General features: G+C 54.8%; 56 protein-coding genes and 1 other annotated feature (2 of these 57 only partly in view). Of the genes, 37 read left to right on the top strand and 19 right to left on the bottom strand.

The genetic code is table 11. The features are described from left to right. The 5 genes from pstS to phoU all read left to right on the top strand — a co-directional run. On the top strand, positions 1-632 hold the 3' portion of the coding sequence (gene pstS, locus OGY62_RS04095; RefSeq protein WP_024130085.1) for a phosphate ABC transporter substrate-binding protein PstS. 409 nt of this gene lie to the left of the window's left edge; only the last 632 of its 1,041 coding nucleotides appear in the window; its start codon lies off the left edge, out of view; it ends in the stop codon at positions 630-632. A 144-nt stretch (positions 633-776) separates the two neighbouring features. Beyond that, positions 777-1,736 (top strand): phosphate ABC transporter permease PstC, encoded by a 960-nt coding sequence (gene pstC, locus OGY62_RS04090; protein WP_012000823.1) that lies wholly within the window; start codon positions 777-779, stop codon positions 1,734-1,736. After that, positions 1,736-2,626 (top strand): phosphate ABC transporter permease PstA, encoded by an 891-nt coding sequence (pstA, locus tag OGY62_RS04085; protein ID WP_012000822.1) that lies wholly within the window; start codon positions 1,736-1,738, stop codon positions 2,624-2,626. Before pstC ends, pstA begins: the two co-directional genes overlap by 1 nt. 110 nt (positions 2,627-2,736) lie before the next feature. Further along, positions 2,737-3,510: a phosphate ABC transporter ATP-binding protein PstB gene (gene pstB / locus OGY62_RS04080; protein ID WP_012000821.1), complete on the top strand. Its 774-nt coding sequence runs from the start codon at positions 2,737-2,739 to the stop codon at positions 3,508-3,510. Between the two features lie 13 nt (positions 3,511-3,523). Next, complete coding sequence (gene phoU, locus OGY62_RS04075; protein WP_012000820.1) at positions 3,524-4,249, top strand: phosphate signaling complex protein PhoU; 726 nt, start codon at positions 3,524-3,526, stop codon at positions 4,247-4,249. Between the two features lie 121 nt (positions 4,250-4,370). Here the strand turns inward: phoU and yieH are convergent, their stop codons facing one another. Continuing rightward, complete coding sequence (gene yieH, locus OGY62_RS04070) at positions 4,371-5,036, bottom strand: 6-phosphogluconate phosphatase (protein WP_115626131.1); 666 nt, start codon at positions 5,034-5,036, stop codon at positions 4,371-4,373. Between the two features lie 164 nt (positions 5,037-5,200). On the opposite strand from yieH, the gene adeP reads away from it, so the two are divergent. Continuing rightward, positions 5,201-6,538, top strand: a complete 1,338-nt coding sequence (adeP, locus tag OGY62_RS04065; protein ID WP_115626129.1) for an adenine permease AdeP — start codon at positions 5,201-5,203, stop codon at positions 6,536-6,538. Positions 6,539-6,663: 125 nt separating this feature from the next. On the opposite strand, the gene OGY62_RS04060 is transcribed toward adeP, so the two are convergent. The 10 genes from OGY62_RS04060 to OGY62_RS23365 form a co-directional block, all read right to left on the bottom strand. Then, complete coding sequence (locus OGY62_RS04060; protein WP_012000816.1) at positions 6,664-7,230, bottom strand: NADPH-dependent FMN reductase; 567 nt, start codon at positions 7,228-7,230, stop codon at positions 6,664-6,666. Between the two features lie 40 nt (positions 7,231-7,270). Further along, positions 7,271-8,023 (bottom strand): 4'-phosphopantetheinyl transferase family protein, encoded by a 753-nt coding sequence (locus tag OGY62_RS04055; protein ID WP_115626127.1) that lies wholly within the window; start codon positions 8,021-8,023, stop codon positions 7,271-7,273. Positions 8,024-8,170: 147 nt separating this feature from the next. Further along, positions 8,171-9,130: an HTH-type transcriptional regulator YidZ gene (gene yidZ, locus OGY62_RS04050; protein WP_012000814.1), complete on the bottom strand. Its 960-nt coding sequence runs from the start codon at positions 9,128-9,130 to the stop codon at positions 8,171-8,173. Further along, complete coding sequence (locus OGY62_RS04045; protein WP_012000813.1) at positions 9,099-10,271, bottom strand: MFS transporter; 1,173 nt, start codon at positions 10,269-10,271, stop codon at positions 9,099-9,101. Before OGY62_RS04045 ends, yidZ begins: the two co-directional genes overlap by 32 nt. 180 nt (positions 10,272-10,451) lie before the next feature. Then, a complete protein-coding gene (mnmE, locus tag OGY62_RS04040; RefSeq protein ID WP_024130083.1) occupies positions 10,452-11,816 on the bottom strand; it encodes a tRNA uridine-5-carboxymethylaminomethyl(34) synthesis GTPase MnmE in 1,365 nt (454 codons plus the stop codon). Between the two features lie 101 nt (positions 11,817-11,917). Next, complete coding sequence (yidC, locus tag OGY62_RS04035) at positions 11,918-13,564, bottom strand: membrane protein insertase YidC (protein ID WP_012000810.1); 1,647 nt, start codon at positions 13,562-13,564, stop codon at positions 11,918-11,920. 2 nt (positions 13,565-13,566) lie between these two features. Then, positions 13,567-13,824 (bottom strand): membrane protein insertion efficiency factor YidD, encoded by a 258-nt coding sequence (gene yidD / locus OGY62_RS04030; RefSeq protein ID WP_001307474.1) that lies wholly within the window; start codon positions 13,822-13,824, stop codon positions 13,567-13,569. Next, positions 13,788-14,147, bottom strand: coding sequence for a ribonuclease P protein component (gene rnpA, locus OGY62_RS04025; protein ID WP_012000809.1), 360 nt, complete (start codon positions 14,145-14,147; stop codon positions 13,788-13,790). Before rnpA ends, yidD begins: the two co-directional genes overlap by 37 nt. Before the next feature lie 17 nt (positions 14,148-14,164). Continuing rightward, entirely contained in the window at positions 14,165-14,305 is a 141-nt protein-coding gene (gene rpmH / locus OGY62_RS04020) for a 50S ribosomal protein L34 (protein ID WP_000831330.1), read from the bottom strand. A gap of 228 nt (positions 14,306-14,533) precedes the next feature. Next, complete coding sequence (locus tag OGY62_RS23365; protein WP_422647621.1) at positions 14,534-14,596, bottom strand: hypothetical protein; 63 nt, start codon at positions 14,594-14,596, stop codon at positions 14,534-14,536. A 583-nt stretch (positions 14,597-15,179) separates the two neighbouring features. Between OGY62_RS23365 and dnaA the strand changes: the two genes are divergently transcribed. The 11 genes from dnaA (at position 15,180) to OGY62_RS03965 (ending at position 28,484) form a co-directional block, all read left to right on the top strand. Beyond that, positions 15,180-16,583, top strand: coding sequence for a chromosomal replication initiator protein DnaA (gene dnaA, locus OGY62_RS04015; protein WP_114848141.1), 1,404 nt, complete (start codon positions 15,180-15,182; stop codon positions 16,581-16,583). Between the two features lie 4 nt (positions 16,584-16,587). Further along, a complete protein-coding gene (gene dnaN, locus OGY62_RS04010; RefSeq protein WP_012000806.1) occupies positions 16,588-17,688 on the top strand; it encodes a DNA polymerase III subunit beta in 1,101 nt (366 codons plus the stop codon). After that, a complete protein-coding gene (recF, locus tag OGY62_RS04005) occupies positions 17,688-18,761 on the top strand; it encodes a DNA replication/repair protein RecF (RefSeq protein ID WP_012000805.1) in 1,074 nt (357 codons plus the stop codon). The genes dnaN and recF overlap by 1 nt, the downstream gene beginning before the upstream one ends. 28 nt (positions 18,762-18,789) lie before the next feature. After that, positions 18,790-21,204: a DNA topoisomerase (ATP-hydrolyzing) subunit B gene (gyrB, locus tag OGY62_RS04000; protein ID WP_012000804.1), complete on the top strand. Its 2,415-nt coding sequence runs from the start codon at positions 18,790-18,792 to the stop codon at positions 21,202-21,204. Positions 21,205-21,405: 201 nt separating this feature from the next. Continuing rightward, positions 21,406-22,218, top strand: coding sequence for a sugar-phosphatase (gene yidA, locus OGY62_RS03995; protein ID WP_012000803.1), 813 nt, complete (start codon positions 21,406-21,408; stop codon positions 22,216-22,218). A gap of 264 nt (positions 22,219-22,482) precedes the next feature. Then, positions 22,483-23,172 carry a D-galactonate utilization transcriptional regulator DgoR gene (gene dgoR, locus OGY62_RS03990; protein ID WP_049008770.1) on the top strand — a complete coding sequence of 230 codons (690 nt, stop codon included), beginning with the start codon at positions 22,483-22,485 and terminating at the stop codon, positions 23,170-23,172. Beyond that, positions 23,169-24,044, top strand: a complete 876-nt coding sequence (locus OGY62_RS03985) for a 2-dehydro-3-deoxygalactonokinase (protein ID WP_049008769.1) — start codon at positions 23,169-23,171, stop codon at positions 24,042-24,044. The genes dgoR and OGY62_RS03985 overlap by 4 nt, the downstream gene beginning before the upstream one ends. After that, positions 24,028-24,645 carry a 2-dehydro-3-deoxy-6-phosphogalactonate aldolase gene (locus OGY62_RS03980; RefSeq protein WP_104867979.1) on the top strand — a complete coding sequence of 206 codons (618 nt, stop codon included), beginning with the start codon at positions 24,028-24,030 and terminating at the stop codon, positions 24,643-24,645. The genes OGY62_RS03985 and OGY62_RS03980 overlap by 17 nt, the downstream gene beginning before the upstream one ends. After that, complete coding sequence (gene dgoD, locus OGY62_RS03975; RefSeq protein ID WP_049008765.1) at positions 24,642-25,790, top strand: galactonate dehydratase; 1,149 nt, start codon at positions 24,642-24,644, stop codon at positions 25,788-25,790. Before OGY62_RS03980 ends, dgoD begins: the two co-directional genes overlap by 4 nt. A 78-nt stretch (positions 25,791-25,868) precedes the next feature. Next, complete coding sequence (locus tag OGY62_RS03970) at positions 25,869-27,206, top strand: MFS transporter (protein ID WP_075203724.1); 1,338 nt, start codon at positions 25,869-25,871, stop codon at positions 27,204-27,206. A 51-nt stretch (positions 27,207-27,257) separates the two neighbouring features. Continuing rightward, complete coding sequence (locus OGY62_RS03965) at positions 27,258-28,484, top strand: YidR family protein (protein ID WP_286459152.1); 1,227 nt, start codon at positions 27,258-27,260, stop codon at positions 28,482-28,484. Position 28,485: 1 nt separating this feature from the next. Here the strand turns inward: OGY62_RS03965 and OGY62_RS03960 are convergent, their stop codons facing one another. Next, a complete protein-coding gene (locus tag OGY62_RS03960; protein WP_198448087.1) occupies positions 28,486-28,818 on the bottom strand; it encodes a YceK/YidQ family lipoprotein in 333 nt (110 codons plus the stop codon). 240 nt (positions 28,819-29,058) lie between these two features. Beyond that, positions 29,059-29,131, top strand: a sequence feature (ROSE (Repression Of Heat Shock gene Expression) occurs in the 5'-region of heat shock genes and acts as an RNA thermometer to modulate expression.). Between OGY62_RS03960 and ibpA the strand changes: the two genes are divergently transcribed. The 3 genes from ibpA (at position 29,125) to OGY62_RS03945 (ending at position 32,103) form a co-directional block, all read left to right on the top strand. After that, entirely contained in the window at positions 29,125-29,538 is a 414-nt protein-coding gene (gene ibpA, locus OGY62_RS03955; RefSeq protein WP_006687722.1) for a small heat shock chaperone IbpA, read from the top strand. Its footprint overlaps the feature before it by 7 nt. A 240-nt stretch (positions 29,539-29,778) precedes the next feature. After that, a complete protein-coding gene (gene ibpB / locus OGY62_RS03950; RefSeq protein ID WP_047460126.1) occupies positions 29,779-30,207 on the top strand; it encodes a small heat shock chaperone IbpB in 429 nt (142 codons plus the stop codon). Positions 30,208-30,441: 234 nt separating this feature from the next. Continuing rightward, positions 30,442-32,103 carry a putative transporter gene (locus OGY62_RS03945; RefSeq protein WP_049008756.1) on the top strand — a complete coding sequence of 554 codons (1,662 nt, stop codon included), beginning with the start codon at positions 30,442-30,444 and terminating at the stop codon, positions 32,101-32,103. Here the strand turns inward: OGY62_RS03945 and OGY62_RS03940 are convergent. After that, positions 32,100-32,822 carry a GntR family transcriptional regulator gene (locus OGY62_RS03940; protein ID WP_286459148.1) on the bottom strand — a complete coding sequence of 241 codons (723 nt, stop codon included), beginning with the start codon at positions 32,820-32,822 and terminating at the stop codon, positions 32,100-32,102. The genes OGY62_RS03945 and OGY62_RS03940 overlap by 4 nt on opposite strands. Before the next feature lie 222 nt (positions 32,823-33,044). Here OGY62_RS03940 and OGY62_RS03935 point away from each other — a divergent pair, with 222 nt between their 5' ends. Together OGY62_RS03935 and OGY62_RS03930 are read left to right on the top strand one after the other, a co-directional pair. Beyond that, positions 33,045-34,664 (top strand): alpha-glucoside-specific PTS transporter subunit IIBC, encoded by a 1,620-nt coding sequence (locus tag OGY62_RS03935; protein ID WP_071259109.1) that lies wholly within the window; start codon positions 33,045-33,047, stop codon positions 34,662-34,664. Beyond that, entirely contained in the window at positions 34,661-35,983 is a 1,323-nt protein-coding gene (locus OGY62_RS03930) for a 6-phospho-alpha-glucosidase (RefSeq protein ID WP_047460135.1), read from the top strand. Before OGY62_RS03935 ends, OGY62_RS03930 begins: the two co-directional genes overlap by 4 nt. On the opposite strand, the gene OGY62_RS03925 is transcribed toward OGY62_RS03930, so the two are convergent. After that, positions 35,980-36,873, bottom strand: a complete 894-nt coding sequence (locus OGY62_RS03925; RefSeq protein WP_049008749.1) for a helix-turn-helix transcriptional regulator — start codon at positions 36,871-36,873, stop codon at positions 35,980-35,982. The genes OGY62_RS03930 and OGY62_RS03925 overlap by 4 nt on opposite strands. A 167-nt stretch (positions 36,874-37,040) precedes the next feature. Here OGY62_RS03925 and OGY62_RS03920 point away from each other — a divergent pair, with 167 nt between their 5' ends. The 5 genes from OGY62_RS03920 (at position 37,041) to OGY62_RS03900 (ending at position 42,340) form a co-directional block, all read left to right on the top strand. Then, positions 37,041-38,756 carry a solute:sodium symporter family transporter gene (locus OGY62_RS03920; RefSeq protein ID WP_024130074.1) on the top strand — a complete coding sequence of 572 codons (1,716 nt, stop codon included), beginning with the start codon at positions 37,041-37,043 and terminating at the stop codon, positions 38,754-38,756. After that, positions 38,753-40,246, top strand: a complete 1,494-nt coding sequence (locus tag OGY62_RS03915; protein ID WP_049008747.1) for a sulfatase-like hydrolase/transferase — start codon at positions 38,753-38,755, stop codon at positions 40,244-40,246. Before OGY62_RS03920 ends, OGY62_RS03915 begins: the two co-directional genes overlap by 4 nt. A 285-nt stretch (positions 40,247-40,531) precedes the next feature. Further along, positions 40,532-40,879 carry a YidH family protein gene (locus OGY62_RS03910; protein WP_049010188.1) on the top strand — a complete coding sequence of 116 codons (348 nt, stop codon included), beginning with the start codon at positions 40,532-40,534 and terminating at the stop codon, positions 40,877-40,879. Beyond that, positions 40,869-41,231 (top strand): DUF202 domain-containing protein, encoded by a 363-nt coding sequence (locus OGY62_RS03905; RefSeq protein ID WP_012000783.1) that lies wholly within the window; start codon positions 40,869-40,871, stop codon positions 41,229-41,231. The genes OGY62_RS03910 and OGY62_RS03905 overlap by 11 nt, the downstream gene beginning before the upstream one ends. Beyond that, positions 41,228-42,340 (top strand): anaerobic sulfatase maturase, encoded by a 1,113-nt coding sequence (locus OGY62_RS03900; protein ID WP_161799987.1) that lies wholly within the window; start codon positions 41,228-41,230, stop codon positions 42,338-42,340. Before OGY62_RS03905 ends, OGY62_RS03900 begins: the two co-directional genes overlap by 4 nt. A 12-nt stretch (positions 42,341-42,352) precedes the next feature. Here OGY62_RS03900 and dsdA read toward each other — a convergent pair whose 3' ends face one another. Both dsdA and dsdX read right to left on the bottom strand, forming a co-directional pair. Then, on the bottom strand, positions 42,353-43,681 hold the full coding sequence (dsdA, locus tag OGY62_RS03895; RefSeq protein ID WP_286459145.1) for a D-serine ammonia-lyase: 1,329 nt from the start codon (positions 43,679-43,681) through the stop codon (positions 42,353-42,355). 17 nt (positions 43,682-43,698) lie between these two features. Next, entirely contained in the window at positions 43,699-45,036 is a 1,338-nt protein-coding gene (dsdX, locus tag OGY62_RS03890) for a D-serine transporter DsdX (RefSeq protein ID WP_012000780.1), read from the bottom strand. Between the two features lie 227 nt (positions 45,037-45,263). On the opposite strand from dsdX, the gene dsdC reads away from it, so the two are divergent. Both dsdC and OGY62_RS03880 read left to right on the top strand, forming a co-directional pair. Beyond that, a complete protein-coding gene (gene dsdC, locus OGY62_RS03885; RefSeq protein ID WP_024130072.1) occupies positions 45,264-46,190 on the top strand; it encodes a DNA-binding transcriptional regulator DsdC in 927 nt (308 codons plus the stop codon). Positions 46,191-46,279: 89 nt separating this feature from the next. Further along, complete coding sequence (locus tag OGY62_RS03880) at positions 46,280-47,341, top strand: cellulase family glycosylhydrolase (RefSeq protein ID WP_225622034.1); 1,062 nt, start codon at positions 46,280-46,282, stop codon at positions 47,339-47,341. Here OGY62_RS03880 and emrD read toward each other — a convergent pair. From emrD to tisB, 3 genes are all read right to left on the bottom strand, one after another. Then, positions 47,268-48,452 (bottom strand): multidrug efflux MFS transporter EmrD, encoded by a 1,185-nt coding sequence (emrD, locus tag OGY62_RS03875; protein WP_058668305.1) that lies wholly within the window; start codon positions 48,450-48,452, stop codon positions 47,268-47,270. The genes OGY62_RS03880 and emrD overlap by 74 nt on opposite strands. Before the next feature lie 246 nt (positions 48,453-48,698). Next, on the bottom strand, positions 48,699-49,532 hold the full coding sequence (locus OGY62_RS03870) for an EamA family transporter (protein WP_286459142.1): 834 nt from the start codon (positions 49,530-49,532) through the stop codon (positions 48,699-48,701). Positions 49,533-49,651: 119 nt separating this feature from the next. After that, entirely contained in the window at positions 49,652-49,741 is a 90-nt protein-coding gene (gene tisB / locus OGY62_RS03865) for a type I toxin-antitoxin system toxin TisB (protein ID WP_047460159.1), read from the bottom strand. Positions 49,742-50,271: 530 nt separating this feature from the next. On the opposite strand from tisB, the gene ivbL reads away from it, so the two are divergent. The 8 genes from ivbL to uhpT form a co-directional block, all read left to right on the top strand. Beyond that, complete coding sequence (gene ivbL, locus OGY62_RS03860; protein ID WP_047460165.1) at positions 50,272-50,370, top strand: ilvB operon leader peptide IvbL; 99 nt, start codon at positions 50,272-50,274, stop codon at positions 50,368-50,370. A gap of 107 nt (positions 50,371-50,477) precedes the next feature. Then, positions 50,478-52,172: an acetolactate synthase large subunit gene (ilvB, locus tag OGY62_RS03855; RefSeq protein WP_286459139.1), complete on the top strand. Its 1,695-nt coding sequence runs from the start codon at positions 50,478-50,480 to the stop codon at positions 52,170-52,172. A gap of 3 nt (positions 52,173-52,175) precedes the next feature. Continuing rightward, positions 52,176-52,466: an acetolactate synthase small subunit gene (gene ilvN / locus OGY62_RS03850; protein ID WP_012000771.1), complete on the top strand. Its 291-nt coding sequence runs from the start codon at positions 52,176-52,178 to the stop codon at positions 52,464-52,466. A 251-nt stretch (positions 52,467-52,717) separates the two neighbouring features. After that, entirely contained in the window at positions 52,718-53,719 is a 1,002-nt protein-coding gene (locus tag OGY62_RS03845; RefSeq protein ID WP_286459137.1) for a glycosyltransferase family 52 protein, read from the top strand. 167 nt (positions 53,720-53,886) lie between these two features. Next, positions 53,887-54,477, top strand: coding sequence for a response regulator transcription factor UhpA (uhpA, locus tag OGY62_RS03840; protein ID WP_024130070.1), 591 nt, complete (start codon positions 53,887-53,889; stop codon positions 54,475-54,477). Next, on the top strand, positions 54,477-55,979 hold the full coding sequence (gene uhpB, locus OGY62_RS03835; RefSeq protein WP_286459135.1) for a signal transduction histidine-protein kinase/phosphatase UhpB: 1,503 nt from the start codon (positions 54,477-54,479) through the stop codon (positions 55,977-55,979). Before uhpA ends, uhpB begins: the two co-directional genes overlap by 1 nt. Before the next feature lie 9 nt (positions 55,980-55,988). Beyond that, a complete protein-coding gene (locus tag OGY62_RS03830; protein WP_230009549.1) occupies positions 55,989-57,317 on the top strand; it encodes an MFS transporter in 1,329 nt (442 codons plus the stop codon). 144 nt (positions 57,318-57,461) lie between these two features. Next, positions 57,462-57,671 carry the beginning of a hexose-6-phosphate:phosphate antiporter UhpT gene (gene uhpT, locus OGY62_RS03825; RefSeq protein WP_012000765.1) on the top strand. Its footprint extends 1,182 nt past the window's final position, so 210 of the gene's 1,392 nt are visible here — the first part of the coding sequence; its start codon is at positions 57,462-57,464; its stop codon lies beyond the right edge, outside the window.

Below are 57,671 nucleotides of genomic sequence, written 5' to 3'. Positions count from 1 at the left end.
ATGATGAAGCCATCACCAAACTGAACCCGGGTCTGAAACTGCCTTCTCAGAACATCGCCGTTGTGCGTCGTGCAGATGGTTCCGGCACCTCCTTCGTTTTCACCAGCTACCTGGCGAAAGTGAACGAAGAGTGGAAATCTAAAGTCGGCGCTGGCTCTACCGTTAACTGGCCGACCGGTCTGGGCGGTAAAGGTAACGACGGTATCGCCGCATTCGTACAGCGTCTGCCAGGCTCTATCGGCTATGTTGAATACGCTTATGCGAAGCAGAACAACCTGGCTTACACCAAATTGATTTCAGCGGATGGTAAACCCGTAAGCCCGACCGAAGAGAGCTTTGCTAACGCCGCGAAAGGCGCTGACTGGAGCACTTCTTTCGCTCAGGATCTGACGAACCAGCAAGGTGACGATGCGTGGCCAATCACTTCCACCACCTTCATCCTGGTCCACAAAGAGCAGAAGAAACCTGAGCAGGGCGCTGAAGTGCTGAAGTTCTTCGACTGGGCATACAAAAATGGCGGCAAACAGGCGAATGACCTGGATTACGCCAGCCTGCCGGACAGCGTTGTTGAGCAGGTTCGTGCAGCATGGAAGACCAATGTGAAGGACAGCAGCGGTAAAGCGCTGTACTAATAGAATATCTTTAACGAACTGGCGGATGGCGCTACGCTTATCCGCCCTACAGTTCCGACTGTAGGCCCGATTTGTAGGCCGGATAAGCGTAGCGCCATCCGGCATGGGCAACTTCGTAAACGCGTTTAATGGAAAGAGTAATTTATGGCTGCAACCAAGCCTGCTTTTAACCCGCCGGGTAAAAAGGGTGACATGATATTCAGCGCGCTGGTAAAACTGGCTGCGCTGATTGTGCTATTGATGTTGGGTGGCATTATTGTCTCGCTGATTATCTCCTCCTGGCCAAGCATTGAGAAGTTTGGCTTCTCGTTCCTGTGGACTAAAGAGTGGGATGCGCCAAACGATATCTACGGCGCGCTGGTTCCCATTTATGGCACGCTGGTTACCTCGTTTATCGCTCTGCTGATCGCCGTTCCGGTGAGCTTCGGTATTGCCCTGTTTCTGACGGAACTGGCGCCGGGCTGGCTGCGTCGCCCGCTGGGCATCGCCATCGAACTGCTGGCGGCTATCCCCAGTATCGTCTACGGCATGTGGGGCCTGTTTATCTTCGCGCCGCTGTTTGCCACCTGGTTCCAGGAACCGGTCGGGAATATTCTTTCCAACATTCCGTTTGTTGGCGCACTGTTCTCCGGCCCGGCATTTGGTATCGGTATTCTGGCGGCGGGCGTTATTCTCGCCATTATGATTATTCCTTACATCGCGGCAGTTATGCGCGATGTCTTCGAACAAACCCCGGTGATGATGAAAGAGTCGGCCTATGGCATCGGCTGCACCACCTGGGAAGTTATCTGGCGTATCGTCCTTCCGTTCACCAAAAATGGGGTGATTGGCGGCGTTATGCTGGGACTGGGTCGTGCGCTGGGAGAAACCATGGCGGTGACCTTTATCATCGGTAACACCTACCAGCTCGACAGCGTTTCGCTGTACATGCCGGGCAACAGTATCACCTCTGCGCTGGCGAACGAATTTGCCGAAGCGGAGTCTGGTCTGCACGTTGCCGCGTTGATGGAACTGGGTCTGATTCTGTTTGTGATTACCTTCATTGTGCTGGCGATTTCTAAGCTGATGATTATGCGTCTGGCGAAGAATGAGGGGGCACGCTAATGGCTACGCTTGAAATGCAAACGACCGCAGAACTGGCGGAATCCCGCCGTAAAATGCAGGCTAAGCGCCGCACGAGAAACCGCATCGCATTGACGCTCTCAATGGCGACGATGGCGTTTGGGCTGTTCTGGCTCATCTGGATCCTGATGTCCACCATTACGCGTGGTTTCGACGGCATGTCGCTGGCGCTGTTTACTGAAATGACGCCGCCGCCGAATACCGCTGGCGGTGGTCTGGCGAACGCCCTGGCGGGGAGCGGACTGTTAATTTTGTGGGCGACGGTATTTGGTACGCCGCTTGGCATCATGGCGGGGATCTACCTGGCGGAATATGGCCGTAAATCCTGGCTTGCGGAAGTGATCCGTTTCATTAACGACATCCTGCTTTCCGCGCCGTCTATCGTGGTCGGTCTGTTTGTTTACACCATCGTGGTGGCGCAAATGGAGCACTTCTCCGGTTGGGCGGGCGTGATTGCGCTGGCGCTGCTACAGGTGCCTATCGTCATTCGTACCACAGAGAACATGCTGAAACTGGTGCCGGATAGCCTGCGTGAAGCGGCTTATGCGCTGGGGACGCCGAAATGGAAAATGATCTCGGCGATTACCCTGAAAGCCTCGATTTCCGGGATTATCACCGGCGTACTGCTGGCGGTTGCCCGTATTGCGGGTGAAACCGCGCCGCTGCTCTTTACTGCGCTTTCCAACCAGTTCTGGAGCACCGACATGATGCAGCCTATCGCTAACCTGCCGGTCACTATCTTTAAATTTGCGATGAGTCCGTTCGCGGAGTGGCAGCAACTGGCCTGGGCTGGGGTGTTGATCATTACCCTGTGCGTATTGTTGCTGAATATTCTGGCGCGCATCATTTTTGCGAAGAGTAAACACGGTTAATTTCAGGTGCCGGATGGCGGCGTAAACGCCTTATCCGGCCTACAGATGTGAACAGCGGTTAATTTTTTACGGCGCGGCCAACGGCGACGCCGAATGAGGAAGAGATTGAAATGAGTATGGTTGATACTGCTCCGGGTAAGATTCAGGTTCGTGATTTGAACTTCTACTACGGCAAATTCCATGCCCTGAAGGATATCAACCTGGATATCGCGAAGAACCAGGTCACGGCGTTTATTGGGCCGTCTGGCTGTGGTAAATCCACACTGCTGCGTACCTTTAACAAAATGTATTCGTTGTATCCAGAGCAGCGCGCGGAAGGCGAGATCCTGTTGGATGGCGATAATATCCTTACCAACACCCAGGATATCGCTCTGCTGCGTGCCAAAGTGGGGATGGTGTTCCAGAAGCCGACGCCGTTCCCGATGTCTATCTATGACAACATCGCTTTTGGCGTGCGCCTGTTTGAGAAACTGTCTCGCGCCGATATGGACGAACGCGTTCAGTGGGCGTTGACCAAAGCCGCATTATGGAACGAAACCAAAGATAAATTGCACCAGAGCGGGTACTCTCTCTCGGGTGGTCAGCAGCAGCGTCTGTGCATTGCGCGTGGTATCGCCATTCGCCCGGAAGTTCTGCTGCTGGATGAGCCGTGTTCAGCGCTGGACCCGATTTCCACCGGGCGTATTGAAGAGCTGATCACTGAGCTGAAGCAGGACTACACCGTGGTGATCGTGACGCACAACATGCAGCAGGCTGCGCGTTGTTCCGACCACACGGCGTTTATGTATCTGGGCGAGTTGATTGAGTTCAGCAACACGGACGATCTGTTCACTAAGCCCGCTAAAAAGCAAACCGAAGATTATATTACTGGCCGCTACGGTTGATTTGGAGCTAACCATGGACAACCTAAACCTTAACAAACACATTTCCGGCCAGTTCAACGCAGAACTGGAAAGCATCCGCACCCAGGTGATGACTATGGGCGGCATGGTGGAGCAACAGCTTTCTGATGCGATCACCGCGATGCATAATCAGGATAGCGAACTGGCGAAGCGCGTTATTGACGGCGATAAGCACGTCAACATGATGGAAGTGGCGATCGATGAAGCGTGCGTGCGCATCATTGCCAAACGCCAGCCGACAGCGAGCGACCTGCGCCTGGTGATGGCGATCATCAAAACCATCGCTGAACTGGAGCGCATTGGCGACGTGGCGGACAAAATTTGTCGCACCGCGCTGGAGAAATTCTCCCACCAGCACCAGCCGCTGCTGGTGAGCCTGGAGTCGCTGGGGCGTCACACCGTACAGATGCTGCATGACGTGCTGGACGCGTTCGCGCGAATGGATATTGACGAAGCGGTGCGTATCTACCGTGAAGATAAGAAAGTTGACCAGGAATACGAAGGTATCGTGCGTCAGCTGATGACCTACATGATGGAAGATTCGCGCACCATTCCAAGCGTGCTGACCGCGCTGTTCTGCGCACGCTCCATTGAGCGCATTGGCGACCGTTGCCAGAATATCTGCGAGTACATCTTCTACTTCGTGAAGGGACAGGATTTCCGCCACGTCGGTGGTGACGAGCTGGATAAACTGCTGGCAGGCAAAGATCCGAAGGAATAAGCGGCTTGTTGCGTTCGCCGGGATCCCCCGGCGTCGCTATTGTAGGCCGGATAAGGCGTTACGCCGCATCCGGCATTCTGCGCCATTCGCCTGATGGCGCTTTGCTTATCAGGCCTACGGTTTAATCGACGATATTCCAACCCCGCGCCTTCCACAATCCCGGCAACTGTGCCAGATCGGTAAACGTCGTTACTTTCGGATGATCGATCGGTTTGTTGTGCGGATCGGCGCAGAAGTAGAACACCTCCATTCCCGCATCGATTCCCGACCGGGCGCCGGCACTGGAATCATCCACCAGAATGCAATTCTCCACGTCAACGTTCATGGCTTTCGCCGCGTGGAACATCAGAGCCGGATCGGGCTTCCAGCGTTGAATGTCATAGCCGCTGAACAATTTTTCTGGAAAATGATGCAACATGCCCAGCTTGCCCAGTGAATGCTGCATTTTGCTGACCGGGCCGTTAGAGACGACGCACATCGGCACCGTCATGCTGTCCAGCAGCGCATTTGCCCCTGCGATCACCTCCAGTTCTGAGTCGAACAGGCGTGCGACCTCGGCGCGGTAAACGGGTTCTAAATCCGCTTTTGCTAACGACACACCCTGCTCCTCGTTAATGATATCGATGATTTCGTAGAGTTTTACGCCTTTAAAGCGTTTGAACACCTCTTCGAGATCGAGCGTGATGCCGAATTCCTGGAACATCGCGACATACGCGCGGGAGCAAATGACTTCACTGTCGACCAGCGTACCGTCGCAGTCGAAAAATACCGCTTGAATCTGGGACATGCTTTCTTTTCTCGCTAGTTTAACGTTTTCGTAATGCCTTATTGTGCGACGCAATCGTTGCCGTATAAGCAAATTCAATGAAAAAAGTGTCTCACAACTGCCCTTATTGTCGCATTTTGGTATAGGATAGCGACGAATTTTCCCTCCTTGTTCGGAAATAGATAATGAGTCAACAACACACCACCCAGACTTCTGGTCAGGGTATGCTGGAACGCGTGTTTAAACTGCGCGAACATGGCACGACGGCACGAACCGAAGTGATCGCCGGTTTTACCACCTTCCTGACGATGGTTTACATCGTTTTTGTTAACCCGCAGATTCTTGGCGTTGCTGGCATGGACACCAGCGCCGTCTTCGTTACCACCTGTCTTATCGCGGCGTTCGGCAGCATTCTGATGGGGCTGTTTGCTAATTTACCGGTCGCGCTGGCGCCGGCTATGGGTCTGAACGCGTTTTTCGCCTTCGTGGTCGTTGGCGCGATGGGGCTGTCCTGGCAGGTTGGTATGGGCGCAATCTTCTGGGGAGCGATCGGCCTGCTGCTGCTGACCATCTTCCGCGTGCGTTACTGGATGATTGCTAACATTCCGGTCAGTCTGCGCGTGGGCATCACCAGCGGTATCGGCCTGTTTATCGGCATGATGGGGCTGAAAAACGCAGGCGTTATCGTCGCGAACCCGGAAACCCTGGTGAGCATCGGTAATCTGACCTCTCACAGCGTACTGCTCGGCGTGCTGGGCTTCTTCATCATCGCTATTCTGGCATCACGTAACATTCATGCCGCCGTGCTGGTCTCTATTATTGTAACGACGCTGCTCGGCTGGATGATGGGTGATGTGCATTACAACGGCATTGTCTCTGCGCCGCCAAGCGTTAGCTCTGTGATCGGGCATGTGGATCTGGCGGGCTCGTTTAACATTGGTCTGGCTGGCGTGATTTTCTCCTTCATGCTGGTGAACCTGTTCGACTCCTCCGGTACGCTGATTGGCGTTACCGACAAAGCCGGTCTGGCTGATGAGAAAGGTAAATTCCCGCGGATGAAGCAGGCGCTGTTTGTCGATAGCGTCTCTTCTGTGACCGGGGCGTTTATCGGAACTTCGTCGGTTACTGCCTATATCGAGTCCTCATCCGGCGTATCCGTCGGCGGGCGCACGGGCCTGACCGCCGTTGTTGTCGGTCTGCTGTTCCTGCTGGTTATCTTCCTGTCGCCGCTGGCGGGAATGGTGCCGGGTTATGCCGCTGCCGGGGCGCTGATCTATGTTGGCGTACTGATGACTTCCAGTCTGGCGCGCGTGAAATGGCAGGACCTTACCGAGTCTGTTCCGGCGTTTATTACTGCCGTGATGATGCCGTTCAGCTTCTCGATTACCGAAGGTATCGCGCTGGGCTTTATCTCTTACTGTGTGATGAAAATCGGTACCGGACGTCTGCGTGAGCTGAGCCCTTGCGTGGTGGTTGTGGCGTTGTTGTTTATGCTGAAGATTGTGTTTATCGACGCGCACTAATTGCCGCTGATACGGCGCTGCGCGAGGTGTCCTGGCCTGATAAGCGTAGCGCCATCAGGCAAATTTGATAGCCGGATGGCGGCCAAACGCCTTATCCGGCCTGCGGCCCTACGCGCGCGCTGTTATCACGCTTTAACGCGCTGAATGTAATCGCCAAACGCGGTTAGCTGGCCGGTAAGATGATCAATCGTGCTTTGATCAACCACTTCCCCGGTTTGCGGGTCAACTTTGTTCTGAATCACGCCGCCCATAAACTCCGGTTTGTTCATTACCATCGCATCAAGGAATACCAGAATCTGGCGCAGATGATACTGACAGCGAGCGCCGCCGATTGCCCCCATTGAGCTGGTCTGGATCAGCACCGGTTTCCCGGCTAACGGCTGTTCTGGCAGGCGGGACAGCCAGTCGATCGCGTTTTTCAGTCCACCTGGCACCGAGTAGTTGTATTCCGGTGTGACGATGACGACGCCGTCCGCTTTACGGATTTGCTCCGCCAGCGCTTCAACGCTCGCCGGGAACCCCTCTTCCTGTTGCACATCAGCGTCATACAGCGGAATATCGCCAATCGAAGGTAATGCGCTGACCTCCATGCCTGCCGGGGCAATTTTCGGCAGCGTGCGGGCGACCATACCGTTAAATGAACCTTTGCGCAGGCTCCCCAGTAACGTAACAACATTCAACGTTTCGGACATGATTACTCCTTTTCATCATGGCGGCCGGGACAGGGCCGAATCAGCTAAGTGTATAAGATGACTTTGCTGTGGATAATTGAGCGAATCGCATCAGGCGACCAGTGGGTTCATTCGCCCGGGTCTGGATATCGGCCAGGCTTTTCCATCCTTGCTTACTATCAAACTCCCAAACATTCAGTTTTTCAATGGCTGGCGTAACCGCCACCGACCAGACCAGAATATCTTCCGCGTCGCATATTGCCTCCACCTGCGTAACGTGGGCGCATTTCAGGCGGCCTGCGCCGGGAAGGAGCTGGAGTTCACGCGGATCGTCATTCAGTACGTCACCGGTTAGCTTTAGCACGCTCTGGCGTAAGGTGATCAGTTGCGCGCGCGCTTCGTTGGGATCGCTCTGATTGTTGATCCACAGATTTTCGTTGCTGGAGAACGCCGGGCTCTCGGCTGAGAGTGGGCTATGGAAGCCTCGCATGGCTCGCTGTAATTCCATATCCAGGCCGCATTCCCCCTCCGTTGTCAGCGCCACGCCCACCATATTCCCGGCATATGAGATGGAGAACGCGGGCAGATTTTTATCGCGAAAGACAGGCTTCCCTTTGGCCTGAGTAGCAATTTCCGGCAGCTCGCTGGTTCCGTAGAGCATAAACATCAGTTCAGCGAGTAAGCCGCGTGAAGCCAAAAAACGTGTCCGGCGGTGAGCGGGAAGGTTTCTGGCTTCGATGTGGCATGGAGAAGGCAGACGGACTGAAATCAGGTGTCCCTCCGTAAGAATCCCTCTGGCAAAATGTGTCGCCATTTTTCGCTCCGTGATTAATGGTCCGTGATTATTACGAGAGTAACATTTACGTAGACTATGGACAGGTTTTACTGGTCAAAAGTTCGACAAAAACAGCGGCGCTTACGCGACTTTTACATTTCTGACGCGGTCGTGGTTAATTTACCGTCAGGAGAGGTGGCTATAGAGCGTTTTAATGGTCTCTTTTAACCAGATAATTTTAGGGTTATGGCTGTTACGTTTATGCCAAAGGAGGGTAAAAGGCACCATCAGCTTTTCTCGCTGGGCGGCGTCAAAAGGGAGAGGACGCGCGACCAACGGGAGCTGGTGGAGCTGGTTATAACGCTGGCAGTAGAGAGGCGCGGTCGCCAGCAGCGAGTGGTTCGGCTGGGCGGCCATAAACAGCGATTGTTCAAACCCCGGTAAACTTAAGGCGATGTTGCGTTTGCGGCCCATCTCCTGCAATACATCATCCAGCGCCCAGGTGTCGCTTTGCTCCCAGCAAATGCTGATATGCGGATAGCGTAAAAATGTTTCCAGATTCCACTCTTCTTGTAGCGCCGGGTGATCTTCCCGCAGCCAGACCCAGGGGAGGTCGCTGAACAGGACTTCAAAATCGATAGACAGCGGTAGCAGGCTGAGAAGCTCCCGCGAACGGGGATGGCTCTCCCTTCCGGTAAAGCCGAGATCCACCTCGCCGCGTGTGATGGCATCCAGCGAGTCGTAATCCCAGTTACGCACCTTGATTGTGGCCTGCGGATAGCGCTGATAAATCTGCTGCGACAGAGAATTGAACATGATCATTACCAGCGGCGACTCTGCCGCCAGTTCAAATTTCAGGCCGCGTGGCGATTCGTGATGCGGTTTATCAAGCAGCTGATTGCTCATCTGCATCCAGTCCGCCAGGCTTTGTTCCATATTGACCATCAGCGGCGTCGGCGTCAGCCCCAGCGGCGTGTTCACAAACAGCGGGTCATCAAACCATGTTCGCAGCTTTGACAGCGACTTACTCACCGCCGAGGGCGTGACGTTCATCCGCTTCGCCGCTTTGGTGACGCTGCGCTCCTGCATCAGAAGCTGCAAACATAACAACAGATTAAGATCGAGACTGGTGATGGATTTTTTCATAATGCGCTGCGGGCTGTATGGTCATCAGTAACAGGATACAGACCATGCTACAGCCAATCAGAATCCCGATCAGCATATTCAGGGCGTTAAAGCCAATGACTGCCGCCAGCCATATCCACAGCGATGACCCGCAGACCTGTGCAATGCCGAGTACAGAGCTTGCGACGCCAGCACGCAGTGAGAATGGGCCTAATGCCTGGCTCATCGCCACGCCAAAGCCAACTGAAAAACCCGCGCAGATGAGCGTCAGGCCAAAGAGCGTGACGGCGTGAGAGGATGAGAGGCTGAGTACGATGCCCGCAGCCAGAAACAGCCCTTGCGACGTGAGCATCAGCGTGCGCGGTTTAAATACGCTCAGCGCAAAGGGCGTTGAGAACGACACCGCCATGCTGATGCCTGCCGTCAGCGCCATTGTGGTGGCGTATTCACCGCGATCAAAGCCCATCATTTCCATGAGCAACACCGGCGAGGTGTTTACAAATGTGAGGATCACCGACACGCTCAACGTGGTGATCGCCAGACGGCTGAGGAAAAAGCGGTTGAGCAGCGACTCTGCATTTTGCTGAGGGCGCGAGGTCGATGAGCATGTTGCCGGGCGCGTTTCTTTCAGGATAAACACCGAGAGCAGGCATACCGCGATACCCATCGCTATCATCGTGTAAAACAGACTTTGCCACGGGAATTTAAGCATAATCAAATGCCCTAACACTGGCGCTAATACCGGTACAATGCAGGTAATTCCGTTTAATAGCGATAACACTTTCGCCCGGCGGCGATCGTCCAGCGTGTCGCGCAAAATCGCAAACGCCACCACATAACAGCACCCTGCCCCGATGCCCTGAATAAAGCGCCCGGTCAGGAACAGCGACCCGTCCGTTGCTCGTGAGCAAAGCATGGAGGCGATGATGAATATCACCGCGCCCGCTATCGCCACCGGTTTGCGCCCTGACTGGTCTGCAACTTTACCCGCAAACAGCATTGCGGTGGCCATCCCGGCCAGGTATACCGAAAATGCGATGTGCAGCTGCGCCTCGCTGGCGTTCAGATCGGCGGCAATACGGGGTAAACCGACCAGATACATGTCGATACCGGCCGGGTAGAGTAAAACAAGGGCAAAACTACAGATTAGAAAGCGGGTCATAGCGTCCTCACAATAAGCGTGGCGCTAAGAATACGGGGAGGTTTTCAGTGACGCGAGTTGCCATTTGGACAACGGTGATTTCCTGTGAGGAAATTTATTATTGCCGGATGGCGGCTTTGCCTTATCCGGCCTACAGATTTAGTCGGCCCGGTAAGCGTAGCGCCACCGGGCAAAACAACATCACTTGCCAATACAGAAGCTGGAGAAAATACGGCCCAGCAGATCGTCGGAGGTAAACTCGCCGGTGATCTCACTCAGCGCCTGCTGCGCCAGACGCAGCTCCTCCGCCAGCAGTTCGCCTGCCCAGGCGCCAAGCAGCTGTGATTTACCCTGCTGGAGATGTTCTGCGGCTTCTGCCAGCGCCTGAAGATGGCGACGGCGGGCAAGGAAGCCGCCTTCCATATTGGTGTCAAAGCCCATGCTTTGCTTGAGATGGTTACGCAACACATCCACGCCTTCGCCGGTACGGGCGGAAAGACGGACAAGTGAGTGACCATTCACCTCGCTGATACCCAGCGTCTCGCCAGTGATGTCAGCTTTGTTGCGCACAACGGTGATCGGCAGTTTCGCCGGTAAACGGGCGATAAAGTCCGGCCAGATTTCCGCCGGATCAACGGCATCGGTAGTTGTGCCATCCACCATAAACAGCACGCGGTCGGCCTGTTCTATCTCCTGCCAGGCGCGCTCAATCCCAATACGTTCCACTTCATCGCTGGCATCGCGCAGACCGGCGGTATCGATGATGTGCAGCGGCATTCCGTCGATGTGAATATGCTCGCGCAGCACGTCGCGGGTGGTGCCAGCGATATCGGTGACAATGGCGGCCTCACGGCCCGCCAGGGCGTTCAGCAGGCTCGATTTCCCGGCGTTAGGGCGTCCGGCAATGACCACCTTCATCCCTTCACGCAGCAGGCTGCCCTGACGCGCTTCGGCGCGTACCGCATCGAGATCGGCGATCACGCCGTTGAGCTGGGCTTCAATTTTGCCGTCGGAGAGGAAGTCGATCTCCTCGTCCGGGAAGTCAATGGCTGCTTCCACATAGATGCGCAGGTGAGTGAGTGCTTCCACAAGATGATTCACACGCGCGGAAAATGCCCCCTGTAGCGAGTTTAGCGCCGAGCGTGCCGCCTGCTCGGAACTGGCGTCGATCAGGTCGGCAATCGCTTCTGCCTGGGCTAAGTCGAGCTTGTCATTGAGGAACGCGCGCTCGGAGAACTCGCCCGGTCTGGCAATGCGCAGGCCGGGGAGCGTCAGAATACGTTTTAACAGCAGGTCGAGAATGACCGGGCCGCCATGCCCTTGCAGTTCCAGTACGTCTTCACCAGTAAACGAGTTCGGGCCAGGAAACCACAGCGCGATCCCCTGATCCAGCGCCGTGCCATCGGCATCTTTAAACGGCAGGTAATCGGCGTAACGCGGTTTTGGTAGCTTGCCCAATACGGCTTCGGCCACCTCGCGCGCCTTGAGACCGGAAATACGCAGGATACCGACGCCACCGCGTCCCGGTGGGGTAGCCTGGGCGACGATAGTGTCGTTATGGCTCATGATCTTCTCTTTTTTGCTAATAAAAAAGGCGGTCAATTGACCGCCCTGTCATCGCTGTTCTGATTGCCGGGTGGCGCTATGCTTACCCGGCTTACATGGAATCAGGAGCTTTTCTTCTCGCGGCTATGCAGGCCACGTTTCTCCAGACCACGGTAAATCAGCTGCTGCTGGATGATGGTTACCAGGTTGCTGACGATATAGTACAGCACCAGACCTGACGGGAACCACAGGAAGAATACCGTGAAGATGACCGGCATAAAGGTCATGATCTTCTGCTGCATCGGGTCGGTCACGGTGGTCGGAGACATCTTCTGGATGAAGAACATCGTCACGCCCATCAGGATCGGCAGGATGTAGTACGGGTCCTGTGCGGACAAGTCATGGATCCACAGTGCGAACGGCGCATGACGCAGTTCAATGGAGCCCATCAGCATGTAGTACAACGCCAGGAAGATAGGCATCTGGATGATCAGCGGGAAGCAGCCGCCCAGCGGGTTAACCTTCTCAGCTTTGTACAGGGCCATCATTTCCTGGCTCTGACGCTGTTTGTCATCGCCCAGACGCTCGCGCATAGCCTGAATCTTCGGCTGTAGCATACGCATCTTCGCCATGGAGGTGTACTGCGCTTTTGTCAGCGGGTACATGATGCCACGAACGATAAAGGTGATAACGATGATAGAGAAGCCCCAGTTACCCAGGAAGCTATGAATCCATTTCAGCAGTTTGAACAGCGGCTGAGAGATGAACCACAGCCAACCGTAATCAACGGTCAGATCCAGGTGCGGTGCAACGGCCGCCATTTTATCCTGAATTTCCGGGCCAACCCACAGGGTGCTGGTCATGGCGCCAGTCTGACCCGGCTGTACCAGAACCGGCTGAGATTTATAGCCGATAGCGGCAATGCCGTTACCCAGATTAGCGGTATAGAAGTTATTGGTGCCGTCGTTACGCGGAATCCATGCCGTTGCGAAGTACTGCTGCAACATGGCGACCCAACCGCCGTTGGAGCTGACGTTCAGGTTTTCGTTATCGGCAATGGTGTCGAATTTGTATTTTTCGTACTTCTCATCCGGCGTGGAGTACGCCGCGCCACGGAAGGTATGCAGTGCAAAATTGCTGCTACCGGTGTCGCGATGAGACGGCAGATTGATGGATTGCTTCAACTGACCAAAGGTGGAGATCTCCAGCGGTTTCTCACCGGCGTTCTGCACGCTGTAGTTGACGTTGACCGCATATTCACCGCGTTTGAGGACAAACGTTTTGGTGAAGGTGTTGCCAGCGGCGTCAGTCCAGGTCATCGGAACATGCAGTTCGTTCTGGCCATCCGCGAGGACAAACGTGTCGTTATCGACGCTGTACAGCGGACGCGGGCCGTTAGCCGGGTTATCCGGGCCATCACGACCGGTCAGGCCGCTCTGCGCCTGGTAGATAAACTGCGGAGTCGTTTCCAGCAACTGGAACGGTTCTTTAGAACCCAGCTCTTTCGGGTAAGTTGGCAGCAAGGCCTGCTCAACATCACCGCCACGGGTGTTGATGGTCAGATCAAGCACGTCGGTCTTAACCGTAATCAGTTTCCCCTGGCCACTGGCCGGTACGCCCTGGTCGGCGGCGCTACCCGCTGCGGTGGTCGTTGTCTGCGTGGTCTGTTGGGTCTGAGGCTGCGGATTTTTATCCTGCTCCCAGGCTTGCCAGATCATGAAAGACACGAACAGCAAAGCGATGACTAAAAGATTGCGTTGCGAATCCATCGTTAGTGTTCTCTGGTATCAAATGGTCCGGGCGGGACGGGATCGTCACCACCAGGGTGTAAAGGGTGGCATTTTAATACGCGTTTCACCGTCAACCAACTGCCTTTTATCACTCCAAACCTGCGCAATGCCTCAATTCCGTAGCTTGAGCAGGTTGGCGTGAAACGGCAATGCGGCCCAAGCAGCGGACTGATCAGGCGTTGATAGACCCGTATAAGGGCTATCAGGACCCGCGAGCCAGGCGACAGTGGCGGCGCCATAATTTTTCCAACGCTTCCGAGAGAGCACGGTTATCGAGGTCGGCAACCCCTTTTTTCGCCACCACCACGAAATCCATTGCAGGGAGTTCATGTTGACGCAGACGGAAGCTTTCACGCGTCAGACGTTTAATCCGATTGCGTTCATGCGCGCGTCGAACGTTTTTCTTGGCGACGGTTAGACCGATGCGGGGATGCCCCAGCGAATTCAGGCGGCCGAGAATGGTGATTTGCGGCGTGCCAGCCCGTTGTGGCTGCTGGAAGACAAATGTGAAATGACTGGGAGTTAACAAACGTAACTCCCTGGGAAATGCGAGCTTAACCACTCAGGGGTTAGCTTTTATTACTTGGAAACGGTCAGACGAGCGCGGCCTTTAGCACGACGACGTGCCAGAACCTGACGACCATTTTTAGTAGCCATACGAGCACGGAAGCCGTGAGAACGGTTGCGCTTCAGTACAGACGGTTGAAAAGTGCGTTTCATGGCGATTTCTACCTAAACTTGAATAAATTCACTGACTTTTGCGTATACCCGAACGATTATCGAACGACTTACGCCTCAGCGTGGGTGATTAAAGAGGCCGGATTGTAATAATTGTACACTCCAGAGTCAATTCTCTTTCCTTAAAACCCTGCGTTTTTCCGCACCTTTTCGCGCGAAAAACAAGCAGCGCTAACGCCGTACGATGGGCATTGTACAACGGGTGGAGGATTATACGGACTGCCGGGCAAAGCGCAAGGATCGCACGGGATCTTTATTAGATCGTTTATGCAGTATCAGGCTGTGCCCTCAATTGATCGTGAACGTCGCTGGCGATTATTTTGGCCCAGGGCAAGGTGCGAACCGTGGGGTTTGGGGGCCCAAATGCGCGGAGAGCAACGCGGCAATGGGCCAAAATAGTCCCAGCCCTTCGGGACGCGTGCCAGAAACGCGTACTCTGCGTTGTCAGGCTTGAACATAGGCCCACTATGTCCAGCGCCTTCCGCCTTGACTACGCGTTTCTGGCTCAGCGTCGACGCCACGCGCAATTGAGGGCACAGCCTGGCATCTTTACTCATTAATTTTTTCAATATGCGCGCGAAATCGTGCAGCACTTCGCCTGGATCGTTTACACTTACCCGGTTCTGGATCATCCTGTGGATAAAGCGGGAAGAATCTGTGAGAAACAGAAGATCTCTTGCTCAGTTTAGGCTATGATCCGCGGTCCTGATCGTTTCAACGGATCCTGATCGGGTAAAATTGCAGATAGCAATTCGCACGTCACCCTTTTATGCACAGGGTCTTTTCGACGTGCGTCAACAATCATGAATGTTTCAGCCTTTGTCATTTATCGACTTTTGTTCGAGTGGAGTCCGCCGTGTCACTTTCGCTTTGGCAGCAGTGTCTTGCCCGATTGCAGGATGAGTTACCAGCCACAGAATTCAGTATGTGGATACGCCCGTTGCAGGCGGAACTGAGCGATAACACGCTGGCTTTGTATGCGCCAAACCGTTTTGTGCTCGATTGGGTAAGAGACAAGTACCTCAATAATATCAATGGACTGCTGAATAATTTCTGCGGAGCGGATGCCCCACAACTGCGTTTTGAGGTCGGGACGAAACCCGTCACTCAAACGCTCAAAACGCCGGTCAACAATGTTGTTGTGCCTGCGCAGGTCGCTCAGGCGCAGCCACAGCGTGCGGCGCCAGCCGCGGCGCGCCCGGGCTGGGATAACGTGCCGGCTCCGGCAGAACCGACCTACCGCTCTAACGTCAACGTGAAACACACGTTTGATAACTTCGTCGAAGGTAAATCCAACCAACTGGCGCGCGCGGCGGCTCGTCAGGTGGCGGACAACCCCGGCGGCGCCTACAATCCCTTGTTCCTCTACGGCGGCACCGGTCTGGGTAAAACTCACCTGTTGCATGCGGTGGGCAACGGCATTATGGCGCGCAAACCGAATGCGAAAGTGGTGTATATGCACTCCGAGCGCTTTGTGCAGGACATGGTTAAAGCCTTGCAAAACAACGCGATCGAAGAGTTTAAACGCTACTACCGTTCCGTTGACGCACTGCTTATTGATGACATTCAATTCTTCGCCAATAAAGAACGATCCCAGGAAGAGTTTTTCCACACCTTTAACGCCCTGTTGGAAGGTAATCAGCAGATCATTTTGACGTCGGATCGTTATCCAAAAGAGATCAACGGCGTCGAAGATCGTCTGAAATCCCGCTTCGGTTGGGGGTTGACGGTGGCGATCGAACCGCCTGAGCTGGAAACCCGCGTGGCGATCCTGATGAAAAAAGCGGACGAAAATGATATTCGTCTGCCTGGCGAGGTGGCGTTCTTTATTGCCAAGCGACTACGCTCTAACGTGCGTGAGCTGGAAGGGGCGCTGAACCGCGTGATCGCTAACGCTAACTTTACCGGACGCGCTATCACTATCGACTTTGTGCGTGAAGCGCTGCGCGATCTGCTGGCGTTGCAGGAAAAGCTGGTCACCATCGACAATATCCAGAAAACGGTGGCGGAGTATTACAAAATTAAAATTGCGGATCTGCTTTCCAAGCGTCGATCTCGCTCGGTAGCGCGCCCGCGTCAGATGGCTATGGCGCTGGCAAAGGAGCTCACCAACCACAGTCTGCCGGAAATTGGCGACGCGTTTGGTGGACGTGACCACACTACCGTACTTCATGCCTGCCGTAAGATTGAGCAGTTGCGTGAAGAAAGCCATGATATTAAAGAAGATTTCTCAAACTTAATCAGAACATTATCTTCGTGACGCTATGAAATTTACCGTTGAACGTGAACATTTATTAAAACCGCTTCAGCAGGTCAGTGGCCCGCTGGGCGGTCGTCCTACGCTGCCCATTCTCGGTAACCTGCTGTTGCAGGTGGCTGACGGTACGCTGTCGCTGACGGGCACCGATCTTGAAATGGAAATGGTGGCGCGCGTTGCGTTGATTCAGCCTCATGAACCAGGCGCAACTACCGTCCCGGCGCGGAAATTCTTTGATATCTGCCGTGGCTTGCCGGAAGGGGCTGAAATTGCCGTCCAGCTGGAAGGCGATCGGATGCTGGTGCGCTCCGGGCGTAGCCGTTTCTCGCTTTCCACGCTGCCTGCCGCCGATTTCCCTAATCTGGATGACTGGCAGAGCGAAGTCGAATTCACCCTGCCGCAGGCAACGATGAAGCGCCTGATTGAAGCCACCCAGTTCTCAATGGCGCATCAGGACGTTCGTTACTACTTAAACGGCATGCTGTTTGAGACTGAAGGTGAAGAGTTGCGTACCGTCGCGACCGACGGTCACCGTCTGGCGGTCTGCTCTATGCCGGTCGGGCAATCTCTGCCTAACCATTCGGTGATTGTGCCGCGTAAAGGCGTGATTGAGCTGATGCGTATGCTCGACGGCGGCGAAACCCCGCTGCGCGTACAGATCGGCAGTAACAACATCCGTGCCCACGTCGGTGATTTTATCTTTACGTCCAAGCTGGTTGATGGTCGTTTCCCGGATTATCGCCGCGTATTGCCGAAGAACCCGGACAAAACGCTGGAAGCGGGTTGCGATATTCTCAAGCAGGCGTTTGCCCGCGCGGCGATTCTCTCCAACGAGAAATTCCGTGGCGTACGCCTGTATGTGAGCGAAAACCAACTCAAAATCACCGCCAACAACCCGGAACAGGAAGAAGCGGAAGAAATTCTGGACGTCACCTACGGCGGTACTGAGATGGAGATCGGTTTTAACGTCAGCTACGTGCTCGATGTGCTGAACGCGCTGAAATGTGAAACCGTGCGTATTCTGCTGACAGACTCCGTTTCCAGCGTACAGATTGAAGATGCGGCGTCTCAAAGTGCTGCGTATGTTGTGATGCCAATGAGACTGTAATGTCGCTCACCCGCCTGTTGATCCGCGACTTTCGCAATATTGAAAATGCGGATCTCGCTTTATCCCCCGGCTTTAACTTCCTGGTTGGCGCAAACGGTAGCGGCAAAACCAGCGTGCTGGAAGCCATCTATACGCTCGGCCACGGCCGGGCGTTTCGCAGCTTGCAGATTGGCCGCGTCATTCGTCACGAGCAGGAGTCGTTTGTCCTCCACGGACGTTTGCAAGGGGAAGAGCGCGAAACCGCTATCGGCCTGACGAAAGACAAGCTGGGCGACAGCAAAGTGCGCATCGACGGCACCGACGGCCACAAAGTGGCGGAGCTGGCGCACCTGATGCCGATGCAGTTGATTACCCCTGAGGGGTTTACTTTACTCAACGGCGGCCCCAAATACAGAAGAGCGTTCCTTGACTGGGGATGCTTTCACAACGAAGTCGGTTTTTTTACCGCCTGGAGCAACCTGAAGCGGTTGCTCAAGCAGCGCAACGCGGCGCTGCGCCAGGTAAGCCGTTATGAACAATTGCGTCCGTGGGATAAGGAGTTGATTCCTCTCGCGGAACAAATCAGTACCTGGCGTGCTGAGTACAGTGCTGGTATTGCGCAGGATATGGCGGATACCTGCCAGCAATTTCTACCGGAGTTCTCCCTCACCTTCTCTTTTCAGCGCGGTTGGGAAAAAGAGACGGATTATGCCGAGGTGCTGGAGCGGAGCTTCGAACGCGATCGCATGTTGACCTACACTGCGCATGGCCCGCACAAAGCGGATTTCCGCATTCGTGCTGACGGTGCGCCGGTGGAAGATACCTTATCGCGTGGGCAGCTTAAACTGCTGATGTGCGCTTTACGACTGGCGCAAGGGGAGTTCCTCACCCGTGAAAGCGGGCGGCGGTGTCTCTACCTGATAGATGATTTTGCCTCTGAACTTGATGATGCGCGTCGCGGGCTGCTGGCCAGCCGCTTGAAAGCGACGCAATCACAGGTCTTTGTCAGCGCAATCAGCGCTGAACACGTTCTGGACATGTCGGACAAAAATTCGAAGATGTTCACCGTGGAAAAGGGTAAAATAACGGATTAACCCAAGATAAATTGAGCGAGAAACGTTGATGTCGAATTCTTATGACTCCTCCAGTATCAAAGTCCTGAAAGGGCTGGATGCGGTGCGTAAGCGCCCGGGTATGTATATCGGCGACACGGATGACGGCACCGGTCTGCACCACATGGTATTCGAGGTGGTAGATAACGCTATCGACGAAGCGCTCGCGGGTCACTGTAAAGACATTATCGTCACCATTCATGCCGATAACTCCGTATCCGTGCAGGATGACGGGCGTGGCATCCCGACCGGTATTCACCCGGAAGAGGGCGTTTCTGCTGCGGAAGTGATCATGACCGTGCTGCACGCGGGCGGTAAATTTGACGATAACTCCTATAAAGTGTCCGGCGGTCTGCACGGCGTGGGTGTTTCCGTGGTTAACGCCCTGTCCCAGAAACTGGAACTGGTTATCCAGCGCGATAACAAAATCCACCGTCAGATCTATGAGCATGGCGTACCGCAGGCGCCGCTGGCGGTGACTGGCGAAACTGATAAAACCGGTACGATGGTGCGTTTCTGGCCGAGCCTGGAAACCTTCACCAACGTCACCGAATTTGAATACGAAATTCTGGCTAAGCGTCTGCGTGAGCTGTCCTTCCTGAACTCCGGCGTTTCTATTCGTCTGAAAGACAAGCGCGACGGCAAAGAAGACCATTTCCACTACGAAGGCGGCATCAAAGCGTTTGTTGAGTACCTCAACAAGAACAAAACGCCGATCCACCCGAATATCTTCTACTTCTCCACCGAAAAAGACGGTATCGGCGTGGAAGTGGCATTGCAGTGGAACGATGGTTTCCAGGAAAACATCTACTGCTTTACCAACAACATTCCGCAGCGTGACGGCGGTACGCACCTTGCAGGCTTCCGTGCGGCGATGACCCGTACCCTGAACGCCTATATGGATAAAGAAGGCTACAGCAAGAAAGCCAAAGTCAGCGCCACCGGCGACGATGCGCGTGAAGGCCTGATTGCCGTGGTTTCCGTGAAGGTGCCGGACCCGAAATTCTCCTCCCAGACCAAAGATAAACTGGTCTCTTCCGAAGTGAAATCGGCGGTGGAACAGCAGATGAACGAGCTGCTGAGCGAATACCTGCTGGAAAACCCGTCCGACGCCAAAATCGTGGTCGGCAAAATTATCGATGCGGCGCGTGCGCGTGAAGCCGCGCGTCGTGCGCGTGAAATGACGCGTCGTAAAGGCGCGCTGGATCTGGCGGGTCTGCCGGGTAAACTGGCGGATTGTCAGGAACGTGACCCGGCGCTGTCTGAACTGTACCTTGTGGAAGGGGACTCCGCAGGCGGCTCTGCTAAACAGGGTCGTAACCGCAAGAACCAGGCGATTCTGCCGCTGAAGGGTAAAATCCTCAACGTGGAGAAAGCGCGTTTCGACAAGATGCTCTCTTCCCAGGAAGTGGCGACGCTGATCACCGCGCTGGGCTGCGGCATCGGTCGTGACGAGTACAACCCGGATAAACTGCGCTATCACAGCATCATCATCATGACCGATGCGGACGTCGATGGCTCGCACATCCGTACGCTGCTGTTGACCTTCTTCTATCGTCAGATGCCGGAAATCGTCGAACGCGGTCACGTCTATATTGCGCAGCCGCCGCTGTACAAAGTGAAGAAAGGCAAGCAGGAACAGTACATTAAAGACGATGAGGCGATGGATCAGTACCAGATCTCCATCGCTCTGGATGGCGCAACGCTGCACACCAATGCCAGCGCACCGGCACTGGCGGGCGAAGCGTTAGAAAAACTGGTTTCTGATTACAACGCGACGCAGAAAATGATTGGCCGTATGGAGCGTCGCTTCCCGAAAGCGCTGCTGAAAGAGCTGGTTTATCAGCCGACGCTGACGGAAGCCGATCTTAGCAACGAACAGGCTGTCACCCGTTGGGTGAACGCGCTGATTACCGAGCTGAACGAGAAAGAGCAGCACGGCAGCCAGTGGAAGTTTGACGTTCGCGAGAACGCCGAACAGCAGCAGTTCGAACCGATTGTTCGCGTGCGTACCCACGGCGTGGATACAGACTATCCGCTGGATCACGAGTTTGTTACCGGCGGCGAATACCGTCGCATCTGCACGCTCGGCGAGAAGCTGCGCGGTCTGATCGAAGACGATGCGTTCATTGAACGCGGCGAGCGCCGTCAGCCGGTTGCGAGCTTCGAGCAGGCGCTGGAGTGGCTGGTGAAAGAGTCCCGTCGTGGCCTGGCGATTCAGCGCTATAAAGGTCTGGGCGAGATGAACCCGGATCAGCTGTGGGAAACCACGATGGACCCGGAAAGCCGTCGTATGCTGCGCGTCACCGTGAAAGATGCGATTGCCGCCGACCAGCTGTTCACTACGCTGATGGGCGATGCCGTTGAACCGCGTCGCGCCTTTATCGAAGAGAACGCCCTGAAAGCGGCAAACATCGATATCTAATCAGCTTGTAGGCCTGATTAGCGAAGCGCCATCAGGCAGTTCATCAGCCTAAGCTGCCGGATGGCGGCTTAGGCCTTATCCGGCCTACAACCGATCTGCAAAAGGGGAATCCCGGTTCCCCTTTCCATCCCCCTTTTCGTTGCTGTTTTTTGAGCGGAATCGCGTTAGCATGAGGACGGACTCATTTAATCCGGGGAACTCATGGCTATCAAACTCATTGCTATCGATATGGATGGCACCCTTTTGCTGCCCGATCACACCATTTCACCTGCGGTAAAAACGGCGATTGCCGCCGCGCGCGCCCGTGGCGTTAACGTGGTGCTGACCACCGGCCGTCCGTATGCGGGTGTCCATAGCTATCTGAAAGAGCTTCACATGGAACAACCCGGCGACTACTGCATCACCTACAATGGCGCGCTGGTGCAGAAAGCGGGCGACGGCAGTACCGTTGCGCAAACGGCGCTGAGCTATGACGATTACCGCTTTCTGGAGAAGTTGTCCCGCGAAGTCGGCTCACACTTCCACGCGCTGGATCGCAACACGCTGTACACCGCAAACCGTGATATCAGCTACTACACCGTACATGAATCCTATGTCGCCACCATTCCGCTGGTGTTCTGTGAAGCGGAGAAAATGGACCCGGCAACGCAGTTCCTGAAAGTGATGATGATTGATGAACCTGTCATCCTTGATCAGGCCATTGCGCGTATTCCGGCGGAAGTAAAAGAGAAATATACCGTGTTAAAAAGTGCGCCGTACTTCCTCGAAATCCTGGATAAACGCGTCAATAAAGGCACTGGCGTGAAATCGCTGGCTGATGCGCTGGGGATCAAGCCGGAAGAAATCATGGCGATTGGCGATCAGGAAAACGACATCGCGATGATCGAATATGCAGGCATGGGTGTGGCGATGGACAACGCGATTCCGTCGGTGAAAGAGGTGGCTAATTTTGTCACCAAATCCAACCTGGAAGACGGTGTGGCATACGCAATTGAGAAATTTGTGCTGAATTAAGTGGCTGGCTTGGATTAATCCGGCAAAACAGACGTTCCGTAACCCGCCTCTGCTGCGGGTTTTTTACGCCCTCATTTTCCCTTCATAACATTTCCATTACCGATTGTCGTTTTTGTGATCTAAATTGTAGTACAACACATTTATGTTGTACTACATTATCAACACAGCAACGATGAATGACATCACGTTAGTACTACAAAGTTGAGGCGAATTTCAGCGGTAACGGTAAAGTAGAGCGGTACATACAGAGCACAAGGACTCTCCATGACCCTCAATAAAACCGACCGCATCGTCATCACGCTGGGAAAACAGATTGTCAGCGGCAAGTACGTACCGGGTTCGGCACTGCCTGCGGAAGCGGATCTGTGTGAGGAGTTTGAAACCTCGCGCAACATCATTCGCGAAGTGTTCCGTTCGCTGATGGCGAAGCGGCTCATTGAAATGAAGCGTTATCGCGGAGCGTTTGTCGCACCACGAAACCAGTGGAACTACCTCGATACCGACGTGCTGCAATGGGTGCTGGAAAACGATTATGACCCGCGGCTGATCAGCGCAATGAGTGAAGTCCGTAACCTGGTGGAACCGGCTATTGCGCGCTGGGCGGCGGAACGCGCGACGTCGAGCGATCTGGCCGAAATTGAGTCGGCGCTCAATGACATGATCGCCAACAACCAGAACCGGGATGCCTTCAACGAAGCGGATATTCGCTATCACGAGGCGGTATTGCAGTCGGTACATAACCCGGTTTTACAACAGCTTAGTGTGGCGATCAGTTCGCTACAGCGAGCGGTGTTTGAACGAACCTGGATGGGTGATGAGGCCAACATGCCAAAAACGCTCCAGGAACATAAGGCGCTATTCGATGCGATACGGCATCAGGATGGCGATGCGGCAGAGCAGGCGGCCTTAACGATGATCGCCAGCTCAACACGAAGGCTCAAGGAAATCACATGACAGCTCGCTACATCGCAATTGACTGGGGATCGACCAATTTGCGCGCCTGGCTTTACCAGGGCGACAAATGCCTGGAGAGCAGGCAATCAGAAGCAGGCGTAACGCGTCTGAAGGGTAAATCTCCTGAAGCGGTGTTAGCAGAAGTGACGCAAAACTGGCGCGACAGCGCCACTCCCGTGGTTATGGCGGGAATGGTCGGCAGCAATGTGGGCTGGAAAATCGCCCCCTATCTGCCGGTTCCTGCCCATTTCTCTGCCATAGGCGAGCAGTTAACCTCCGTTGGCGACAAGATCTGGATTATTCCCGGACTCTGTGTCTCACGCGACGATAACCATAATGTGATGCGCGGCGAAGAGACACAGTTGCTTGGCGCCCGCACGCTTTCTCCTTCTTCTGTCTATGTGATGCCCGGTACGCACTGTAAATGGGTACGGGCTGATAACGCGCAAATTCACGATTTTCGCACCGTGATGACGGGTGAATTACACCATCTGTTGCTGCGTTATTCACTGGTTGGCGCAGGGTTGCCTGAACAGGAAACCTCGCCTGTCGCCTTTACTGCTGGGCTGGAGCGTGGTCTCGCTACCCCCGCCATCCTGCCGCAACTTTTTGAGGTTCGCGCCTCGCACGTCCTGGGAACACTCCCGCGCGCGCAGGTGAGTGAATTTTTATCCGGTCTGTTGATTGGCGCTGAAGTCGCCACCCTTAGCGAAAGCTTTGACGCCCGGCAGATCACCATTGTTGCCGGAGACGCGCTGGCGGAACGCTACCAGCAGGCGTTCAGCGCCATTGGCCGTCATGCAACCGTCGTTTCCGGTGAGAAGGCATTTCAGGCAGGAATAAGGAGCATCGCTCATGCAGTGGCAAACTGATCTTCCGCTTATTGCGATATTACGTGGCGTGACGCCCGATGAAGCGCTGGCGCATGTTGGCGCGGTCATCGAGGCTGGCTTTGATGCGGTGGAAATCCCGCTTAACTCCCCGCAGTGGGAAAAAAGTATCCCGGCGATAGTGGATGCGTATGGCGATAAGGCGTTGATCGGCGCGGGCACCGTACTTCAGCCCGATCAGGTAGACCTGTTAGCGCAAATGGGCTGCAAGCTGATCGTCACGCCAAATATTCAGCCCGAGGTGATTCGTCGCGCGGTGAGTTATGGCATGACCGTATGCCCTGGATGCGCGACCGCCAGCGAGGCCTTTACCGCGCTGGATGCGGGTGCGCAGGCGCTGAAAATATTCCCCTCATCGGCATTTGGCCCGGACTACATCAAAGCGCTGAAAGCGGTGCTTCCGGCTGATGTCCCGGTGTTTGCCGTGGGGGGCGTGACGCCGGAAAACCTGGCGCAATGGATTAACGCGGGTTGCGCAGGCGCCGGGCTGGGCAGCGATCTCTATCGCGCCGGGCAGTCCGTTGAGCGTACCGCGCAGCAGGCGACGGCATTTGTTAAAGCGTATCGAGAGGCAGTGAAATGAAAATAACCAAAATCACCACGTACCGTTTACCCCCGCGCTGGATGTTCCTGAAAATCGAAACGGATGAAGGCGTGGTTGGCTGGGGCGAACCGGTTATAGAAGGGCGCGCGCGTACCGTCGAAGCGGCGGTTCATGAGTTTGGCGACTATCTGATCGGTCAGGACCCGGCGCGTATCAACGATCTGTGGCAGGTGATGTACCGCGCCGGTTTTTATCGCGGCGGCCCAATAATGATGAGCGCCATCGCCGGTATCGACCAGGCGCTGTGGGATATCAAAGGCAAAGTGCTGAACGCGCCGGTATGGCAACTGATGGGCGGTTTGGTTCGCGACAAAATTAAAGCCTACAGCTGGGTGGGCGGCGACCGTCCGGCGGAAGTGATCGACGGCATCAGGAAACTGCGCGCTATTGGCTTCGACACCTTCAAACTGAACGGTTGTGAAGAGATGGGCGTGATTGATAATTCACGCGCGGTGGATGCGGCAGTCAATACCGTAGCGCAAATCCGTGAGGCTTTTGGTAACGAAATTGAATTTGGTCTCGACTTCCACGGTCGTGTCAGCGCCCCGATGGCGAAGGTTTTAATTAAAGAGCTGGAACAATATCGTCCGCTGTTTATTGAGGAGCCGGTGCTGGCGGAGCAGGCGGAATATTATCCGAAGCTGGCGGCGCAGACGCATATTCCGATTGCCGCAGGCGAGCGCATGTTCTCACGCTTTGAGTTTAAACGCGTGCTGGAAGCGGGCGGGCTGGCGATTCTGCAACCGGATCTGTCGCACGCTGGCGGTATCACCGAATGCTACAAAATCGCCGGGATGGCGGAAGCCTACGACGTGGCGCTGGCGCCGCACTGTCCGCTGGGGCCGATTGCGCTGGCAGCCTGTCTGCATATCGACTTCGTATCGCGCAATGCGGTATTCCAGGAGCAGAGCATGGGCATTCACTACAACAAAGGCGCGGAGCTGCTCGACTTCGTGAAAAACAAGGACGATTTCAGTATGGAAGGCGGCTTCTTTAAACCGTTAACTAAACCGGGTCTTGGCGTGGACATTGACGAAGCTAAAGTCATTGAACTGAGTAAAAACGCGCCGGACTGGCGCAACCCGTTGTGGCGTCATGAAGATGGCAGCGTAGCGGAATGGTAATCGCCATCCCGTAGACCCGGTAAGCCACCGGGCAAAAACCTTACATACAAAAATATAACCCTCTGTAAATTACAGGGCATGGTGAGCGGTCTCGCTATGCCCAAAATCTGGAGACAGATTGCGATGGATATTTCAGTTACAGCTGCAAAACCAGGGCGTCGTCGTTATCTGACGCTGATTATGATCTTTATTACCGTGGTTATTTGTTATGTTGACCGCGCGAACCTCGCCGTGGCGTCGGCGCATATTCAGGAAGAATTCGGCATCACCAAAGCGGAAATGGGCTACGTCTTTTCGGCTTTTGCGTGGCTTTATACGCTATGCCAGATTCCTGGCGGCTGGTTCCTTGACCGTGTGGGATCGCGACTGACCTACTTTATCGCTATTTTGGGCTGGTCTGTTGCAACGCTATTTCAGGGGTTCGCCACCGGATTAATGTCGCTGATTGGTCTTCGCGCCATCACCGGGATTTTTGAGGCGCCCGCATTTCCGACCAATAACCGGATGGTTACCAGCTGGTTCCCGGAGCATGAGCGCGCCTCCGCTGTCGGTTTCTACACCTCCGGGCAGTTTGTCGGCCTGGCGTTTCTGACGCCGCTGCTGATTTGGATTCAGGAGATGCTGAGCTGGCACTGGGTGTTCATCGTTACCGGGGGAATCGGGATTATCTGGTCGCTAATCTGGTTCAAGGTTTATCAGCCGCCGCGCCTGACCAAAAGCATCAGCCAGGCTGAGCTGGACTATATTCGCGATGGCGGCGGTCTGGTGGACGGCGATGCGCCAGTCAAAAAAGAGGCGCGTCAGCCACTGACCAAAGCTGACTGGAAACTGGTGTTTCACCGCAAACTTGTCGGGGTCTACCTGGGGCAATTTGCGGTTACTTCTACGCTGTGGTTCTTCCTGACCTGGTTCCCGAACTATTTAACCCAGGAGAAAGGGATCACCGCCCTGAAGGCAGGTTTTATGACGACCGTACCGTTCCTTGCCGCTTTCTTTGGGGTGCTGCTCTCCGGCTGGCTGGCGGATAAGCTGGTGAAAAAAGGGTTCTCGTTGGGTGTTGCGCGTAAAACGCCTATTATCTGCGGGCTGCTGATTTCTACCTGCATCATGGGGGCGAACTACACTAACGATCCCGTATGGATTATGACTCTGATGGCGCTGGCGTTCTTCGGCAATGGTTTTGCGTCTATCACCTGGTCACTGGTCTCTTCACTCGCACCGATGCGTCTGATTGGCCTGACCGGCGGCGTGTTTAACTTTGTTGGCGGACTGGGCGGCATCACCGTGCCGCTGGTGATTGGCTACCTTGCGCAGGATTATGGCTTTGGCCCGGCGCTGGTCTATATCTCCGCTGTTGCCCTGATTGGCGCGCTCTCTTATATCCTGCTGGTCGGCGACGTTAAACGGGTAGGCTAATTTCTTCCAATGCTATACCCTGATGCGAAAACCGCGCATCAGGGTATCTCCATGAAACAAATCACTTTCGCTTCGCGTCATCATCAGCTTACGAATACCAGCACCTGGACGGCGGACAGCCAGTGGCTGGTTTTTGATGTGCGTACGTCAGGCGCCTCGTTTACCGGTGAGACGATTGAGCGCGTCAACGTACGGACTGGTGAGGTTGAGGTCATTTATCGCGCTACGCAGGGCGCGCACGTTGGCGTGGTGACCGTTCATCCACAAGACGATCGCTATGTGTTCATTCATGGCCCGGAGAACCCGGATGAGACGTGGCATTATGATTTCCACCATCGTCGCGGCGTGATAGCGGCGCAAAACCGCGTGACGAATCTGGATGCAATGGACATCACCGTGCCGTATACGCCCGGCGCGCTGCGCGGCGGCAGCCATGTGCATGTGTTCAGTCCGAACGGCGAGCGTGTCAGCTTCACCTATAACGACCATGTACTGCGTGAGCGCGATCCGGCGCTGGACTTGCGCAACGTCGGCGTTGCGGTGCCGTATGGCCCGGTTACGGTGGCGGTTCAGCATCCTCGGGAGTACAGCGGCAGCCACTGGTGCGTGTTAGTGAGCCAGACCACGCCGGCGCCACGGCCGGGCAGCGATGACATTAACCGCGCCTACGAAGAGGGTTGGGTGGGCGATCATGCGCTGGCGTTTATTGGCGATACCTTGTCGGCGAAGGGTGAAAAAGTGCCGGAGCTGTTTCTGGTGGCGTTGCCGCAGGATGAAAAAGGCTGGAAACAGGCAGGCGATATGCCGCTGACCGGAACAGAATCAACGCTGCCAGCGCCGCCTGCGGGCGTTGTTCAGCGCCGTCTGACCTTTACGCACGATCGCGCTTTCCCTGGGCTGGTAAACGTTCCGCGCCATTGGGTGCGGAGTAACCCGCAAGCCACGGACATTGCGTTTTTGATGCGCGATGATCGCGGTATTGTTCAGCTCTGGCTGATCCCGGTGCAGGGGGGAGAGCCGCGCCAGCTTACGCATAACGCGACCGATATCCAGTCAGCGTTCAACTGGCACCCGTCAGGCCAGTGGTTGGGGTTTGTGCTGGAAAACCGCATTGCCTGCTGCGACGCGCAGAGCGGGGCAATCGCCTTTTTAACGGCGAGTCATGACAGCCCGCCTTCAGCGGACGCCGTTGTTTTTTCGCCGGATGGGGCGTTAATCGCGTGGATGGAAGAGGTTGACGGTTTCCGCCAGCTTTGGGTGACGGAAACCAAACGATAAATCAGTGAGCGGACATTTTTGCCGGGGGGATAACGGCGTTGGTCATCTTCGTTTTCTCCTCGCTCTTTTCCACTCGCGACTTCACTGAGCTGTCTGTGCGGAAGAAGTCCCACGGCAAGAGTATCGTATCCATGACGGCGGTAAAGGGCATATCCAGGATTGCCAGCGATTTGGTGCCCCAGTTTGTATCACTGCTGCCGATCATTTCGGCGCTGGCGCGTGTGCCGGGGTAGGTCCCCTCTTTGCCGCCGGTATGTGACATTACGCTGGAGCAGCCACCCAGTAAAACCAATCCACTGCACATCATCAGCGTTAACAACACATTTTTTATCATGATTTATTCATCTGTTGATTATCGATGTTTGCATGATGAGTTATAGCGATCCGTCGCGAAAAATAACATCACCATCACGTCGCACTGTGGCGCTTATCGCACTTTAACAATGTGTGCTGTTCACCCAGTCTATGCGATAGACAACAAACTGCAAAAAAAGTCCCCTGCAAGCGCTTGAAAAGTTCATTTCCAGACCCATTTTTAGGGTGTAGGCAAATAAAGAGCACGCCTGATGGGTGTTCTGGCTACCTGACCTGTCCATGATGGAAGGTCAACTATTCTCGCTGATTTCAGGAGCTATTCATTATGCGTAACTTTGACTTATCCCCGCTGTACCGTTCTGCCATTGGTTTTGATCGTCTGTTTAACCTCTTAGAAAACAACCAGAGCCAGAGTAATGGCGGTTATCCTCCGTATAACGTCGAACTGGTGGATGAAAACCATTACCGCATTGCGATTGCCGTTGCAGGCTTTGCGGAAAGCGAACTGGAAATTACCGCTCAGGATAATCTGCTGGTGGTAAAAGGCGCTCACGCGGATGAGCAAAAAGAACGTACCTATCTCTACCAGGGCATCGCAGAGCGTAACTTTGAACGCAAATTCCAGTTAGCAGAGAACATTCATGTTCGCGGCGCTAACCTAGTGAACGGTCTGCTGTATATCGACCTGGAGCGCGTGATTCCAGAAGCGAACAAACCGCGCCGTATCGAAATTAACTGATTCAGTCAGGTCGCCGTCGGCGGCCTGTTATCCCTATGCTCGCCGTCAGGGAGCATATGCGAATCTGAGGATTCGCTGGCAATAATATACCCTAAATAATTTGCGTCGCAGGAAGGCGGCAAGCAAGCAAATCCCCGGGAGCGTACAAAAGTACGTGACTGGGGTGAGCGAGCGCAGACAACGCATCTGCGGCGTGAAGTATGACGGGTATTACTCGCTTCTTAGAAGGAGATGATTATCATGCGTAATTACGATTTATCCCCACTGCTGCGTCAATGGATCGGTTTTGACAAACTGGCCAACGCCCTGCAAAACACCGGCGAAAGCCAGAGCTTCCCGCCCTATAACATTGAAAAAAGCGATGACAACCACTACCGCATTACCCTCGCGTTAGCCGGTTTCCGTCAGGAAGATCTGGATATTCAGCTGGAAGGCACGCGCCTGACCGTAAAAGGCACGCCAGCGCAGCCGGAAAAAGAAACCAAATGGTTGCATCAGGGGTTGGTGACACAGCCATTCAGTCTGAGTTTTACTCTGGCAGAAAATATGGAGGTCAGCGGCGCGACCTTCACCAATGGGTTATTGCACATTGATTTAACCCGCAACGAGCCGGAAACCATCGCTCCACAGCGTATCGCCATTAGCGAACGTCCCGCATTAAATAGCTAATCCAGGACTACCTGTAGGCCGGATAAGGCGTAGCCGCCATCCGGCAAATCGCCCGGTGCGCTATGCTTACCGGGCCTACAAAGCGACGCCGAACCTGTAGGTCCGGCATCATGCTTTTCAACAAACCGCCCCGCCAGCAATGACGGGGCATTTTTGTGCTTTACCACCCATACATACCGCTTGTACTCTGCGAGAATCCATTTAATTAATAATGTTATTCACAGGGAAAAGAAGATGAGTGATATAGCATTGACGGTCAGCGTTCTGGCGTTGGTGGCGGTTGTCGGGTTGTGGATCGGCAATATCAAGGTGCGGGGTGTCGGTTTTGGCATTGGCGGCGTACTGTTCGGCGGGATTATCGTCGGCCACTTTGTCGATCAGGCCGGGATGACGCTGAGCAGTGACATGCTGCACTTTATCCAGGAATTCGGCCTGATACTCTTCGTTTACACCATTGGTATCCAGGTGGGGCCGGGGTTCTTTGCCTCTCTGCGCGTCTCAGGGTTGCGCCTTAATCTCTTTGCCATCCTGATTGTCATTATCGGTGGGCTGGTTACCGCCATTTTGCATAAAATCTTCGCTATCCCGCTACCGGTGGTGCTGGGGATTTTCTCCGGCGCGGTCACCAATACGCCTGCGCTGGGGGCCGGGCAGCAAATTCTGCGCGATCTGGGAACGCCAATGGAAGCGGTGGACCAGATGGGGATGAGCTATGCGATGGCCTATCCTTTCGGGATTTGCGGCATTTTGCTCACCATGTGGCTGATGCGGATGATTTTTCGCGTCAACGTGGAGGCGGAAGCGAAGCAGCATGAAGACACGCTTAGCAATGGACACTCGTTAATCCAGACCATGAATATCCGTGTTGAGAACCCGAATCTCAACAATATGGCGCTCCAGGATGTGCCCATCCTGAACAGCGATAAAATCATCTGTTCGCGTCTGAAACGCGACGAGACGCTGATGGTGCCTTCACCGGGAACGATCATCCAGTCGGGCGACCTGCTGCATCTGGTGGGACAGCCCGCCGATCTGCATAACGCGCAGCTGGTCATTGGTCAGGAGGTGGACACCTCGCTCTCAACGCGAGGGACGGATTTGCGCGTTGAACGCGTCGTGGTCACTAACGAAAAGGTGCTCGGAAAACGCATTCGCGACCTCCATTTTAAAGAGCGCTATGACGTGGTGATCTCCCGTCTGAACCGTGCGGGCGTAGAGCTGGTGGCCAGTAGCGACGCCAGCCTGCAATTCGGTGACATCCTCAATCTGGTTGGCCGTCCCTCTTCAATTGATGCGGTGGCCAATGTTGTGGGTAACGCCCAGCAAAAACTGCAACAGGTGCAGATGTTACCGGTGTTTATCGGTATTGGTCTGGGCGTGCTGTTGGGGTCGATTCCGTTGTTTGTCCCTGGATTCCCGGTAGCGTTAAAGCTGGGACTGGCGGGCGGGCCGCTGATCATGGCGCTGATTCTGGGACGTATCGGCAGCATTGGCAAGCTGTACTGGTTTATGCCGCCAAGCGCCAACCTGGCGCTGCGTGAGCTGGGGATCGTGCTGTTTCTCGCGGTGGTCGGGCTGAAGTCTGGCGGTGACTTTATTGATACGTTGACTCAGGGTGATGGTCTGAGCTGGATTGGTTACGGCATCTTTATTACTGCCATTCCGCTGATTACCGTCGGTCTTCTGGCGCGTATCTTTGCCAAAATGAACTACCTGACGCTATGCGGGATGCTGGCGGGGTCAATGACCGATCCGCCTGCACTGGCGTTTGCTAACAACCTGCATGCCACCAGCGGCGCGGCGGCGCTCTCCTACGCCACCGTTTATCCACTGGTAATGTTCCTGCGGATTATCACCCCACAACTGCTGGCGGTGCTTTTCTGGGGGTTAGGCTAGGTCAGGTTTGCATCCGGGTGGACGCGCCGTAAATGGTAGTCCACCTGGTATTCGCTGGCATTTCTGAACATGACCGAATAATTCAAAAACTCCCCGCTGTCGCTGTAAGAAAGCGATGTGATCCGCAGTAGCGGCGTTTGCTCGGGGACGTTCATTTGCGCGGAGAGCTGTTTATCGGCCAGTACGGGCGTCAGGCTTTCATAGTTGCCACTGATGGTGATGCCGCACTCTTTCTCAATATAATCAAATTTCGACCCTTCCAGGTGGATCAGCGAGAGGTTACGGAACAGCCTGACGGGCATATAGCTGTCCTCCAGCATCAGCGGTTTGCCATCCACATAGCGCACGCGGCGGGAAAAGTAGATACGTTCGTTGATCTGAATCCGCAACTGGCTGGCAATGGCGGGGGGCGCAGGCATCACTTCAAATACCAGCACCTGGCTGGTGACCTCTTTTCCCTGACGCCGCAGCACTTCCGCCAGTCCGGTCAGGTTGGTGGTTTCATGATGAACGTCTTTACGCGCCACGTATGTGCCGCTCCCGTGCCGCCGCACCACCAGTCCCCATCCCACCAGAATATCGACGGCTTTGCGGATGGTCATTCGTGACACAGCAAACTCTTCCGCCAGCTTTTTTTCACCAGGCAACGGGCTACCGATGTTGTAATCAGATGAGTTGAGCCGGATTCTTAGTCGTTCCGCTATCGATTTGTAGATCACTACCAGACCTCTTTTTCCCTTTAATTTCCGCGCTACGAACCTTTTGATGTCTAACTTTTATGTAAAAAGTAGACATCATTGACTGAATTAAAACCATGAATGCGATCACGAATCGAAGCGGCGCGTCATGTTCTCAGAATCGCAACTACCTATTCTCGTATCAGGCCAGCAATCACTACAAAAAAGGCCTCTCCCTACTGGTTGTTATATGAGGATGTAAAAATGCTCAGTCAAATACAACGCTTTGGCGGCGCTATGTTTACCCCGGTACTGCTGTTCCCGTTCGCCGGTATCGTCGTGGGTATCGCTATCATGCTGCGCAACCCGCTTTTTGTTGGCGAAGCGCTGACCGATCCCAACAGTTTATTCGCGCAAATCGTTCATATTATTGAAGAGGGCGGCTGGACGGTTTTCCGTAATATGCCGCTGATTTTCGCCGTCGGCTTGCCAATTGGCCTGGCTAAACAGGCGCAAGGCCGAGCTTGTCTGGCGGTGCTGGTCAGCTTCCTGACATGGAACTATTTCATTAATGCCATGGGCATGACCTGGGGGCATTTCTTCGGCGTGGACTTCAGCGTAGACCCGACGGCAGGCAGCGGTCTGACGATGATGGCCGGAATAAAAACGCTCGATACCAGCATTATCGGCGCCATTATGATTTCGGGCATCGTCACCGCGCTGCACAACCGCTATTTCGATAAGCCGTTGCCCGTGTTCCTCGGTATTTTTCAGGGCACGTCGTTTGTGGTGATTATTGCGTTCCTGGTGATGATTCCCTGCGCCTGGCTGACGCTGCTCGGCTGGCCAAAAGTGCAGATGGGCATTGAATCCCTACAGGCTTTCCTGCGTTCAGCGGGCGCGCTGGGCGTGTGGGTCTACACCTTCCTCGAACGTATTCTGATCCCGACAGGGCTGCACCACTTCGTCTATGGCCCCTTCATTTTTGGCCCTGCGGCGGTAGAAGGTGGCATTCAGGTTTACTGGGCGCAACATATGCAGGCGTTCAGCCAGAGCACGGAATCGCTGAAGACGTTATTCCCGGAAGGCGGTTTTGCCCTGCACGGTAACTCAAAAATCTTTGGCTCCGTCGGGATTGCGCTGGCGCTCTATTACACCGCATCGCCAGAAAACCGGGTGAAGGTCGCTGGTTTGCTGATCCCCGCCACGTTAACCGCTGTACTGGTGGGCATCACGGAACCGCTGGAATTCACTTTCCTGTTTATTTCTCCACTGCTGTTTGCCGTACACGCGGTGCTGGCGGCCTCAATGGCGACGGTGATGTATATCTGCGGCGTGGTAGGAAATATGGGCGGCGGACTGCTGGATCAGTTCTTACCGCAAAACTGGATCCCGATGTTCCACAACCATGCCGGAATGATGTTTACCCAGATAGGCATCGGGCTGGCATTCACCGCCCTCTATTTTGTGGTTTTCCGCACCCTGATCCTGCGCTTCAACCTGAAAACGCCGGGTCGTGAAGAGAGTGAAGTCAGACTCTACAGCAAAGCGGATTACAAGGCCGCGCGTGGACAGACAACGGCGCCCGCGCCGGACGCAAAACTTGGGCAGGCCGCCGGGTTCCTCCAGGCGCTGGGCGGCGCGGGCAATATCGAAAGCATTAATAACTGCGCCACGCGCTTACGTATCGCGCTCCACGATATGGCGCAGACCCAGAGTGATGACGTCTTTAAAGCGCTGGGCGCGCACGGCGTGGTTCGCCGTGGCAATGGCATCCAGGTGATTGTCGGCCTGCATGTGCCCCAGGTGCGTGACCAGCTTGAAACGCTAATGAAATCCCCCTTATCGACCGAACAAATCCCCATGACGGAGGCAGTATCATGAAAAAATTCTCAGTGGTTATCGCAGGCGGCGGCAGCACATTTACGCCGGGCATCGTATTGATGTTGCTGGCAAACCAGGACCGTTTTCCGCTTCGCGCACTGAAATTCTATGACAACGACGGCGCTCGCCAGGAAGTGATTGCCGAAGCGTGCAAAATCATCCTTAAAGAGCAGGCGCCGGAGATTGAGTTTAGTTACACCACCGATCCCGAAGCAGCGTTTACCGATGTTGATTTCGTGATGGCGCATATCCGCGTGGGCAAATACCCGATGCGGGAAAAAGACGAAAAAATCCCGCTGCGCCATGGCGTATTAGGCCAGGAAACCTGTGGTCCGGGCGGGATTGCGTATGGGATGCGTTCTATTGGCGGCGTACTGGAGCTGGTGGATTACATGGAGAAATACTCCCCGAACGCGTGGATGCTGAACTACTCCAACCCGGCGGCGATAGTGGCCGAGGCGACGCGCCGTCTGCGCCCGAACGCCAAAATCCTCAATATCTGTGATATGCCGATCGGCATTGAAGGGCGGATGGCGCAGATTGTCGGCCTGCAAGATCGTAAGCAAATGCGCGTGCGTTATTACGGGCTGAACCACTTTGGCTGGTGGACGTCGATTGAGGACTTGCAGGGTAACGACCTGATGCCGAAACTGCGGGAATACGTCGCGAAACACGGTTATGTTCCGCCATCTAACGATCCGCATACTGAAGCGAGCTGGAATGATACGTTCGCCAAAGCGAAGGATGTGCAGGCGCTGGACCCGGACACCATGCCGAATACCTATCTGAAATACTATCTGTTCCCGGACTATGTGGTGCAGCACTCGAACCCGGCGCGCACGCGTGCTAATGAGGTGATGGACCACCGTGAAAAACAGGTATTTGGCTCCTGCCGCGCGATTATTGAAGCAGGCCACTCCTCCGCTGGCGAGCTAGAAATTGATGAACATGCGTCTTATATCGTCGATCTGGCAACGGCAATCGCCTTTAATACGCAGGAACGGATGCTGCTGATTGTGCCAAACAACGGGGCGATTCATAACTTTGATGATGAAGCGATGGTGGAGATCCCTTGCCTGGTGGGGCATAACGGGCCGGAACCTCTGACGGTTGGCGATATTCCGCAGTTCCAGAAAGGGCTGATGAGCCAGCAGGTGGCCGTCGAGAAACTGGTGGTCGATGCCTGGGAGCATCGCTCCTATCAGCGTCTGTGGCAGGCGATTACGCTCTCCAAAACCGTGCCGAGCGCGTCTGTCGCCAAAGCGATTCTTGATGATCTGATTGAAGCCAACAAAGAATACTGGCCTGAACTGCACTAATCTTGTTGACCGGCATCCAGCGGGTGCCGGTCAGGATGTTTCAACACCGCCGACGGCGCGTAGCCAAATTTATGCTTAAATGCTTTGCTGAAATGAAATGAGTCAAAGAAGTTGAGCATATCCGCTACCTGACCCACCGAATTCCCTTCCTGTTTTAACAGCGATAATGCCAGTTCCAGCCGGGCGTCCAGATAATATTCTTTCGGTGTTTTCCCGGTATAGCGTAAAAACAGACGACGCAGCCAGGCTTCGCTACAGGGGATCGTGGCGGCCATATCCGCCACGCTCCAGCGGCGTTGCAGGCTGGCATGTAACGCTGCAATTAACTTTTCAACCTGTATGCGTTGTGGGTCTTTTTTCCCGTTTGAGTCAATAAGACAAATCCACTGATAAATAATTTTCGTGAGAAACGCGACGGCGAGATTATTTTTAATCGGTTCCGGGCGGGTAATTAATTGTGAAACTTCGGCCAGTTCCTGATTATAAACGTCACCGTTATAAATAACGCTTTGTTGTCGGATAGGAATATCCATAATACTGGTTGGGGTAAACTCCATCCAGTATTGCTCCCACAATAAACCTTCGCAATGGTAAGACTGTATATCTGTGGGTTTTAAAAAAATAATGCAGTTGCCGTTTAATGTAATTTGCTCACCGTCTTTCAGCAGGATTTTCCCGCACCCCTGTACGGTATAGACCGCGACCCATGAATTGGCAATTAGCGGCTTTTTCTTATCTCGCGGCCATATAACACGGTAATTTTCGTCAGCGTAGGTATGCCACAGCGAGATCAATGAAATTCCGCTGGAGATCACATTTTCATTAATCAGCAGGGGAATATTGTACGTAGTTTCGTTTTTTACATGCGAACTTAGCAAGTTTCCATTCATTTTATTTTCTCGCCGGAGAATGATGCCCACAACCTGAACATAACAGAAAGTGAATGCTTCAGGGAGGCGATGTTTGTAATTAAGAAATCTGACTGCCTGACCCGGCACGCTTTACCTCGTGTTGACCCTACCGCTGCCGGGACATAATGAAAAACAAGGGCTATGAGATGAATACGCTACAAATTTTGAGCTTTGTTGGTTTTACGCTACTGGTGGCGGTTATCACCTGGTGGAAGTTACGAAAAGCGGATACCGGTTCGCAGCAGGGATATTTTCTGGCGGGACGTTCGTTAAAAGCGCCGGTTATTGCCGCCTCGCTGATGTTAACTAACCTCTCAACGGAACAACTGGTGGGATTAACCGGCCAGGCTTACCGCAGCGGTATGTCGGTAATGGCATGGGAAGTCATCTCCGCAATTCCGCTTATTTTTCTGGCGCTGATCTTTCTGCCACGCTATCTGCAACGCGGCATTGCAACGATCCCGGATTTTATTGAAGAGCGCTATGACAAAACCACCCGCATCATTATCGATTGCTGTTTTTTGATTGCGACGGGAATCTGTTTTTTACCCATCATTCTGTATTCCGGCGCGCTTGCCTTTAACAGCATGTTTCATGTCACTGAAACCTTTGGTATTTCACAACATACGGCGATCTGGCTGATGGCTGTCGTGCTGGGGATTAGCGGCATCCTGTATGCTGTCGTCGGTGGGATGCGGGCGATTGCCATTGCCGATGTGATTAACGGTATCGGCCTGGTGATTGGCGGCCTGATGGTGCCGCTGTTTGGTCTGATGGCGATGGGGAAAGGCAGTCTGAGCGAAGGTATTACGCGTTTAACCCAGGATCACAGCCAGATGCTGAACTCGATTGGCGGCAGCAACGACCCGGTGCCGATTGGCGCGGCGTTGACCGGGCTTATCCTGGTCAATACGTTCTACTGGTGCACCAACCAGGGGATCGTTCAGCGTACGCTGGCATCAAAAAGTTTATCGGAAGGGCAAAAAGGGGCGCTGCTTACGGCGGTGTTGAAGATGCTGGACCCGCTGATTCTGGTGCTGCCGGGCGTTATCGCTTTTCATCTCTTTCAGGATCTACCGAAAGCAGACATGGCCTATCCGGCGCTGGTGAACAAAGTGATGCCGCTGCCGCTGATTGGCTTTTTTAGCGCGGTGCTGTTTGGCGCGATTATCAGCGCATTCTGCGGTTTTTTGAACAGTGCTTCGACCCTGTTTAGCCTCGGTATCTATCGCCGACTGATTAATGAACAGGCCAGCCCCGATAAACTGGTCACTGTTGGTCGTCGCTTTGGCTTTATTGTGGCCGTGATCTCCGTACTGGTAGCGCCGTGGATCGCCTATGCGCCGCAAGGGCTCTACAGTTGGATGAAACAGCTCAACGGGATTTATAACGTGCCGTTAGTGACCATTGTTATTATGGGCTTCTTCTTCCCGCGTATTCCGGCGCTGGCCGCGAAGGTCGCAATGGGACTCGGTATTGTCAGTTACATCACCATCAACTACCTGGTGAAATTTGATTTTCATTTCCTCTATGTGCTGGCCTGTACCTTCTGTATCAACGTCGTGGTGATGCTGCTCATTGGCGTGATTAAGCCGCGTGCAACGCCGTTTAAATTTCATGATGCGTTTGCGGTTGACATGAAACCGTGGAAAAACGTGAAGATCGCCGCCGTTGGCGTCCTGTTCGCGATGATTGGCGTCTATTCTGGTCTGGCGCAGTTTGGTGGCTATCAGACCCGGTGGCTGACCATTCTCAGCTACGCTATCACCGCTGCGGTGGTTGTTTACCTGATTTACAGCTCATGGCAGACGCGCCATTCCGCGCCTGTGGTTTATGTTTCTGACGCTAAGGATAAAGCATGACCCGTCCGAATTTTCTGTTCATTATGACCGATACACAGGCGACCAATATGGTGGGCTGCTATAGCGGTAAGCCGCTGAACACGCAGCATATTGACAGTCTGGCCGCTGAAGGGATTCGCTTTAACTCCGCGTATACCTGCTCGCCGGTGTGTACGCCAGCCCGCGCGGGGCTTTTTACCGGTATTTATGCCAATCAGTCCGGCCCGTGGACGAACAACGTCGCGCCGGGGAAGAACATCTCCACGATGGGGCGTTATTTTAAGGATGCAGGCTATCACACCTGTTATATCGGCAAATGGCACCTCGACGGGCACGATTACTTTGGCACCGGCGAGTGCCCGCCTGAGTGGGATGCCGACTACTGGTATGACGGCGCGAACTACCTTTCTGAACTGACGGAGAATGAAATCAGCCTGTGGCGTAACGGACTGAACAGTATTGAGGATTTGCAGACCAATAATATTGATGAGACCTTTACCTGGGCGTATCGCATCAGCAACCGGGCGGTTGATTTTCTCCATCAGCCAGCGAGAGATGACGAACCGTTCCTGATGGTGGTCTCTTATGATGAGCCGCATCATCCGTTTACCTGTCCGATTGAGTATCTGGAGAAGTATCAGGATTTTTATTATGACCTGGGCGCGAAGGCGCAGGATTCGCTGAGCAATAAACCTGAGCACCATCGGCTATGGGCGCAGGCGATGCCGTCTCCGGTAGGCGATGATGGCTGTTATCATCATCCGCTCTACTTTGCCTGCAATGACTTTGTTGACGATCAGATTGGGCGGGTGATCAATGCGTTAACCCCGGAACAACGTGAGAATACCTGGGTGATTTATACCTCCGATCACGGTGAAATGATGGGGGCGCACAAACTCATCAGCAAAGGGGCGGCAATGTATGATGACATTACCCGCATCCCGCTGATTATGCGCCCGCCGCAGGGAGCGCCGCAGCAGATCGATACGCCGGTCAGCCATATTGACCTGCTGCCTACGATGATGGCGCTGGCGGGGATTGATAAGCCCGATATTCTTCCGGGTGAAAACATCCTGGCCGTTGAAGCGCCGCGCGGGGTGATGGTGGAGTTCAACCGCTATGAGATCGAGCATGACAGCTTTGGCGGCTTTATTCCGGTGCGCTGCTGGGTGACGGATAACTGGAAGCTGGTGCTGAACCTGTTTACCAGCGATGAGCTGTACGACAGGCGTAATGACCCGGATGAACTGCATAATCTGATTGCTGCGCCGGAATTTGCCGGTGTTCGCAGTCAGATGCACGACGCGCTGCTGGATTACATGGATAAAATCCGCGACCCGTTCCGTACGTACCAGTGGAGCCTGCGTCCGTGGCGTAAAGATGCCCGGCCGCGCTGGATGGGGGCATTCCGCCCACGCCCGCAAGACGGTTATTCTCCGGTGGTACGTGATTACGATACCGGTTTGCCCACGCAAGGCGTGAAAGTAGAAGAGAAAAAGCAGAAGTTTTGATGCGTTATGCCCGGTGGCGCTGCGCTTACCGGGCCTACAAAAAGCGCAATACCGTAGGCCGGATAAGGCGTTTACGCCGCCATCCGGCAATAATAATGCCCGGTGGCGCTGCGCTTACCGGGCCTACAAAAAGCGCAACACCGTAGGCCGGATAAGGCGCTTACGCCGCCATCCGGCAATAATGATGCCCGGTGGCGCTGCGCTTACCGGGCCTACAAAAGCGTAATACCGTAGGCCGGATAAGGCGCTTACGCCGCCATCCGGCAATAATTTAAAGGAGCCGTCATGAAGATTTCCCGCCTCGGAGAAGCGCCGGATTACCGCTTCTCGCTGGCAAATGAGCGTACCTTTCTGGCGTGGATTCGCACCGCGCTGGGGTTTCTGGCGGCGGGCGTCGGGCTTGACCAACTCGCGCCGGACTTCGCCACGCCGGTGATTCGCGAACTGCTGGCGCTGCTGTTGTGTCTCTTTGCGGGCGGCCTGGCGATTTATGGCTATCTGCGCTGGCTACGCAACGAAAAAGCGATGCGTCTGAAAGAAGACCTGCCGTACACCCATAGCCTGCTGATAATCAGCCTGATGCTGATGATTGTTGCGGTGATTGTCATGGCGCTGGTGCTGTATGCCGGATAGCCGCAAAGCCCGCCGTCAGGTTGATCCCGGTCTACAGCCGGAGCGCACGTCGCTGGCCTGGTTTCGTACCCTGTTAGGCTATGGCGCATTGATGGCGCTGGCGCTGAAACATAACTGGCATCAGGCGGGGTTTCTGTTCTGGGTTTCTATTGGCGTGCTGGCGATTGTCGCGCTCATCCTCTGGCGCTATACCCGCAGCCGTAACCTGATGGATGTGGCGCACAGTGATTTTTCCGAATCTCGCGCCGTGCGTGACAAATTTTTGATCTCTCTCGCGGTGTTGTCCCTCGCAATACTGTTTGCTGTAACGCATATTCGTCAACTTATCGTCTTTATTAGGGATGTTGCATGACAGGATGTCAGGTCATGGCTAAACCGGCCAGCTCACGTTGTAACCTTGATTGTCATTACTGTTTTTATATCGATAAACCCTCTCAACCCGTTATGGATAACGCGACCTTAGAGGCTTTTATTTGCCAGCATATTGCCGCGCAGCCGGTTGATGATGTGCTGTTTGCCTGGCAGGGCGGAGAGCCGACGCTGTGTGGACTCGATTTTTTTCACCGCGTGGTCGCGTTGCAAAAACGCTATGGAGAGGGGAAACGCATCCAGAATACCTTCCAGACTAACGGCATTTTACTCAGTGACGAGTGGTGCCGATTCTTACGCGATAACGGCTGGCTGGTCGGTATCTCACTGGATGGCCCCGCCGATTTACATGATGCTTACCGCGTTAGCCGTAGTGGAAAACCAACGCATCATAAGGTGGTGGAAGCGATAGCAAGGCTGGTTGCCCATCGCGTGGACTTCAACCTGCTGGTGGTGGTGAATCGGCTGAACAGCCAGCAGCCTGCGCGTATGTATCGCTATCTTCGCCAGCTTGGCACGCCTTTTCTTCAGTTCATTCCGTTGGTTGAACGTGACGATAGCGGCAAACTGACCGCTGATTCCGTGACGTCGGAAGACTGGGGGCATTTTCTCAACGATGTGTTTGATCTCTGGGTTCGGGAAGATATTGGGCGCGTTTTTGTGCAACTGTTTGATTCGATGCTGGGCGTGTGGAGTGGGCATCCGGCACAAATGTGCGCGCTTAGCGAAACCTGCGGTCACGCGTTCGCCCTGGAAGCAAACGGCGATCTCTATCAGTGCGATCACTATGTCTACCCGGCGTTCCGGCTGGGTAATATCCATCAAACGCCGCTACATATGCTAAACGCCAGCCCGCAGGCGAGAGAATTTGGACAGCAGAAAAAATCAACGCTGGGGGCGGATTGCCTGGACTGCGCCTTATTGCGATTCTGCAACGGTGATTGTCCAAAGCATCGGGATTTAAGCGGGAAAAGCGTGCTGTGCGGCGGGTATAAAGCGTTTATTAACCACACGTCGCCGCATATGCGCGTCATGCGGGATCTGATAAAACAGCATCGCTCACCGATGGAGCTGATGGCGATGCTGCGTTAAGGTCAGTGACGTTTAGCGCCCTTTCGCCAGGTACTGCGCCATCTCTTCTTCCGGCACCATACCGCCGCCGGTCGCCCACACCAGATGCGTGGCGTGATTAAGCTGCTCAGGGCTGAAGGCGTGCATCTGCTGGTAATCCGTCGAACGGCAAACACGCTGCGGCCCGGCCATTCCCGCCAGTGCGGAAGGCTCCAGGCGAATACCTTCTTCCTGCGCCAGCCAACCCAGCATGTCGTACATCGTCCGATCGTCGAGGGTGTACAGCCCGTCCAACAGACGTTCCATTGCCCGCCCTACAAACCCGGATGCGCGCCCCACCGCCAGGCCGTCTGCCGCCGTCAGGTTATCGACGCCAATCTCCTGGACGGAAATGGCATCATGCAGACCGGTATATACGCCCAGTAACATGCACGGAGAGTGGGTTGGTTCGGCGAAGAAGCAGTGGACGTTGTCGCCAAATGCCAGTTTCAGACCAAAAGCCACACCGCCAGGGCCGCCGCCAACGCCGCACGGCAGGTAGACAAACAGCGGATGGTCGGCATCCACCACGCGCCCCTGCTGCGCAAACTGAGCCTTCAGGCGCTGCCCGGCCACCGCATAGCCCAAAAACAGCGTGCGGGAGTTTTCATCGTCAATAAAGAAACAGTTTGGATCGGACTGTGCCGCTTTGCGTCCTTGCTCAACCGCTACGCCGTAATCCTCTTCGTATTCCACTACCGTTACGCCGTGGCTGCGCAGTTTGGCTTTCTTCCAGGCGCGGGCGTCGGCGGACATATGCACCGTCACCTTAAAGCCGATACAGGCGCTCATAATGCCAATCGACAGCCCCAGATTACCGGTTGAACCCACGGCAATACTGTACTGGCTGAAGAACTGCCTGAACTCCGGTGAAAGCATTACGCTGTAGTCATCTTCGGTCGTCAGCAGACCCGCCTCCAGCGCCAGTTTTTCCGTGTGGGCCAGCACTTCATAAATCCCGCCACGGGCTTTTATCGAGCCGGAAATCGGTAAGTGACTGTCTTTTTTCAGCAGAAGTTCGCCGCTGATTTTCTGTCCGTACTCTTTTTCCAGCCGTTGCTGCATTGCGGTGATGATCGCCAGTTCAGACTCAATAATCCCGCCGGTTGCGGCGGTTTCCGGGAAGGCTTTTGCCAGATACGGCGCGAAACGGGCCAGGCGGGCATGCGCATCCTGTACATCCTGCGCTGTCAGACCAACATAGGGTAAACCTTCCGCAAGAGAGGTGGCGCCTGGGTTAAACCAGGTCGTTTCTTTGAGGGCGATCAGATCCTCTACCAGAGGATACTGAGCGATGAGTGAAGTCATTTTAGCGTTTTCCATAATACGTCTCTTTGCGCTTAGATGATAAAGGAAAGCAGGAATGTGCCCGCCAGAGCAACAACCGACGCGATAAATGTCGCGGTTGTATAGTACTTAAATGTTTCATTCAGGGTGGCGCCGCAGTATTGCTTCACCAGCCAGAAGAGGGAGTCGGTCACGATCGTGCAGCCAATCGCGCCGGAACCGATGGCAATGGCGATGATCTCCGGGCTGACGTTGGGGTAGAGCGGCAGCATCGGCGCGACAATCGCCGTCGCGCCCATCATCGCGACCGTTGCGGAACCCACTGCGGCGTGCAGAATCAGCGCCACCAGCCAGGCCAGCAGAATCGGGTGCATGTGCATATTGGAGAGGATCACCGCCAGCGTATCCGCCAGACCGCTGCTTTTGAGGATAGCGTTGAACGCGCCGCCTGCACCGATAATCAGCAGGATGTTAGCAATCGAGCCAAAGCCGTTTTCGGTATGGGTCAGCAACGTACCCATACCGATATGCTGACGCAGGCCGAGAATGTAATAGGCCACGAAAACGGCGATAAACATTGCGGTGATCGGGTTGCCGATAAACTCCAGCAGCGTATACAGCGTGCCGCCCTGCGTCATATTCAGTTCGGCAACGGTTTTTACCAGCATCAGGCCAATCGGCAGCAGGACGGTAAACAGCGTCGCGCGTAAAGAAGGCAGCGTATTTTCATCGCGCACTTCGAGATCCGCAAACTCCGCCGGCACCGGCTTAAACGGCAGGCGGTTGCCGAGGAACTTCAGGAATAGCGGCCCGCCGACCAGCGACGCCACCAGCCCAACCAGCAAACCGTAGACGATAACGGAACCGATATCCGCGCCCAGCTTATTCGCCACAAACAGCGCAGCCGGATGCGGCGGCACCACGCAATGCACCGCCATTAGCGCGGTACACAGCGGAATAGCCAGCTTCAGCAGCGACGTGTTGGTTTTCTTCGCTATCGAAAATGCCAGTGGGATGAGTAGTACCACACCCACTTCCACAAACAGCGTGATGCCGCAAATCAGCCCCACCAGCACCATGATCACGTCAGCGGAAAGCCAGCGGCAACGCTGGAGCGTCAGGCCGATCCGTTCTGCCGCACCGGACACTTCCATCATTTTGCCGAGAATGGTTCCGAGACCGATGACGGCGGCGAGGAAGCCTAACGTGCCGCCAATACCGCTTTCAATCGCATTGACCATCTCCAGCGGCCCCATGCCCATCATCGCGCCCACAAAGAAACTGGCCAGCAGCAGTGCCAGAAACGGGTGGAACCTGAATTTCACGATGGTCAGCACGATTAGCACGATGCTTACCAGCAGCGTGCTCACAACCCAAATTTGAGAGTGCATATCTCACCTTGCCCTGTGATTAACATAGGCGTATTGGACGAAAAAACGGCACTTGCTGACAAACGATATAAATTGCCCTTCGCATGAACCAGATTGAATCAAAAGGGTGATTTGCATCCAATAATGGTCTGTTTATGCGATATGGTTCACTTTGATTCATCTTTACGCTGATTTTCCAGGCGCATTTTTTTACACTGCAAAGCCAAAAAGAGGTCACAGAGGCGGCGATGGAACCCTTACGCGACGGCAGAAACCGTTTACTCAACGGTTGGCAATTATCAAAGCTGTACACCTTTGAAGTGGCGGCCAGGCATCAGTCTTTTGCGCTGGCGGCGGATGAGCTGTCGCTAAGTCCCAGCGCGGTCAGCCATCGAATCAATCAACTGGAAGAGGAACTGGGGATTCAGCTCTTTGTCCGTTCGCACCGCAAAGTAGAACTCACCCATGAGGGCAAGCGGGTATTCTGGGCGTTGAAATCGTCGCTGGATACGCTGAATCAGGAAATCCTCGATATTAAAAATCAGGAGTTGTCAGGGACGCTGACCGTCTACTCGCGGCCTTCGATTGCTCAGTGCTGGCTGGTGCCTGCGCTGGGAGACTTTACTCGCCGCTATCCGTCCATCTCGCTGACCATGTTGACCGGTAATGACAACGTGAATCTCCAGCGGGCAGGGATTGATTTAGCGATCTATTTTGATGATGCGCCCTCGGCGCAGCTGACGCATCACTTCCTGATGGATGAGGCCATTCTGCCGGTGTGCAGCCCCGAATATGCCCGTCATCATGACTTAACGAATGCGCGGGTTAACCTGCGCCACTGTACGCTCCTGCATGACCGACAGGCATGGAGCAACGACTCCGGCACTGATGAATGGCACAGTTGGGCGCAGCATTTTGGCGTGAATCTGCCGACATCGTCGGGCATTGGCTTCGATCGTTCCGATTTAGCCGTTATTGCGGCAATGAACCATATCGGTGTGGCGATGGGGCGTAAACGGCTGGTGCAAAAGCGTCTTGATAGCGGCGAACTGATTGCGCCTTTCGGCGAGATGACGCTGAAATGCCACCAGCACTATTATGTGACCACGCTGCCTGGCAGACAGTGGCCGAAAATCGAGGCGTTTATCGGCTGGTTGCAGGAGCAGGCGACGTAGCGTTTGCCACGCGAAGATTTATTGCATGTAAAGCCAGAAAGCGTGCTAAATACGTGATATGACTCCTGATGATTTGCTTAAGGACAATCGTGTTAAAGCCGCTTGCTTCTCTCTTCCTGCTCGTCAGCGCCACGGTGTGCGCGGCTCAGCCGCCGTTGACCGCTTCGCGCTATGCGCAGCAGCTTGGTGTGGGGATGGACGTTGACTGGGCGCGCACCGAACGGGGTATCCGGGAGTTTGATCCTCTGGTGGTGCGTGATTTTCAGGCGAAGGGATTTAAGCATGTGCGCATACGCGTCGCGGGAGAGCCGACGGAAGCGCGACTCATCCACCTGCGAAAACTGGTGGAGGCGTGTGAGCAGTATGGCGTGATTCCAATCATTGCTTATCAGGCCGATGAGTATAAAAACGACCCCAGTCCCGGCAATGAACAAGAGGTGATCAACTGGTGGGTGGCCGTCGCGCACTATTTTGCGCAACGTTCGCCGCTGCTGGGGTTTGACCTGATTTATGAACCGGCGGAGAAACTCAACCACAGCCAGGCTTCCCTGAACCGGGTATATGACAAAACCATCCGCACCCTTCACGCGATTGACCCCCAACGCATGATTTTTGTCGCGCCTCGTTTGCGCGCCGCGCCGGAAGCGTTGTCGGCCCTAAAACTGCCCCCGCAAAGCCAGAATTACGTGCTGGCGGAGTGGCATATCTTTCCGTGGGGGCCGTTGAAAAATAACGGTAAATACCCGTGGACGTCAGGCACGGCGGCGGAGAAAGCGGCGATTCGCGCGCGAATTAACGCCGCCGTGCGCTGGCAGCAAAAAACCGGCCATGTCAGTTGGGTTGGCGGCTGGGCGCCGGGTGAATCAATCAAAAATAGCCCTTCCGCTTCGCAGCTCGCGTTTGCCCGGTTTATGGCGTGCGAGTTGCAAAGGGTGAATATTCCGTATGCGATTAACGCGGATACGCAGTTTTATGACGGAGAAGAAGGGGCGTGGCGTCCGGCGCTGGAGCCGCTCCTGACCACGATGATCTCGCCGGTATGTGAAAAGCCCGGCGGGAAACCGGGCCATCATTCGATTAAATCGTCTGCCCCTGATGCGGCACACGCGACGCCAGCGGCAGCCAGCACAGTAAAATCAGCAGCCCCATAAGCGTCATCAAAAAGCCGAGGCTACCCTGCCCGGTTTGCGGCAGCATCGCGGAGAGCCACGCCAGCACGCCGGAGCCGATGTTTTGCAGGCCGCCCACCAGCGCGCCAGCCGTTCCGGCGAGGAACGGGAAAGGTTCCATCGCGCCGCTGGTCGCCAGTGGGAACAGCATTCCGGCGCCGAAAAAGAACAGCGCGGCGGGGATCAGCAGCGTCCAGACGTTCATCACGCCAAACAGACCTGGGACCCACATCATGACGCCCGCCAACAGGCAACTGAATACCGACTGCCACATCAGCGTTGCGAAGCGCTTATTCGGGCGACCCGCAAACCACGCGCCGAAAAACGCCGCCGGAATTGGCAGAATAAACAGGATGCTCACCACCATGCTGCTCAGACCCAGCACCGCTCCCATCAGCACGCCGGAGCAGGCTTCAAAGACGGCGATTCCCGCCAGTCCACCAATCAGCATCAGCAGATAACAGGTAAATGCGCCGTTGCCGAATAATGTTTTATAGCTGGCGATCAGGCGGGTACGTGGTGCGCCTGTGGGGCGCGTCTCCGGCATCCAGCGTGCCATACTGAAGGTGACGCCTGCGCAGAGAACCAGCAGGAAAACGTAACAGGCGCGCCAGTTCCAGACGGTATCCAGCAGTCCGCCAATCAGCGGCGCCAGCAACGGACTCACCAGAATCCCCATATTCAGCAGGCTGTTAGCGTGGCGTAACTGCGTACCTTCATACAGATCGCGCGGCAGCGTACGCGCCATCACGCCGCCGACGCCGGTGCCCATGCCCTGTAACGCGCTGGCGGCAATCAATACCGTCAGGCTGTGGGTGGTAATCGCGACCAGCGTAGCCAGCATAAAAATGGACATCCCGACGAGGATCACCGGGCGGCGCCCTACCCGATCGGAAAGCGGGCCGTAAAACAGTTGTGATACGCCGTAGGTGAGCAGGTAAGCGGCCATGACGCTCTGTACTGCCCCTTCACGAACGTTCAGTTCACGCGCCATATCGGCAATGGCGGGGATATAAATGGTTTGCGCCATCTGCCCGACGGCCACCAGTAATACCAACATCAACAACAAATTGACGCTTCTCTGCCTTTTCATTTCGCTGATTACTTTAAAAAAAAGAAAAAAATAAGAATAAGGTGCTACGCATTCCCATAAATGCGAGTGGAATCTACCACACTAAAAAAAGAAGGCCATATTCACGGCGGGAATAGCGCGGGAGCCGAACGGCAGGATATGTAAACAAAAAGCGGCAACAATTGTTGCCGAGAGATTATTTTACCGCAGTTTGATGGTGCCCGGCGGCTCCCGTAGGCCGGATAAGGCGTAGCCGCCATCCGGCAATCAGGATAAACGCAGTAATATCGCCCCGGCGGCAATCCCGCCAGCCGCGACCAACCGTAGCCCGGCGACTTTCTCATTGAGCAGCAGCCAGGCAATCAGCGCGCCGAACAGAATGGATGTTTCACGCAGTGCGGCCACCACGGCCAGCGGCGCCTGAGTCATCGCCCACAGCGCCAGCCCATAGGAACCCATCGTGCCGATACCGCCAAAAATGCCTTTCTTCCAGTGCTGCGCCAGATAGCGCGAGGCTTCCCGCCGCCGGGCAATCATCGCCCAGCCAAGCAGACAGGTGCCGTTCAACAAGAAGGTCCACAGCGTATAACCCAGCGCGGTTTCTGACACCCGCACGCCCGTACCGTCCACCAGCGTATAGCCAGCGATAAAGCAGGCGTTGATCAGCGCCAGCGTGATACCCCGCCGGGAGCGGGCACGACCGTTACAGGCCATGCCGAGAATCGCCAGGCAAATTACCGCGATGCCGAGCCAGGCCATTGTGGAAAGGCTATCGCCAAGAAACAGGACGCTAATTATCGCCACCAGCAGCGGTGCGGTGCCGCGCATCAGGGGATAGGTCTGGCTCATATCCGAAACCTGATAGGTTTTGGCGACCAGCACGGTATAAACCACCTGTAAGGCGATGGAGGCGGCTAAAAAAGGGATGCTGGCGGCGGGAAGGGGCGGGGCGAAGGGCAGACACGCCAGCGCCATCAACGCTGCGGAACCACTGACGCTGATTGCGGAGTAAAGTTTGTCATTTCCCGCCTTCACGATGGCGTTCCAGCTGGCATGCAGCAGCGCGGCGAACAGTAAAATGCAGAAAATGGAAAGGGTCATGGTTCAGGTATCGTCAGTGGTTGTCATAAAAACGTAACATATCGACGATGGACAAGCACCAGGCAGATGATGAAAGGGGAGCGGTTGCCCGCTCCCCTTCGGTGCGGCTTGAATCTGAATTACCGGAGGTATTTCAGAACGGCATCAAGCAGTTGCAGTGCAGCAACAATGAGTTTCAGGATAAGAATAGCGATATCCACGAGGCTCATACGCTCTCCTTCTGGTAAAAGGAGCACGGTGCTGACGTACCTCTCCGCCGCCTGTTGTCAGCACCTTTTGTTGACATAACACAGTGTGCTCACACGGGGGTTAAGGCGCTGACGGCACCACCCGTTTCAGCCAGGACTTTGTTGCGCCGGTTACGATGCGGCCCCCTATAACACATTGCGTACAGTGATATTATAGATAAATACTGTATGAATGAACAGTATTTTGTGGACGGATCGCGACTTCTGATCCATACTCAAATGCGTCAAAATTCGTGCCGAAATTGCGTGTTCTTCGCGGAACGCGTATACTTCTGATGTTGATATAACACAGTGTGCTTTGCGGCAACCAACCGCATAACGCTGATAAAAACCTCGCTCCGGCGGGGTTTTTTGTTTTGCAGGCCAGCGTCGGCATCTGGCAAAGCGTGATCGTCGACGCATTTTTGTGCAGATGAAAAATTTTCCGTTGTCATGCCTGAAAAGCTGTGCTTGTATAAAACCTGTTAATCCATAAACAGACAAGGTCCCTAATGAACCCTTCCATGCTGACTGCGACCCTACTAAAAACTGCGCAACCTGCCGCAGTGGTCGTCGTGCGTGTGGTGGTGGTCGTCGGCAATGCGCCGTAGGGACTGGAACAACACACGATTCCAAAACCCCGCCGGCGCAAACCGGGCGGGGTTTTTCGTTTAAGACACCTTCCCGGCAAGTCGGCCCAGAATAAAAGGACTGGAGCATGGCAAGTTCGGGCACAACATCAACATCCCCGCGTACGCGCTTTACGGGCGCAGAGTTTATCGTTCATTTTCTGGAACGTCAGGGCATTAACATCGTCACTGGCATTCCGGGCGGTTCGATTCTCCCCGTTTACGACGCCTTAAGCCAAAGTACGCAAATTCGCCACATCCTGGCGCGCCATGAACAGGGGGCGGGGTTTATCGCTCAGGGGATGGCGCGAACCGACGGTAAACCCGCGGTATGTATGGCCTGTAGCGGGCCGGGCGCGACTAACCTGGTCACCGCCATTGCCGACGCGCGTCTCGACTCCATTCCGTTGGTATGCATCACCGGTCAGGTTCCGGCCTCGATGATCGGCACCGATGCGTTTCAGGAAGTTGACACCTACGGCATCTCTATCCCCATCACAAAACATAACTATCTGGTCAGAGATATCAATGAGTTGCCACAGGTAATGTGCGATGCGTTTCGCCTTGCCCAGTCCGGGCGCCCTGGGCCGGTGTGGATAGACATTCCTAAGGATATACAGACGGCGGTGTTTGACATTGAAGCGTTGCCTGCTCCGGCTGAAAAAATAGCGACGCCGGAATTCAGCGCTGAGAGCATTCGTGATGCGGCGGCGATGATCAACGCCGCGAAGCGCCCGGTGCTGTATCTTGGCGGCGGCGTGATTAACGCGCCTGCGCGTGTGCGTGAACTGGCGGAAAAAGCCAGACTGCCCACCACTATGACCCTGATGGCGCTGGGCATACTGCCGAAGGCGCATCCGCTTTCTCTGGGGATGCTGGGCATGCATGGCGCGCGCAGCACAAACTATATTCTGCAAGAGGCGGATCTGCTGGTGGTTCTGGGGGCACGTTTTGATGACCGGGCGATTGGCAAAACCGAACAGTTCTGCCCGAATGCCAAAATCATCCATGTGGATATCGATCGCGCGGAGCTGGGTAAAATTAAACAACCGCACGTTGCCATTCAGGCTGATGTTGATGACGTTCTGGCGCAGTTGATTCCGCACATTGAGGCTCAGCCACGCGAAGAGTGGCATCAACTGGTGGCGGATTTGCAGCGCGAGTTCCCGTGCGCGATCCCTGAAGCCAGCGATCCGCTTAGCCATTACGGGCTGATTAATGCCGTTGCCGCCTGCGTGGATGACAGCGCGATTATCACGACCGATGTAGGCCAGCACCAGATGTGGGCCGCACAGGCTTATCCGCTCAACCGTCCGCGTCAGTGGCTGACTTCCGGCGGGCTGGGGACGATGGGTTTTGGCTTGCCTGCGGCGATTGGCGCGGCGCTGGCGAACCCGGACAAGAAAGTGTTGTGCTTCTCCGGCGACGGCAGCCTGATGATGAATATTCAGGAGATGGCGACCGCCAGCGAAAACCAACTGGATGTAAAAATTATCCTGATGAATAACGAAGCGTTGGGGCTGGTGCATCAGCAACAAAGCCTGTTCTACAAGCAGGGCGTGTTTGCTGCCACCTATCCAGGGATGATCAACTTTATGCAGATTGCTGCGGGTTTTGGTCTGGAAACCTGTGATTTAAATAATGAAGCCGATCCGCAAGCGGCGCTGCGGGAAATCATCAGCCGCCCAGGACCGGCGCTGATCCATGTACGTATTGATGCAGACGAAAAAGTTTATCCGATGGTGCCGCCGGGTGCGGCCAATACTGAGATGGTGGGGGAATAAACCATGCAGAAACAATCACATGAGAACGTTATCCTGGAACTCACCGTCCGTAACCACCCTGGCGTCATGACGCACGTTTGCGGGCTGTTCGCCCGTCGCGCTTTCAACGTGGAAGGGATTCTGTGTCTACCCATCCAGAGCAGCGACCAGAGCCGCATCTGGCTACTGGTCAACGACGATCAGCGTCTGGAGCAGATGATTAGTCAGATCGATAAACTGGAAGATGTGGTGAAAGTGGCGCGCAATCAGTCCGATCCGTCGATGTTTAATAAAATCTCGGTTTTCTTTGAGTAATAATGGCTATCTGAACAAGGGGAAACCCTTGTTCAGGTTAATTATTTGAGAGTGTTATATAACCATAAGTAATATTTTCGGACGTGACGTGTCTTTATTATCCGGTTTATGAACTGTCTTATTTGCAGTATAGAAAGTATCTTTTCGGACAAAGTGACCAATACTCGCCTGAGCGTCTGGGGCGCTTCTTTACGATGTCATATTGCAATGATATTATGCGCCGGGTTGCTGTGATTCAGAGCGAATAACTAATGGAAATCGTTGAGCATCTTTTTATTGTTTGCTCCCCGCTTCAGCTCAGAATTGTTTCTAAGATTAAAGCGAGGTATAAACACGCACGTTTTCATATCATCTACCTTAAAACAAAGGTAGAGTTAAAATCCTATATATATGAAACGGTTAATAATGAATTTTCTTCTGGCTTAGTCGCCAGTATGGATTATGGATTTATTAACATGCTGAAAATCAATCGCTTTCTTTCTCATAAAACAATCCATTATGTCTATATGGCGAATATCAGCCATCTTTCAGTGCAATACATTCTAAAAATGTTGTCTGATGACGTTAAGATTAGAACATTTGATGATGGCATTCTGAGTATCAACTCCGCAGGCTATCTTGATAAACAAATAAAACTACGAAAAGGCCCCAGTCGTAAGTTAACGCGGATGTGGCTTGGTCAGCATTATAATATCAGGGATATCGCGAAAAGAAGTGAGCTGCATTTCTCTATCGTAAAGCATAAAAGCAAAAGTAGAAATGTAGACTGCGATATTGTTTATATTGATGTTCTCTCAGAGGAGAAACAGCGCTTGCATACTGAGCGCAGTGCGCCTGTCTATGCCGGGGAGATCAATGTCTTTGTGGGCTCGAAATTTAAAGATATCCTTGATGTGAAAAATGATTCCAACCTTATTGCGTTGATTCATAAGATAAAGACGCTCGCAGCGCACTATCCTTCACTCCAGTACCTCAGGCACCCAAGAGAGTACAGCCAGCAGGTGTTTGGCATGACGGAAATTACGCTGAACGCCATTTCTGAAGATTATATTTGCCAGTTATCTTCGGCTTACCAGCGAGTGAATGTCTTTGGGTTTGCAAGCACTTGCCAGCTTAATGTGATGAAATTAGAGAATGTTTACATCACACTGCTAAAAACCACCCTGATCCGGCCCGATATTCGGGATTCCTTTGCGCTTTTTTCTGATAGCGACAAAGTGCGTATCTGCGACCTGGACAGTATGGAACCGTAACGGAGTCGTACGCCCGCCAGACGCATTGAATGCTGCTCACGGCTTGAACAGCCATGCGCTTATCGTTAAGGTAAGCGCTTTGTTGGATGGCCGGCCTACAACGGCTCCCGCCCGTAGGCCTGATAAGCGCAGCGCCATCAGGCACTTTCAAGTACCAGGACAGAACCATGATCACCATCGCCCTTATTGACGATCACCTTATCGTCCGCTCCGGCTTTGCGCAGCTGCTGGGGCTGGAACCTGATTTACAGGTTGTGGCCGAGTTTGGCTCGGGGCAGGAGGCGCTGGCGGGATTACCGGGGCGCGGCGTGCAGGTCTGCATCTGCGATATCTCCATGCCGGATATCTCCGGGCTGGAGTTATTAAGTCAGCTTCCTAAAGGGATGGCGACGATAATGCTGTCGGTACATGACAGTCCGGCGCTGGTGGAACAGGCGCTGAACGCCGGTGCGCGCGGCTTCCTTTCCAAGCGCTGTAGCCCTGACGAGCTGATTGCCGCGGTACACACGGTGGCGACGGGCGGCTGTTACCTGACGCCGGATATCGCCGTTAAACTGGCGGCCGGACGGCAGGACCCGCTGACCAGACGTGAACGCCAGGTGGCGGAAAAGCTGGCGCAGGGAATGGCGGTGAAAGAGATCGCCGCCGAGCTGGGGCTGTCGCCAAAAACGGTACACGTACATCGCGCCAATCTTCTGGAAAAACTGGGCGTCAGCAACGATGTTGAGCTGGCGCGCCGCATGTTTGATGGCTGGTGATGAAAACCATCCTCTCCCGGTTAATTACCGTTATTGCCTGCTTTTTTATCTTCTCCGCCGCGTGGTTTTGCCTGTGGAGCATCAGCCTGCACCTGGTTGAGCGCCCGGAGCTGGCGGTACTGCTGTTCCCGTTCGGTTTACGCCTGGGGCTGATGTTGCAGTGTCCGCGCAGCTACTGGCCGGTATTGCTGGGCGCGGAATGGCTGCTGGTCTGGTGGCTGGCGCAGGAAGTGGCGCTGGCGCATCTATCGCTTTTGATGATCGGAAGCCTGTTGACGCTGCTGCCTGTGGCATTAATCTCCCGCTATCGCCATCAGCGCGACTGGCGCACCCTGCTGTTACAGGGCGCGGCCTTGACGGCGGCGGCATTGTTACAGTCTCTGCCCTGGTTAGGCCAGGGGGAAGAGACGTTAAACGCGCTGCTGCTGACGCTTACTGGCGGGTTGACGCTGGCGCCCATCTGTCTGGTGTTCTGGCATTACCTGACCAGCACCACCTGGTTACCGCTCGGCCCGGCGCTGGTCTCGCAACCGGTGAACTGGCGCGGGCGGCATCTGGTCTGGTATCTGCTGCTGTTCACCGTCAGCCTGTGGCTACAGCTGGGTCTACCGGCTGAGCTGTCACGCTTTACGCCGTTCTGCCTTGCGCTGCCGATTATTGCGCTCGCCTGGCATTATGGCTGGCAAGGGGCGCTGATCGCGACGTTGATGAACGCCATTGCGCTGATTGCCAGCCAGACCTGGCACGATCATCCCGTTGATTTACTGCTTTCTCTGCTGGCGCAAAGCCTGACCGGGCTGCTGCTTGGCGCGGGGATTCAGCGCCTGCGCGAACTCAACCAGTCGCTGCAAAATGAGCTGGCGCGCAACCATCGTCTGGCGGAACGCCTGCTGGAAACGGAAGAGAGCGTGCGGCGCGACGTAGCGCGGGAACTGCATGACGACATCGGTCAGACCATCACCGCCATTCGCACTCAGGCGGGAATTGTACAGCGGCTGGCGGCGGATAATGGCGGCGTAAAACAGAGCGGGGCGCACATTGAGCAACTGTCGCTGGGCGTGTATGACGCGGTGCGTCGCCTGCTGGGGCGCTTGCGTCCACGCCAGTTGGATGACCTGACGCTGGAACAGGCTATCCGTTCGCTGATGCGGGAAATGGAGCTGGAAAGTCGCGGCATCATCAGCCATCTCGACTGGCGAATAGACGAGTCTGCGCTCAGCGAAAGCCAGCGGGTAACGCTGTTTCGCGTCTGTCAGGAAGGGCTGAACAACATTGTGAAACACGCTAATGCCAGCGCGGTTACGCTACAGGGCTGGCAGCAGGATGAGCGGCTGATGTTGGTGATTGAAGATGATGGCAGCGGCCTGCCGCCGGATTCCGGCCAGCAAGGCTTTGGTCTGACCGGGATGCGCGAGCGCGTGACGGCGCTTGGCGGCGTGCTGGCTATCTCCTGTACGCACGGCACGCGCGTTAGCGTGTCGTTGCCTCTGCGTTACGTTTAAGGAGCGGCGATGCTGACGTTTCTGAAAGCTCCGGCAAATGCGCCGTTGATAACCGATAAACACGAAGTCGATGCGCGTTACCGCTACTGGCGGCGACAGATCTTACTTACCATCTGGCTTGGCTACGCGCTGTTCTATTTCACTCGTAAAAGTTTTAATGCCGCCGTGCCGGAGATCCTCATCAGCGGCGTGCTGACCCGCAGTGATATCGGCCTGCTGGCGACGCTGTTTTACATCACTTATGGCCTGTCGAAGTTTGTCTCCGGCATCGTCAGCGACCGTTCCAACGCCCGTTATTTTATGGGCATTGGGCTGATCGCCACCGGCGTGGTGAATATCCTGTTCGGTTTCTCCACGTCGCTGTGGGCCTTTGCATTACTGTGGGCGTTGAATGCCTTCTTCCAGGGCTGGGGAGCGCCGGTGTGCGCCCGTCTGCTGACGTCCTGGTACTCGCGTAATGAGCGTGGCGGGTGGTGGGCTATCTGGAATACTGCGCATAACGTCGGTGGGGCGTTGATTCCGATCGTCATGGCTGCTGCCGCTCTGCATTACGGCTGGCGCGCCGGGATGATGATTGCCGGAACGCTGGCGATTATCGTCGGCATTTTTCTCTGCTGGCGGCTGCGTGACAGGCCACAGGCTATCGGTTTGCCAGCGGTCGGGGACTGGCGGCATGATGAGCTGGAAATCGCTCAGCAGCAGGAGGGCGCGGGGTTGACCCGCAAAGAGATCCTGACCAAATACGTGCTGTTGAATCCCTATATCTGGCTGCTCTCGCTGTGCTATGTGTTGGTGTACGTGGTACGCGCGGCGATCAACGACTGGGGCAACCTGTATATGTCGGAGACGCTGGGTGTCGATCTGGTCACCGCCAACACGGCGGTCACGATGTTCGAGCTGGGCGGGTTTATCGGCGCGCTGGTGGCGGGCTGGGGCTCAGATAAACTGTTCAACGGCAACCGTGGGCCAATGAACCTGATTTTCGCTGCCGGAATACTGCTCTCTGTCGGTTCGTTATGGCTGATGCCGTTCGCCAGTTACGTGATGCAGGCGGCGTGCTTCTTCACCACCGGCTTTTTTGTCTTTGGCCCACAGATGCTGATCGGCATGGCGGCTGCGGAATGTTCGCACAAAGAGGCGGCGGGGGCGGCAACCGGTTTTGTCGGTCTGTTTGCCTATCTTGGCGCATCGCTCTCCGGCTGGCCGCTGGCGCAGGTGATGGAAACCTGGCACTGGACCGGGTTCTTTGTGGTGATTGCCATCGCGGCGGGCATTTCCGCCCTGCTGCTGCTGCCGTTTTTGAACGCGCAGGCGCCGCGCGAGGCCAGCATTACGTGACGGACTTCACCTTTTTACCCCGAGTGGGGCAAAACTAAGAAATTTTCCCGGTTTCGCCTGGACGCTGTCTCAGGCTGGTTGGGCGGCTGATTTTTACAATGCCTGCAATAAAGCAGGCTTAAAAAATCAGGAGATACCCGTCCCATGCTGAACTTCTTAAACCAGGTGCGTAAGCCGACCCTGGATCTGCCGCTCGATGTACGGCGCAAAATGTGGTTCAAACCGTTCATGCAGTCCTATCTGGTGGTCTTTATCGGCTACCTGACCATGTACCTGATCCGCAAAAACTTCAACATCGCCCAGAACGACATGATCTCCACCTACGGGCTGAGCATGACGCAACTGGGGATGATT

Origin of the sequence: Citrobacter sp. CK198, assembly GCF_030333295.1 — a bacterium.
Classification (GTDB): domain Bacteria; phylum Pseudomonadota; class Gammaproteobacteria; order Enterobacterales; family Enterobacteriaceae; genus Citrobacter_B; species Citrobacter_B koseri.
The sequence above is the reverse complement of the archived record's forward strand: the minus strand, read 5'-3'. Positions and strand labels throughout refer to the sequence as shown.

Bases quoted from the DNA above. Each gene is read 5' to 3' on its own strand.
- pstC (WP_012000823.1), top strand. From the start codon at position 777: ATGGCTGCAACCAAGCCTGCTTTTAACCCGCCGGGTAAAAAGGGTGAC.
- pstA (WP_012000822.1), top strand. From the start codon at position 1,736: ATGGCTACGCTTGAAATGCAAACGACCGCAGAACTGGCGGAATCCCGC.
- pstB (WP_012000821.1), top strand. From the start codon at position 2,737: ATGAGTATGGTTGATACTGCTCCGGGTAAGATTCAGGTTCGTGATTTG.
- phoU (WP_012000820.1), top strand. From the start codon at position 3,524: ATGGACAACCTAAACCTTAACAAACACATTTCCGGCCAGTTCAACGCA.
- yieH (WP_115626131.1), bottom strand. From the start codon at position 5,036: ATGTCCCAGATTCAAGCGGTATTTTTCGACTGCGACGGTACGCTGGTC.
- adeP (WP_115626129.1), top strand. From the start codon at position 5,201: ATGAGTCAACAACACACCACCCAGACTTCTGGTCAGGGTATGCTGGAA.
- OGY62_RS04060 (WP_012000816.1), bottom strand. From the start codon at position 7,230: ATGTCCGAAACGTTGAATGTTGTTACGTTACTGGGGAGCCTGCGCAAA.
- OGY62_RS04055 (WP_115626127.1), bottom strand. From the start codon at position 8,023: ATGGCGACACATTTTGCCAGAGGGATTCTTACGGAGGGACACCTGATT.
- yidZ (WP_012000814.1), bottom strand. From the start codon at position 9,130: ATGAAAAAATCCATCACCAGTCTCGATCTTAATCTGTTGTTATGTTTG.
- OGY62_RS04045 (WP_012000813.1), bottom strand. From the start codon at position 10,271: ATGACCCGCTTTCTAATCTGTAGTTTTGCCCTTGTTTTACTCTACCCG.
- mnmE (WP_024130083.1), bottom strand. From the start codon at position 11,816: ATGAGCCATAACGACACTATCGTCGCCCAGGCTACCCCACCGGGACGC.
- yidC (WP_012000810.1), bottom strand. From the start codon at position 13,564: ATGGATTCGCAACGCAATCTTTTAGTCATCGCTTTGCTGTTCGTGTCT.
- yidD (WP_001307474.1), bottom strand. From the start codon at position 13,824: ATGGCGCCGCCACTGTCGCCTGGCTCGCGGGTCCTGATAGCCCTTATA.
- rpmH (WP_000831330.1), bottom strand. From the start codon at position 14,305: ATGAAACGCACTTTTCAACCGTCTGTACTGAAGCGCAACCGTTCTCAC.
- dnaN (WP_012000806.1), top strand. From the start codon at position 16,588: ATGAAATTTACCGTTGAACGTGAACATTTATTAAAACCGCTTCAGCAG.
- recF (WP_012000805.1), top strand. From the start codon at position 17,688: ATGTCGCTCACCCGCCTGTTGATCCGCGACTTTCGCAATATTGAAAAT.
- gyrB (WP_012000804.1), top strand. From the start codon at position 18,790: ATGTCGAATTCTTATGACTCCTCCAGTATCAAAGTCCTGAAAGGGCTG.
- yidA (WP_012000803.1), top strand. From the start codon at position 21,406: ATGGCTATCAAACTCATTGCTATCGATATGGATGGCACCCTTTTGCTG.
- dgoR (WP_049008770.1), top strand. From the start codon at position 22,483: ATGACCCTCAATAAAACCGACCGCATCGTCATCACGCTGGGAAAACAG.
- OGY62_RS03985 (WP_049008769.1), top strand. From the start codon at position 23,169: ATGACAGCTCGCTACATCGCAATTGACTGGGGATCGACCAATTTGCGC.
- OGY62_RS03980 (WP_104867979.1), top strand. From the start codon at position 24,028: ATGCAGTGGCAAACTGATCTTCCGCTTATTGCGATATTACGTGGCGTG.
- dgoD (WP_049008765.1), top strand. From the start codon at position 24,642: ATGAAAATAACCAAAATCACCACGTACCGTTTACCCCCGCGCTGGATG.
- OGY62_RS03970 (WP_075203724.1), top strand. From the start codon at position 25,869: ATGGTGAGCGGTCTCGCTATGCCCAAAATCTGGAGACAGATTGCGATG.
- OGY62_RS03965 (WP_286459152.1), top strand. From the start codon at position 27,258: ATGAAACAAATCACTTTCGCTTCGCGTCATCATCAGCTTACGAATACC.
- OGY62_RS03960 (WP_198448087.1), bottom strand. From the start codon at position 28,818: ATGATAAAAAATGTGTTGTTAACGCTGATGATGTGCAGTGGATTGGTT.
- ibpA (WP_006687722.1), top strand. From the start codon at position 29,125: ATGCGTAACTTTGACTTATCCCCGCTGTACCGTTCTGCCATTGGTTTT.
- ibpB (WP_047460126.1), top strand. From the start codon at position 29,779: ATGCGTAATTACGATTTATCCCCACTGCTGCGTCAATGGATCGGTTTT.
- OGY62_RS03945 (WP_049008756.1), top strand. From the start codon at position 30,442: ATGAGTGATATAGCATTGACGGTCAGCGTTCTGGCGTTGGTGGCGGTT.
- OGY62_RS03935 (WP_071259109.1), top strand. From the start codon at position 33,045: ATGCTCAGTCAAATACAACGCTTTGGCGGCGCTATGTTTACCCCGGTA.
- OGY62_RS03930 (WP_047460135.1), top strand. From the start codon at position 34,661: ATGAAAAAATTCTCAGTGGTTATCGCAGGCGGCGGCAGCACATTTACG.
- OGY62_RS03925 (WP_049008749.1), bottom strand. From the start codon at position 36,873: ATGAATGGAAACTTGCTAAGTTCGCATGTAAAAAACGAAACTACGTAC.
- OGY62_RS03920 (WP_024130074.1), top strand. From the start codon at position 37,041: ATGAATACGCTACAAATTTTGAGCTTTGTTGGTTTTACGCTACTGGTG.
- OGY62_RS03915 (WP_049008747.1), top strand. From the start codon at position 38,753: ATGACCCGTCCGAATTTTCTGTTCATTATGACCGATACACAGGCGACC.
- OGY62_RS03910 (WP_049010188.1), top strand. From the start codon at position 40,532: ATGAAGATTTCCCGCCTCGGAGAAGCGCCGGATTACCGCTTCTCGCTG.
- OGY62_RS03905 (WP_012000783.1), top strand. From the start codon at position 40,869: ATGCCGGATAGCCGCAAAGCCCGCCGTCAGGTTGATCCCGGTCTACAG.
- OGY62_RS03900 (WP_161799987.1), top strand. From the start codon at position 41,228: ATGACAGGATGTCAGGTCATGGCTAAACCGGCCAGCTCACGTTGTAAC.
- dsdA (WP_286459145.1), bottom strand. From the start codon at position 43,681: ATGGAAAACGCTAAAATGACTTCACTCATCGCTCAGTATCCTCTGGTA.
- dsdX (WP_012000780.1), bottom strand. From the start codon at position 45,036: ATGCACTCTCAAATTTGGGTTGTGAGCACGCTGCTGGTAAGCATCGTG.
- dsdC (WP_024130072.1), top strand. From the start codon at position 45,264: ATGGAACCCTTACGCGACGGCAGAAACCGTTTACTCAACGGTTGGCAA.
- emrD (WP_058668305.1), bottom strand. From the start codon at position 48,452: ATGAAAAGGCAGAGAAGCGTCAATTTGTTGTTGATGTTGGTATTACTG.
- OGY62_RS03870 (WP_286459142.1), bottom strand. From the start codon at position 49,532: ATGACCCTTTCCATTTTCTGCATTTTACTGTTCGCCGCGCTGCTGCAT.
- tisB (WP_047460159.1), bottom strand. From the start codon at position 49,741: ATGAGCCTCGTGGATATCGCTATTCTTATCCTGAAACTCATTGTTGCT.
- ivbL (WP_047460165.1), top strand. From the start codon at position 50,272: ATGAACCCTTCCATGCTGACTGCGACCCTACTAAAAACTGCGCAACCT.
- ilvB (WP_286459139.1), top strand. From the start codon at position 50,478: ATGGCAAGTTCGGGCACAACATCAACATCCCCGCGTACGCGCTTTACG.
- ilvN (WP_012000771.1), top strand. From the start codon at position 52,176: ATGCAGAAACAATCACATGAGAACGTTATCCTGGAACTCACCGTCCGT.
- OGY62_RS03845 (WP_286459137.1), top strand. From the start codon at position 52,718: ATGGAAATCGTTGAGCATCTTTTTATTGTTTGCTCCCCGCTTCAGCTC.
- uhpA (WP_024130070.1), top strand. From the start codon at position 53,887: ATGATCACCATCGCCCTTATTGACGATCACCTTATCGTCCGCTCCGGC.
- uhpB (WP_286459135.1), top strand. From the start codon at position 54,477: ATGAAAACCATCCTCTCCCGGTTAATTACCGTTATTGCCTGCTTTTTT.
- OGY62_RS03830 (WP_230009549.1), top strand. From the start codon at position 55,989: ATGCTGACGTTTCTGAAAGCTCCGGCAAATGCGCCGTTGATAACCGAT.